The organism is Paenibacillus puldeungensis, from assembly GCF_042678945.1.
GTDB lineage: Bacteria > Bacillota > Bacilli > Paenibacillales > Paenibacillaceae > Fontibacillus > Fontibacillus puldeungensis.
Genome location: NZ_JBHTLM010000002.1, coordinates 1 through 57,299, shown reverse-complemented (window position 1 = coordinate 57,299; position 57,299 = coordinate 1). Strand labels below are relative to the sequence as shown.

Here is a 57,299-nt window from a genome sequence, read left to right as displayed (position 1 = left end):
TGGTTAACGTTGTAAACGACAGTTTTCATGTCGCCAGTAGCCGGAGCGGAGATAACGACTTTCTTAGCGCCGCCTTTCAAGTGAAGCTCAGCTTTTTCTTTAGTAGTAAAGAAGCCTGTGCATTCCAGAACGATGTCAACGCCAAGCTCGCCCCAAGGAAGTTCTTCTGGGTTGCGGTTAGCCAGAACTTTAACTTCTTTGCCGTTAACTTTGAAGAATCCGTCATGAACTTCAACTTCGCCGTCGAATTTGCCTTGAGTTGTATCATATTTCAACAAATGAGCCAACATTTTTGCATCTGTCAGGTCATTGATTGCTACGACTTCGATACCTTCCACGTTTTGAATACGACGGAAAGCCAAACGTCCAATACGTCCGAAACCATTAATACCTACTTTTACACTCATTGAATAGTTCCTCCCAATGTTCGTTTTTTTTATTAATCAAGACAGACTGAAAAGCCCGTCATGAGTAAACGGTAGTTAGTCCAGCTCATTCACGATTTCTATCGCAGCCGCTTCATCCGTGACGAGTATATCCTCATGTCCGAAGCGCAGTACCGCATGAATCGCCTTTGCTTTGCTCTTTCCCCCGGCAATCCCGAGTACGGTTTCCGTATTCTTGATGTCCTCGAGACGAAGGCCTAACGTGAGCATCTTATGAACGACAACGCCATCGCGATTAAAATAGTAACCGAATGATTCCGCGAGTGCGCCTTCCTTCTGGATTTCTTCAACCATACTTGGTTCCAGTTTACGGCGGCGCGCCATTTCCATGGCGTCTCCGATTCCGTGCACGACGATCTTCGCCTGACGGATCATATTCACGATATCGTGAATATTCGGATCGTGCACCAAAGATTCATAGGCTTCCTTCCCAAGCAAATCGGGAACATGCAGCAATCGGTAACCTGCTCCCACTCTTTTGGCCATTCCGGAGGCAATCGTGTTCGCCTGGATTTCCAGGCTTTCACCAAGCCCACCACGCGCCGGTACAAACCAGCTTTGCTTCATCGTTACGTTTGGTGGAGGATTCAGTTGGTTTGCGACCTCAGCCAGCGTTGAACCGCCGGTGACCGCAACCACGTCCTTCCCATCCATCACGCTAAGCAGCGCTTTTGCCCCCGCACGCCCCAGCTCCAGTTTGACCTGAGGAGAAACGTCGCAATCTCCTGGGACCACCACTACTTTACGCAAGCCATAGGTCTGACGAATTTTGTCTTCCAGATTAGCCAGGCCGAATAATTCTTTAACAACCGGCTCCAGTTCCTCCAAAAGTTTCCTGCCCGCATCGCTGACTCTCATGCCTATATTCTCGATTTCAATCAGGCCCTGAGCCTTCAGGAGATCTGTTTCGGCACGCAACACACGTTCCGTCATGTCTAGTGAGGTTGCAAGCGTTCTGCGGCCTATGACGTCAGATAACATGATCTGGTTAAGTATGGTGTACCTTTTCTTGAGAATTTCCATGAGATCAGGAAGAAGCCGCTTCTGAATTTCTAAAATGTTACGCATGCTTTCCACTCCTGCAAGCTTCGTCTTCTCTCTCCTTCTCCTTGGTCCTAAAATGTCCCGGGTAAACTTTTTAAGTCCCACTGATATTCTAACCAATTTTTTCATCTGTTGCAAGCCTGACGTCCGTATAATTCTCATTAATTGGGCCTCTTATACAACCCATTGAAATAAAGCCTTGTCATGCAAAAAAATAAGCCAGCCCGATAAGGCTGACTTTACTGCAGAAGTGCTATCTTTAGCGCTAATTTTCCGGTTATTTATTCGATTTGGACAGGTATGCAACCACATCATCAATCAAAAAATTGTTCTCAATCGTAGCTTCTTCCACTTCGACGAGCTTTCGATCTATGTAGTAATCGACCTTGGAAAACGGGTCGTTGTCGACGTAACCTTTAGCTTCCTCATAGGAAGCCGCGTCAATGATCATAAGCCCCGTACCATCGGCACAAGGGCCGCAAAACGGAAGGACCCCTTTTTCTTTCAGGCTCTTGAGATAGGCTGCATGGGCTTTGACGAGCTCCTCCGTCATTAAATGTCTCTGCTTGTTAGAAAGATGCACCACAAATTTCTTCACATCGTCCCTCCTATGCTATAAATTCAAATTCAGTATGCGAATGGAGTCCTTAACCTCTGTTAAACTACCCTGAAGCAGCTCATCCAGCTGTTTGTCGGCTTCTTGAAGGCCGATTAACGCTTCTTGCAGAACCTCCTTTCCTTGATCCGTCAGATGAACCTCCATAGATCTTCTCTCTTTTCCGGGAAGGCGAACGATAAACCCGTCCCTCTCCATTCTTCCCAGCAGATTGCTTACGGTGGCCCGTTCAAGCTCAAGCTTCTCCGCTATAAAAGATAGATTGGACGGGCCAAATTCCTGAATCACCTCCATCACATACACATAGGAAGTGTTAAGCCCCCAGGTTTCCAAATGCTGTTCATACCACTTTTGCACCTTTTTGCGAGCCAAACCAAGTTGAAAAGCCAAACAATTGATCGTCACATGATTATTTTTCATAGTAAGTATACTAACATTTAGCATACTAAACGTAAAGGGAAATATTTCTTGCTTAAGATCGAACGAGAACGGACATCGCGCTTTTAGGCTCCATTCGGAAGTTTAGAAGCTCCTCGTTCTGAAGCCGCAAACTTACATCCTCTGCTTTTTCACTATCATTAAACAACACGACGGCCGTTGAGTGATCCGTATTTCTGAAGGCGACGTTTCGAATGGAAGATCTGCCTGCAGAGGAACCGATCCGTAGCGCATTAGGACGAATGATCTTACTGAAATGGGCCAGAGCATAGTAGTCCAAAGTGTAAACGACCTCCCGGGTTTGCTGGTTAATCTGCACAATACCCCGGCAAGTGCTCCGTCCAAAGCCCGGAACCGTAGGGCCGTTATGCTCATCGAGCGCCATGTTCCATAACACTAGCGACTGACCGTAATTTCTAAGAATTTCAATGCCTGTACGCAGCACATTGGAAAAGGCCGGCTCAAACGGCGGAATCCATTCTCCCCCCGACCCCTCGGTAAAATGCACCTCTTTATCCGGAAAAGCCAGGCGCACCTCGCTTTGCACAGCCGGATTGCCGTTGTACCAGTGCCAGGCCACCCCATCCACTTCCTGATTGGCATGCTCAAGCACATGCAGTGGATAATCGGGCCGGTCCCAGTTGTGGTCGTAGCACAAAATTTTCGTCCGAATGCCGTGCTTCGCAAAGCTGGGCTTTAAGTGATTTTTCACAAAGTCGGCTTGCCACTCCGGCAGCATGAGCATCCCCGGATAGTGCCCAGGCACATAAAGCGGCTCGTTTTGCGGCGTTACTGCATAAATAGGCAGACCATGCGCAGAGTAAGACTGAATGAAGCGGACAAAATACTCCGAATACGCCGTATAATACTCCTTCTTCAATTCTCCTCCGATCATGGAACCGCTTGTTTTCATCCACCCCGGCGGACTCCACGGAGAGGCCATCAGCTTGAGGTCGGAATTTAGTGTCATCGCCTCCTGCAGCAGCGGGATGATGTCGGCCTCATCATGCGAAATCGAAAAACGCTTTAATTCCGGGTCGACCTCTTCCCCGTCCAGATCATCGTAACTGTACATATCTCTGGCATAATCCGACGCCCCCATGGGGTTTCTCAGCACGGACAGGCCGATCCCCGTCTTTGGATCAAACAAATTCCGCATTAATTGGCTTCGCTGCTCCGCGCCGATCACCTGATGCATCAAATAAGCGGCCGAATCCGTGAAGGAGGCGCCAAAACCGTCGATTCTCTGATAGGTTTGCTCCATGTCCAGAACGATCTCGACCATCGGCTCGTTTCCATCTGCCGGCGGAAGCTGCTGCTCGCTTTTTGATGCGAAAAGCTCATGCTCCCCTGCTGATAAATAAATCGTTAATTCCCGCATAAAATTCCCCCGATCTTGGTATAAGAAAAAACCGTCCAAAAAATCTCCGGACTACCTTTATGGTGTTGGTCACATCGATATAGGTTCTTGCCTCTCTCACCATCCACCACTAAATGTATTTAGTGCAGCTATTTCTGGGCAAAATGTGGTTTTGGGGATTTTAGCTGCAAAATGTACATCTAAAATGGGTCAATTTGACTTGGCAGGGTTATTTCGCTCCTTTTAGCTGCACTTTCTACATCTAAACGCTCAATACTTCCAATAGGACGATATTTAACTGTACTTAATGCATTTAGTAAGTTCTATTTCACAGGAATTCCCGACGGTACCCCAATTTCCACTCGTTGATCTGCACATTTGTTGATCAAAATATTTGTTGACCGCCTACAAGGACAAAGAGCAAGGGGCAGGTGTTTTTAAACAACCCAAACCATCAGCAGCCCAAAGTCCCGCCCCTTGTCTCCATTTGCTACTTAAGGATAAGTTTAGATTCACATCTCGGATATTGTTAAAAAGGTTGCTTTCTCCCTCAAAGGGCCGAAGTGGCCCCCGGCGTTCCTCACTTAAGCCCCAGCTTCTCCTTGTTCTGCTTCATCTTTTCGCTGCGGATTTCCACAATCTTATCCCAGCTGTTGTCCTTCAGGAAAGATTTATAGGCTTCCAGCGTACTGTTAAACTCCGCTTCGCTCTTGGCCCGAATCATGCTGACCAGCGTCGTGCTCCACTGCGTATTGATAGCGCTGAGAGACCGCGCTTCCGGTGTTCCTTGATCCGGGTTCGTGTTCTCCAGAATGAAATGTGGCTTCAGCTTTCCTTTGCCCCATTCCTGCATCTGCTTGATGCTTTCCGGGAAGGCATCCGGGCTTAAGGCTTTATGGCGGTCATGGCCAAAGAACATAAACTCGCCCAGCCGGTATTCCTTCTTGAATTGATCCGCATTTTTCAGCTGCATCTCCTTCACCGCAGGCAGCAGCTCAACGTTTCCACCATCCAATTTCTTGTACGTTTCGCCCTCTATGCCATAGTTCATCAGCATTTGTCCCTCTTCACCCAGCAGGTAGGTGAAAATTTGAATCGCCTTGGCCGGGTCCTTGCATTTCTTGGTGATGAAGCTGACCATCCAGCCTGAAATTCCGGATTGATTCAGCGTCGGCTGATTGCCTACCGTACTTTGCGGACCGTCTATCGCTACGTATTCCTTGCCAGGGTTCGCGCTCATGAAGATTTGCAGATTGCCGCCCTGCTGCGGCGTACCGTCAAGCAACATCGTGGCATATTTGCCCGATTTGACCTTCTCCTCAAAGGCCGTGCCGTCGTCGGCAAAGCTGTCATCGATGATCGTTCCGTCCCGGTAGGCTTCGTTCAGCGTCTTCAACCATTTCAAATAATCCTCATCCAGGTTGCGGTCATAGAAGCCGCCATTCTGATCCTCAAGCGGTACCCCGATAAAATCCTGCAGAACGTCGCCCAAGGAACCGGTGCCCGTACCGATCGAGTTAAACCCGAAAGGGATCATTTCCGGAAATTGGACTTTGATCTTGGCGAGCGTGCTCTTGAACTCCTCGGGCGTCTTCATTTGCGGACTGCCCAGTGCCTCGTAAACATCCTTGCGGATTATAAAAGCCGTCTTGGCCGGGATGTTGCCGCTGTCATAATCCGCCTGCGTATTCGAATAGTTCGGATACCCGTAGGTTTTTCCATCCTTCAGTTGAAACCACTTCAAGGTGTCCTCGGCGGCCACTTTGTTGAAGTATGGATCGTATTTCTCAGCCAGCTCGCTTAAAGGAATGGCCCAGGTTGCCGCCTTTTGCGCCACCGGAGAGTTGTTGTCGAACGTCGTCAAAATATCCGGCATATCCCCGCCCGCGAAAAAGGTGTTCAGTTTGGTGTCGTCCCCTTTAATAAACTTGATGTTGATATTGAGATCCTCTTTGATTTTCTTCGTTACGACATCATTGCCGAAATCGGTATTCCACCAGTCCGCATTGACGTACCAAGTAAGCTCTGTCGGCTCTTTCTTTTTGTCCAGTTTCCAAGCCGGCGTTTCCGAATCAAGCGTATACCGCCCCTCAATGGAAAAATCTTTCCCTCCCTTTCCCGAGCCTCCGCCTGATCCGCAGCCCGAAACGACGAGGACAGCCGCAAGCAAAATCGCGCATAAAACGAACCCTTTTTTCTTCATTGTTTTCTTCATCAATACCATACTGAACCCTCCTCTTTATATTGAAGCGCTTTCAATGTGCTGATTTCTTGTTGTCCGTTCATGACGTTGCCCCCTTTCTATTCCTTCACCGCCCCCAGCATAATGCCTGAAATAAAGTACTTTTGAAGAATTGGATACATCACAACAATTGGCAAGGTCGTTATGACAATCGTTGCGAGTTGAACCCCTTTGGTTGTCGTTTCTATTACCACCGAGCCTCCGATATTCTGCATAGACTGCGTTTGGGACTGGACGATAATTTCATACAATTTCATCTGCAGCGGATAGAGCGACTCATCGGTGATGTACAATTTGGTCGTCATAAAATCGTTCCATTGCCCCACTCCGTTAAACAAGGCGATCGTCGCCAAAGCGGGCATGGACAGCGGAATGAAGATTTTCAGAAAAATCCGCCAATCCCCAGCTCCATCGATCTTGGCCGACTCTTCGAGGGAATCCGGCACATTTCTAAAGAAATTCATTAATATGACGACGTCATAGTAGCTGAATAACGCCGGGATAACGTACACCCAGAAGCTGTTCAACAGACCCAGCGATTTTATCAATAAATAGGTCGGGATCATGCCGCCTGAGAAAAACATCGTGATAACCCCCATAGCGACATACAGCTTGCGGCCCCGAACGTACTGCTTGCTCAAGCCGTAGCCGACCATAGCGCAGAAAAATACGTGCGTCGCGACGCCAATCGTCGTCTTAAGCACCGAAATAACGAAAGCCTGCCATATGCTGGTGTCGCGGAACACAGCCTGGTAGTTTTCCAAAGAAAACTCGCCCGGCCAGAACACAAAACCGCCTTCCGCCAGCGATTTGCCCGAGCTAAAAGAAGAAACGATTACATTCCAGAGCGGAACCACGATGATCAAGGTGAAAATGGATAGCAAACCGAGGTTGATCACACCAAAGGCCCTGCTGTCGAGGTCCTCTTTAGCCACCGTTCTACTCAAGCCAATGCCTCCCTTCTTACAATACCGATTGATTGTCATTTAATTTGCTCGACACCTTGTTGGCCGCAACCAGCAGGATGACCGAAACGATGGAGACACCTAAGCCGACTGCCGTGGCATACGAGAAGTCGCCCTGTGCCAAGCCCATGCGATATACATAGGAGTTGATAACCTCCGCTCTTTCCCGGTTTTGCGAATTCATCAGAACGAGCGTCTGATCCAGGTTCGAGCCCAATAAACCGCTTACAGTTAAAATCAAATTTAAGCTGATGATGAGCTTCATGTTGGGAAGGGTGATGTTCCAAATTTGTCTAAGTCGACTGGCGCCGTCCATTTTGGCCGCTTCATAATAGGTAGGATCGATTTTCGAAATAATTGCCAGATACAAAATCGTTCCCCAGCCGGCTTCCTTCCAGATATCAGACAACGTGGCGATCCACCAGTATTTCCCCGGGTCCAGCAAGCTGTTCTGCGGCTTTGCAATCAGACCCAAATCGAGCAAAAGCTGATTGAATAGACCTGTCGTCGAAAACCACGTGATAAGCATCCCGCCCAACACGATCCATGATAAAAAGTGCGGTAAATAAGAGACGGTCTGGACGATTTTCTTAAATCGGTTCGAGCTTATCTCGGAAATCATAATCGCGAGAATAATCGGAATGACGAATCCAATGATCAGCTTCAGAAAGCTGATGCCCAGCGTATTGACAACCGCGTCCCAAAAATATTTGTCAGACAAAATAATTTTGAAGTTGTCCAGCCCGGTCCATGGCGCAGTATCCAGCGTATCGATGACGGTGTAGTTTTTGAAGGCGATCAACAATCCGTAAATGGGAACGAAGCAAAACACAATCATGAAAATAACTCCCGGCAGGATCATCGATTGGAGCGCCCATTGCCTTTTAAAGTCCGCCATAAACGCTTTGAACCTTTGCCCCATAGGCGCTTTCCGGTGCGGCTGTTCCCTGGTAATAGCAACATTTTCCATATGACCTCCCCTTTCTTTAGAAAGCCTATAAAAACGTTTTTATTTTTGGCGAAAAATGTCCGCCGTTAAGCGGTGTAGTCCCCCATGCGTTCAGCACATGTTATCCACCATCCGGCGAAGCGTACCTGTCGATCTTCACTTGGCTTGAACCGCGAACAATAAGTTCTCCGTTCAATTCCTGGATCTTTCCTGATTCTTTCTTCTGGATCAGCCGCACGAGATGTTCAATCGCTAAGTAGCCCTGCCTGGCAATTTGGTTTCGTACCGTCGTCAAAGGGGGCGAGTAATACTGGGCGATGTCGATATCGTCAAAGCCGACGACGCTGACATCCTGCGGCACCGAATATCCCAGAGCCTTCAACGCCTTCATGCATCCGATCGCGCTGATATCATTGCCGGCCAGGAACGCATCCGGAATTTTGCCGGGGTTTTGATGAAGAAAAGACTTTACCGCATTATAGGCGCCTTCTTCTTCAAAATAGCCCTGCAGCACATAATCCTCATCGATCGGCAATTGGTGCTCACGCAAGGCGGCCAGGCAGCCTTCCTTTCTTCGCACGCTGTCCAGCATCGTATCGACGCCGGAAATATAGGAGATCCTTTTGTGCCCCAGACTGATCAAATATTTCGTGGCCTCGTATCCGGCCGCATAAGAGTTGAAGACTACGCTCCCCATCGTCTCGTTTTCCAAAGTCCGGTCCAGAAAAACGGCCTTAATCTTATCCTTGGCCATGGAGGCAATGTCCTGATCATCAATTCTCAGCTCTTCGTAAATAATTGCACCGTCGACCCGCCGTCCTAAAATGTTGCTCATAATGACATGCTTATCCTTGGTAATAAACACATTGAGGCCATAGCCCAGACGGTCGCACTCACGTGCCATCGATTCAACCAGAACGTAGAAATAAGGACCTGCTACGCTGGTCGTAAAGAACCCCAGCATATTTGTTTTTCCCGATTTCAACTGCTTTCCGTTCAGGTTGGGCACATAATTCAACCGCTTCGCTACATCAAGCACATGCGCTTTGGTCTCAGGGTTGAGCACATCCACGTCATTGAGTGCATTGGAAACCGTAGAAATGGATACGCCAGCCTCCCTGGCAACATCTTTGATTGTAACTTTTCCCATACCACTTTTCGTCCTTTTATAAAAACGTTTTTATGATTTAAAATTAACATATCGCGTATTGGAATACAACAATTATTTAGCAGTATTTTCCGGGTATTTTTTTAACGGAATGACTTGCTTTTTTAGTTGGTACCACATATAATATATTTTGTTACGCTAATTTGCGCCCGTGGTCCAATGGATATGACGTAGGCCTCCGGAGCCTGAGATCGAGGTTCGATTCCTCGCGGGCGCGCCATTCTTATTTACAACTTAGAAACACATTGTCTTAACACAAATATAATGACCTCGATCTTCAGATCCAGGTTTTTTTATTACCTAGAGTTTGACTTTCTTTGACTTTCTAGCACAAATTGTTTATGATGGGGTTATCCTTCATCGTTTCCGTCAATTCTTAGATTGATTGAACCGATTTCTACAATATCATTCGAGGAGGTTTTATCGATGAGTTATATTCCTATGGTCGTTGAACAAAGCAACCGCGGGGAGCGGGCATACGACATTTATTCCAGACTGCTTAAGGATCGGATCATTTTTCTGGGCTCTCAAGTGAACGATGTCGTGGCCAACTCCATCATTGCCCAAATGCTGTTCCTGGATGCGGAAGATCCTACAAAGGATATCTCCCTCTACATTAACAGCCCAGGCGGATCGATTACCGCCGGCATGGCCATTTACGATACGATGCAATTTATTAAATCGGACGTCTCCACTATCTGCGTAGGGCTCGCCGCTTCCATGGGCGCGTTCCTGTTGAACGCCGGCGCTCCCGGCAAACGGTATGCGCTGCCGAACAGCGAAATCATGATTCATCAGCCGCTCGGTGGAGCGGAAGGACAAGCCACGGACATTGAGATCCGGGCGCGGCGCATTCTCAAAATGCGTGACACACTGAACAAGATTCTCGCTGAACGCACTGGCCAGCCGCTGGAACGGATCGAAAAAGACACCGACCGCGACTACTTCATGAGCGCCGCCGAGGCGAAGGAATACGGTCTCGTGGACAAAGTCATCGAAAAGGTGAATTCGACAAACGAATAAGCAATAAAAAACTAGGCTGCCCCGAGCATAAAAGCTGTTCGACGGGTGGCCTTCTTGCTATTATTTCTACATAGCCTCCAGGCAGGGGGAAACTAGGGCGGTTCGTCCGCTTGGTTTTGTCCATTTATATATGAAAGAGGAGTGATTCGGAGAATGAGTGTTAGGAAAAAACTAGTTGAGGTCAGTCGGACCTTGGCCGAGGTAGCCACCGGCAAGAGCAAGGCAGACCTGGTGGTCAAAAACGGGACCTTGGTGAACGTCTATACCGGCGAGCTACTGCCGAATACGGATGTCGCTATGGCGCAGGGACGGATCGCCTACATCGGCAAGGCTGACCATACGATTGGCGAGGGAACCGTCGTTGTCGACGCGAAAGGCCGTTATATTGCACCCGGTCTGCTGGACGGGCATATGCATGTAGAGAGCACAATGCTGTCGGTGACCGAGTTTGCCAAGGCCGCCCTGGCCAAAGGCACCACCGGCGTATTTATGGACCCGCATGAAATTGCGAACGTATTCGGAAATGATGGGGTCCGTTGGATGCATGAGGAGGGACAAGGCCTGCCGCTGAAGGTGTATACGACCTATCCTTCGTGCGTGCCTGCGACCGACCATCTCGAGGATGCCGGAGCGACTTTGAACGTTAGCGATATCGCAGAAAGCATGAAATGGGAAGGCGTCGAAGGCCTCGGTGAAGTAATGAACTTCCCAGGCGTTGTGTACGGCGATCCGAAAATGTGCGGTGAGATCGAAGCGACGATCCGTGCGGGAAAGGCGGTTACCGGCCATTTCCCGAGCGATGATGAGCACATGCTCCAGGCGTATATCGCTTCCGGCGTAAGCTCCTGCCATGAGACAGTTACCCGGGAACAAGGGCTGGCTAAAATACGCCTCGGCATGTATTTGATGATTCGCGAAGGCTCGGCTTGGCATGATGTTAAAGAGGTCATTAAGGTCGTTACCGAAGACCATGCCGAAACCGGCAACATCCTGCTCGTGACGGACGATGTATACCCGCAAACGCTTATCGAGAAAGGTCACTTGAATCACGTCGTACGCCGGGCTATTGAGGAAGGCGTCAAGCCTGTGACCGCGATCCAAATGGCGACGATCAATACGGCCCGCTACTTCAAGCTTGAGGATGACCTCGGCGGCATCGCTCCAGGCAAATGCGCCGACCTGCTCCTGATCGACGATCTGCATCAGATGGAACCATCTACGGTCATTGCCGATGGGCAGGTCGTCTATGATGACGGAGAGCTTCGCATCCCGTTCCCTGCTTATACGTACCCTGAAGCGGCCCGCCAATCGGTGCATTTGGTCAAACCGCTCGTTCCGGACGATTTCCGGCTGCACAGCCAAAGCAACGGGAACGAAACGAACGTCCATGTGATTGAAGTGATTGAAAACAGCGCACGCACGGTAAAAGGTACCGCTCGCCTGCAGGTTGCAGATGGCGTCATTCAGCCCGATCAGGCCCGCGACATCATCACGCTCGCTTGCATTGACCGTCACCGCAGATCCGGCGACATCTCGCTTGCATTTGTTCATGGCTTCGGACTGCAGCGTGGTGCGGTTGCTTCTACCGTCTCCCACGACAGCCATAACCTGATCGTCATGGGAACGAATGCCGAGGACATGGCTTTTGCCGCGAACGAGTTGGCCAAGCTTGGCGGCGGCATGATCGTCGTGGAGGACGGCAAGGTCCTTGCCGCCGTGCCGATGGTGCTCGCTGGGCTGATGTCCGACCAGCCGCTGCATACGGTTGCCACGCAGGTTAAGGAGCTGGAAGCTGCCTGGAAGAAGTTAGGATGTATGCTGAATGCACCGTTTATGACGTTCTCGCTGGTAGCCCTGCCTGTAATCCCTGAGCTTCGGATTACGAATCGTGGGCTTGCCGATGTTAACGAATTTAAGCTGATTCCTGTCGAAATCGGCTAAACCATATAACTAAAACTCGGGCCGCCAGGTCGAGCTGCACGGATTACAGCCGTGTTCAGTTCAGCCTGTGCGGCCCGCATCTTTTTTCTACATATCCTCCTCTGGAAAGGCAAAATACTCTAGGGCATTATGATAGCAGATATCCTTGACCATCTTCCCTAAAAGGCTCAAGTCCTTCGGAGCTTCCCCTCTCTCCACCCAATCGCCCAGCACGTCGCACAGGAGCCGGCGGAAATACTCATGCCGCGTATACGACAGGAAGCTGCGGGAATCCGTCAGCATGCCGATAAACCGAGCCAATACGCCGAAGTTGCCCAGCGTTGTCATTTGCTCTAGCATACCGTCCTTATGATCGTTGAACCACCAAGCAGTACCAAGTTGTATTTTGCCGGGAACCCCACCGCCTTGAAAGCTCCCCATGATGCTGGCCAGCACCGGATAATCATTCCGATTCAGCGAGTACAAAACCGTTTTCGGCAAAGCTCCTTCCCGCTCAAGCGAGTTGAGAAAACCCGCCAGTGGAGCAGCAAGAGGACCGTCATAGATAGCGTCATAGCCGTGATCCGGGCCAAGTCGGTCTCGCATCACGGTATTAATATTTCGCAGAGCATGTATATGCAGCTGCATGACCCAGCCCCGAGCGGCGTATTGTTTGCTTAGAAACAGCATCGTGTACGATTTGTATTTTCGCGCGTCCTCCCGGCTGACTTGCCCCTGCTCCAATGCTTTGGCAAAAATATCGGTGGCTTCTTCTAACGCCGTCTCCTCATACTCCACCGTATCTAGCGCATGATCCGACAATCTTCCCCCCGCCTGATGGAAGAAATCGATCCGCTCGTTAAGGGCTTCCAGCAGCTCACTATACTCACGGATGGGCTTACCCGTAGCCGCTTCGAGCTTGCTGACCCAGGGCCGGAATGAGTCTCTGTTAATCTCCAGCGCCTGATCCGGGCGGAAGCTGGGCAGCACCTTCGTTTGAAACTCTGGAAGGTCTTTGATTTTCAGATGAAACTCAAGGGAATCCACCGGGTCGTCGGTAGTACATAGCACCTTTACGTGTGACTTCGTAATCAGATCCCGTGCCCCAAATCCCTCTCCCCGCAGCATAGTGTTCGCCTTTTCCCAAATGGCCGGGGCCGTCTGTTCATTTAACAGTTCATCCATGCCGAAAAAACGCTGCAGCTCCAAATGGGTCCAATGATAAAGTGGGTTACCAAGCAGTTGAGGAACCACCTTCGCCCAGGCCAGAAATTTGTCGTAATCACTCGCCTCGCCGGTAATCAGCTTCTCCTCGACACCACAGGCACGCATCACTCTCCACTTGTAGTGGTCTCCGCCGAGCCATGCCTCCGTAAGGTTACGAAACGTCTTGTTCTCGTAAATCTCCTGCGGGCTCAGATGGCAGTGGTAATCGACGATCGGCATATTGTCAGCGTATTGATGATAAAGCACCTTGGCGGCCTTGCTGTTCAGCAGAAAATGTTTCCCCAGAAAATGTTTTGCCATTCTCTTCTTTCGGCACTCCCTTCATTCGCAGAAACCTACCTGGTATTATTTTAAATGTTTTCCTCCCAAAGCCCAAGAGTAATTTTCGCATCTAGTGTGGTAGTTGAAAGTTGAATATCCGCATCGACGCGGTTTAATTGTATTAAGTACAGTTATTTTGATGAAATTCCTCATTTGCTCGGGAATAAATGTATTTCATACATCTAAACCCAACCTATTTCGCGGTCACCTGCTAATACTGCCCAAATAGATGCACGTTTTGCAGTTAAATTTCCTCATACGCCAAAAGCCAACAAAATAGCTGCATAAAATGCAGTTAGTCATCGTAACAGAAGGGTGCCGCCGGGTTTGAGGTTGTCGTTCTCTTCACGCAAGCACAAAAAAGCCGCCCCTGATAGCATCTTTACGATGGACCTCAAGGGCAGCTCTTGCCTGGCTTCTAACAATTATATTAGGTTACATAGACTTAAAATCAAATGGATCGGCACCCGGTGGGAGTAATTTCGCAAACGGGAAATAAAACTCCGGGAACCCGAAAACATAAGGTAAATAATCATATAGTTGAAAAAAGATGACCACACCTTGGTCCTTCACATAGTAGGACGGGTTTGGACCGATCGTTTTGAAGTTTCCGAAGTAGCCTTCCGTTTCCTCTAATTTTTTGGCAATCTCCGGATCGACAATGCTCCGGTAGTTCGGATTAGCGCGAAGCAGCTCGTCCAAGGTCAGCACCTTTCCGTCGCTAAGACGGAACGTTAAGCCTTCCCGAATGGTAATGCCGTGGGCTCCTCCTGTGTATGCATACGTCTCCAACAGCAGACTGAGCACCCCGTTTTCGTTATAGGTTACCTTGTAGGTTCCTAGGTACTCATAGGGGTTGCCGCTTGGAGAAGGCTGGCTAGCCTTGGCTTCCTTAATCGAGTTTGCCACAAACGTTTCCGCCTTGGTTTTCAGCAGAGTATTGATTATTTTCTCGGCCGCCCGGTTTTTCAGACCGCTGACTTGGGGATATTCTACCTTGATCTTGGCTTCAGGAATCGTCTTCTCAATCGTATGTTTCGTAATATTGATGCTGTTCGGCTTTTTAGCCTCTACAGCTAGGCGGTTGGATGAACTAACGTCCTGGTGAGTTGCATGGCCAGCCGCATGACTAACTAGCCCTCCATTACCCTCGCCAGCCAATGCCGCAGCCGAAGTCATCAAAGGGGAAGTAACGAGCGTTCCTACCGTCAAAACCGATACCGTCATCCTCAATAAGGTGCCTTTCATGAATAGTCCCACTCCTTCATGTAAATTGCTCTAAGCTAGCGTTACCTCCATTATGACCTGGCACGGTACAAATCATGCTAACACCCTATAAGCAAAAAACCGTGGTGCGGAGGTACTTCGCTCATTTAGCGAGTTACATCCACAAACACGGTTCTGATGTAAAGCTTATGTTCAATCACACGGCTGATTTATTCGCGTCCGCTCTTCAACTCCGTCCAGAGACGGTCGTAAAGCTGCAGCTTATCGCCGACATCGCCAAGCCATTCGGTACGGGACAGCTCATCCTTCGACAAATTAATCATTTTATCGTTGTTGTACTGCTCGCTGTGATAAGACTTCGATGTCGTAGTCGGATCACTATAGCCGATAGACTCGTAGTTTTTGGCGGCGTTTTTCGCATCCAGCATGAAGTTGATGAATTTCTCGGCCAGTTCCTGATGCTTGGAGCCCTTCGGGATAGCGTAGTTGTCGGACCAGATCGTACCGCCTTCTTTAGGAACCACATAAGCGACGTCTGGATTATCTTTAGCGATGTAAGAGGCATCGCCCGACCAAACCGTAGCAATCCAGCCTTCTTCTTGGATCATTTTTTGCTTAATATTGTCGGTGTCAAAAGCAAGCACGCTCGGCAGCAGTTTCTTGAGATCCTCTACAGCAGCGTTAATCTGGGTGTCATCTTTCGCATTGTTGGAGAATCCCGCTTTTTTAAGCGCCATACCGATCACTTCACGGTTGTCGTCCAGCAAAATGACCTTCCCGGCATACTTCGGATTCCACAGGTCCTCCCAGCTACTGATATCTTCTTTCACGTATTTCTTGTTATAGGCAATCCCCGTAACCCCGGAGGTATACACGATCGAATACTTATTGCCGGGATCATAGGAAGGATTCTTGTAGGTGTCTGCAATATTCGCAAAGTTCGGGATGTTCTTCATGTTCAATGAAGCCAACAGGTCCTGTTTGATCATCGTTGCTACCATATAGTCGGAGGGCTGAATCAGATCATATCCGCCGCCGCCCGCTTTAATCTTAGCCAGCAGGTCTTCGTTGTTGGCAAACACATCGTAGTTGATCTTTACGTTATACTGCTTCTCAAATTGCTGTAGCATTTCTTCGTCAAAATTGTCGGCCCAGCTATAAATATTGAGCGTCTCCTTCGACGAACCGCAGCCTGGCAACAGTGCCAGCACCATTAACCCCGCCAGCACCAGGCCGGCCCATTTCATTTTTTTCAATTCACAATCTCCTTTCCCTTGTAACTTATAAATTAACTATACACCAAATAGATAGAGTCAGGCTTAAAACGGAAGCATCGACTTTTTCTTCTGTCCTTTGCCCCGATTCAACATAAACTGAGCTAAAAAGATCAATGTCACCGTCACTAAAATCAAAATGGTACAAAGCGCATTAATTTCCGGGGAAATACCCCGCTTCACCTGACCGTAGATATAAATCGGCAACGTTGTCGAACTAGGGCCGCTTACGAAAAAGCTGACCATAAAATCGTCCAATGATAACGTAAACGCAATGAGCGCCCCGGCAACAATGCCCGGAAAAATCTGCGGTAAGGTAACATAACGAAATGTCTGCCAGGAGCCTGCACCCAAATCCTGAGCGGCCTCTTCCAGCTGGCGGCCCATGCCGGACAACCTGGTCGTAACCACGACATAAACATAGGACATGCTAAACGTGATGTGCGCAATGATGATCGTCATTTTGCCGAGCGGTATGTTTAGCTGATTGAATAGTACAAGCAGAGATAAGCCCATAATGATATCTGGAATAATGATCGGCAAATAGAGCAAGCCGCCCATGGCCGCCTTTTTCCTTCTGTCAATCTTCCGCAGCGCTAGAGCAGCCATAGTACCAAGCACCGTAGAGACCAACGTTGAAATCACGGCTACGGTTAGACTGTTCGTGAGAGCCTCCATGACATGCCGGTCGTCAAACAGCGAAACGTACCAGTCCATCGTAAAACCGCTCCAGTTGGCAGCCAGCCGGGAGTTGTTGAACGAATAGATAATAATCAGCACGATCGGCACATAGATAAAAATCATCATCAGCAGTGTATGAATACCTAGCAGCGGATGGTTTTTCATTTTCATGAGCGCACCTCCCGAGCTTTCTGATATCTGGAGGACATCGCTTTATTGAATAGGGCAATCAGAATGAGCGAAGTTATGACAAAAATAACGGATAATGCCGCACCGAACGGCCAGTTCCTTGCCCCCAAAAATTGACTCTGAATAATATTGCTGATCATCGCCGACTTGGCCCCGCCCAGAATATCCGTAACGACAAACATCCCTGTTGTCGAAACATAGACCAGTACCGAGCCGGTCACGATTCCGGATTTGGTTTGAGGCAGCGTGATGTACCAAAATGCTTTCCAGCGTGAAGCCCCAAGGTCGCTGGCAGCCTCCAGCAGCTTCTTGTCCATCTGCTCCAAAGCGACATAAATTGGCAGCACCATGAACGGAATGAAGGTGTAAACCATTCCAAGCAGCACTGCACCTTTCGTATAAAGCATTTGAAGAGGCTGTGAGATCATCCCGAAATCCATCAGTAAGTCGTTCACAATCCCCTGTGTACGGAGCAGAAGCACCCACGCATACGTACGAATTAGAAAGTTGATCCAGAACGGAACCGTGATGAGCACAAGCCCCCAGGTCTGCATCTTGGGCCCGGCATTTGCAATATAGTAGGCTAACGGGTAGCTGAGCAGTAAACAAAGTGCCGTTGTTAAAATGGACAAAACGATCGTATCCCAATAAATCCCCAAATAGAGCGGGTCAAAAAACATCGCGTAGGAATGAAAGTTAAAGTCAAGCACTACGTTGCCTACATCATCGCGGCCCATGAAGGAAATCACGATGACAATGAGCATCGGCACGAGGAGAAACAGGCCCAGCCACAGCAGAACCGGCAGTATGCTCAGGCTTGATTTTTTCATGATCCGATGACCACCTCATCCTCTGGCTTCCAATCGACACCGACTTGCTCGCCGATCTTCCAAGGGTAATCATCCGATGCTTCGAGCACGATAGACACGGACATCGGTTCGTTATGAAGCTGAACAATTATTTTATGTATGCTGCCCAGATAAAGGACATCAAGCACTTCCCCGGTTGTTTTGGCATTCCCGCCCTCACGAACCGCTCTCAGCTTCTCAGGTCTCACCGCAAACAGCTTATCATCACGGGTGAAAACATTGTTCTCACCGACAAAGGTCGCTGAGAATAGGGTGGCCGGAGATGCATAAATCTCGCGCGGCGTACCGATCTGCTCGACGCGTCCACTGTTCATCACAACGATCCGGTCGGACATCATCATAGCTTCCTCCTGATCGTGAGTAACATAGACGAATGTGATGCCCAGGCTGCGCTGCAACTGCTTGAGTTCGGCCTGAAGGCTCTTTCTCAGCTGCAAATCAAGCGCCCCAAGCGGCTCGTCCAGCAGGAGAACACGCGGCTTGTTGGCAATTGCACGGGCTATCGCTACACGCTGCTGCTGTCCGCCGGACAGCTGATGCGGATACCGCTTCACGAGCGGAGTCAGCTGCGTCATGGCAACGGCCTCTTGAACGCGCTCCCGCTGTTCTTTTGCAGGCATTTTTTTCATTTTCAACCCGAAGGCGATATTCTCTTCCACCGTCATATGCGGAAATAAGGCGTAATGTTGGAAAACGAGGTTCAAATCCCGCTGATTCGGAGGCAAATTCGTGAGGTCTTTGCCGTCAAGTAGAATCTTTCCGGCAGTAGGTTGTTCAAATCCCGCAATCATGCGTAAAATCGTCGTCTTGCCGCAGCCGCTCGGGCCCAGCAAGGTCAGGAATTCCCCTTCCTTTATGGTGAGCGAAAGCGGATGCAAGGCGATCTGTCCAGCAAAGTGTTTCTCCACTGCAGCCAGTTCAATCATCGATGCACCACTCCTTTAGTTGTAATCGCGTATCTCTTTAAGAAAAAAAAGCCATATCCATTGGTATGGCTTTAGCAGGTCTAGCGATTCATTTTTGCATATTCACTATACCTTGTTTTGGCGCGGGTTACAACATTTTTCTAAGTACTGAAGGGCGAATGATGACGTTATTTTTTCAAGAATTGTATGTATTTTCGTAAGGATGCGACGTGCATCGGATAAAAAGAGCGACTATCCGATGTAAGGCTGGCTTCTACTTCTGATACCGGAGCCCAGCGGATGTTTTGCGTCTCGTTGGTCTTCTCAAGCAGTTCCCCCTTAGCCGTACAGATGAAAGTTAGAACCAAGATTGGATAGTTGCCCTGAATGTTTTGAGAACAGGAAAAAGGCATATAATCCAGAACCTTGTATCCATTAGAAGCATAGATTCCGGCTTCCTTTTCACCATGAATCTCTTCCACTTCCAAGCCCGTTTCCTCCCAAATTTCTCTCCTTAAGGCGTCAAAAATATTTTCATTTTCGCGGATCTTCCCAGCCGGTATTTCGACGAGCCCCTCTTCCTTGACCGCATTTTCCTTCCAACGCTCCTGTAGCAAGATCATCGTGGTGCCGTTGATCTGCTTTTCAATAATCCCTGCCACGCAGGGGATCGAGAATCGTTCCATGGATGCATGCCTCCTTCTCTCCTTCTCACTTTTACAGCATCGGAACCTGCAACCCTAGTATAAACCCAACCATCATCACCGGTAAAAAAACGATGCCGACGATCACGGTGCCAATAGTAAGTTCCGTCCCGGTAACCTGTAAAACGCATCGCATCTCTATGAAGTATAAAATTGCCTTCCATACAAGCAGCATGATTAAGAGCGTCTGGATCAAGAAAGACAGCACTGGCAGCTCCGTAAGATGCCGGTTAGTAGCTAGAAAGTAATTAGCCGCCACGCAAATTAGATTAGGGAGATAGGTGAGCCCCCAAGTCGTGGAAACCTGTCTAAATCCAATCCCCTTGCGAAAAATGCGTGACACCAGCCAAATACAGCCGCATGCGATGGCCCATGTGCCGACACCAGCCACCAATAAATACAAATCAGCCGATAAAAAAGCCGTAAGTCCCGCCGTCATCAGAACAACTAGCAAAGAGGCGAGCTGTTTTTCAGGGGTATGCTCCTGATCCATTACGGAGAGTGGCGACCAAGCCGCCTTTCCCAACGCGATAAGGCCTCTTCTTATCATTTGATCAGCTCCATCCAGCTTGATAATACGTCCGCTATTCCATGAGGCCCCGTCGTGAGCCAAATCGCACCCGAGACAGCAAGCGAGAGCAGTCCCGATATTTTTAGCGGATTCCGGTAAATAAACAGTTCCTTCCGAAGCAAAGCCCTACGATGAACGCGTTCCGGAGCAGAGGCCAATATATCGGCCAGCATCTTCTCCTTAAGATGGTCCGGAGCCTGAATATCCGTCAGCGTGGAACGAAGCATTTTTTCAAGTTGATCATCATCCATTGGCGTTCTGCCTCCCTTCCAGGCATTTGGTATACTCCTTGATGAAGTTACCCCTCGCTTTTTGCAAAATCCCGTCCACCGCCTTGTTCGTTCGACCAAGGATCCCGGCAATTTCTTTGCAGCTGTAGCCGTCGATGTACTTCAGAATGAGTGCGTATCGATAAAGCGGGTTAATTTGATTTAGAGCCTCCCGCACCTTTGCGCGGGTTTCGTGGCTTTCCGCTACCGCCTCCGGATTAAATTCCACTGGTAGCTCCAGGTTCAGGTTTTCCTCATAGGGATTATACTTTGCCGAGGCTGTATTCTTACGGTAATAGGCATACAGCTTGTTTTTGGCAATCGAACATAACCAGGTCCGGTACGAACTGTTCTGGCGGAACCGGTCCAGCGTTAACCAAGCGGCACCGAAGGTTTCCTGGACGATTTCCTCCGTCACCTGCCTGTTTCCGGCCGTTCTACTGTACACAAAGGAATATACATATTCAAAGCTTTCATTATAAATTTGGATAAAACGTTCCTTCATATTGAGAGGTTCTCTTTTCCGTTTAATTAATCGTGAAGTCAAAAGAGGCAGCCAGCCCTTGGTCATCGTGAAGCTCCAGCGTTAGCGGCCCTTTAGCCACCTTAGAACCCTGCAGGGTAAAAGAGAGTATTCCTTCCCGATCGGTAGTCAGGTTCTTCGTCTCCGATTGAATGACCCTTCCACCGGACAGCCATTTCGCCGTATAGGCCATGCCCTTCGGACTCTCCACGACGTGAACGTTGGCATAAAGATCAGACCCGACCTTGATTTCGGCAGTCTGCTCCTCTTTCAGCTTGTTCCATGTCGTCGTATACACACGGAGAACCTCGCCCCCCGGCTGAGACTTCACCTGATCAAATTGATCAACATCGGAAATCGGCTTCTTAGACAAAATCAACCCGCTGATCTCATCATCCCCTTTGTTCACGAGAATGTAGCTAATAAAAACAGCCAACACAACCAATACAGATACCGCAATAATAGATGTTTTCTTGTTCATATCCGTACCTTCCTTTCCAAGACGGAGTCATCATATATGAAACCTTGATCCTCCTTCCATAAACTTAGTTTCATATGTAGGAAAAATCCCCCTGTCCTTTTGCATGTAAAATAAAAAAAACCGGAACACCTGCGCTGCATCAGAGCAGTGGTGTTCCGGTTGTCCGGTACAAAAAATATTTCGTTTTCGAATTTATTTCATTTCATACATGACGCTAAGCGTTGTTCGTACGTTGATTTCTCCCGGCTCAACAGAGCTACCGGCTGCAGAATCTGCAGCACTAGCCGTCTCCATCTTATAGTTCTGCATATAAACCGGAGTACTGATATCCGACTGGCTAATGCTTAATACGATACCGAGCTGACGGTTCGCTGCTTTGGTGATCGCTGAAGCTTTCGAATTCGCATCGGCCATCGCTTTTTGGATCACTTGCTCTTGATATTTTTCCGGATGCTCGGCACTGAAACGGATGTTGTCGATCCGATTAGCCCCTGCCGCAGAAGCCGCATCCAGCAGCTGTCCAACCTTCGTCAAATCACGGTAAGCTACATTCAGCGTATGCCCTGCCGAATAACCTTTAATTTTTTGACCTTCTTTGTCACTGTAAGTGTAGTTCGGTTGTACGTAGAACTGGTCCGTTTGAATATCTTTGTCGCTTATGCCCCAGGTTTCCTTGAGCAACTTAGTCAGAGCCGCCACCTTCGTCGCATTGGCACTTTGCGCTTCCTTCGCCGTATTTGCCTCTGTCACGATACCGATCGATAAATAAGCGATATCCGGCTTTACAGAAATCTCCCCGCTTCCCACAACATTCACTACATTCTTTTGTATATCGCTTTCAGCATAGGCAGGGGTGGCTGTATCAAACACACCGCCAAGCAACGTTCCGCCAGCCAGCAAAGATCCGGCAATTACAAGAGACCCTACAGGTTTCATCCAGGTTTTCATATGTTCAAAACCTCCATCAGTTATTTTACCTACTAGACGTATACGAAGAACAAATGTTGCAATTTTTTAAACCTAAGTGTATTTAGTGCATCTATTTTCGGACAAATCGTAGGTTTTTGAATTCTAATTGCATAATGTACATTTAAAATGGGGTAATGAGGCTTGTCAGGGTGATTTCACTCCTTTTAACTGCACTTTCTGCATCTAAATGCTCAAGGCTTCCCATAAGTCGATATTTAATTGTACAAAATGCAATTAGTAAGTTCACTCGTAGATCAATGCATCTACTGAGCGTGGGAACCGAACTTACACGTCCTGTAATAGCAAAAAAGGGGATGCTTCACCCGTAAAACGAGCGAAAACATCCCCCTCTAATGTAGAAAACCGTTAAATTATTGGTTCTCCAATTCTTCCTTGCTGACCAAATTGATTAAAGCGTTTGCAGCCTGTTCCGCATCCGCACCCTCAGCACTGATGTATATCTCGGTACCCGTGCTGATCGCCAAACTCATAATACCCATAATGCTCTTGGCATTGACTTTTTTATCATCTTTTTCAACGAAAATTTCCGATGAGTATTTATTCGCTTCCTGAACGAAGAGCGCAGCCGGCCGGGCATGAAGTCCCGTTTTCAAACGAACGGTTACCGGGTTTTTAACCATGAATCTTACCCCCTATACGAATTCATCACGTTGTTCCAATTCGTGGCATTATAATTTATATCATTATAGCATACCCAGGTGGAACGCACTAGCATAACCACCTTAAGACCCGCGAATTTTTTCCGCCAGCTCATCAATTTTACGCAGTCGATGGTTTACGCCGGACTTACTGACCGTACCTTTGAGCAGCTCGCCCACTTCTTTAAGGTTCATATCAGGATGGGCCAACCGAACCTCCGCAACCTCACGCAGCTTCTCGGGCAGGTTTTCGAGCCCCACTTCCTTTTGCAGCAGCTTGATATTGTCAATCTGCCGCACAGCCGCGCCGATCGTCTTGTTGAGATTCGCCGTTTCGCAGTTGACGATCCGATTGACAGAGTTGCGCATATCGCGCATGATACGCACATCCTCAAACTTGAACAAAGCTTGATGGGCACCGATGATGCTGAGCAGTTCGATAATTTTCTCGCCCTCTTTGATATAGAAGATAAAACCCTTCTTCCGCTCAATGCAGCGAGCATTCAAATGAAACTCATTCGCCAGGTCCACCAAAGCCTTGCAGTGCTCCTCGTACATCGAGGCAATCTCCAGGTGATAGGACGAACCTTCCGGATTGTTGACCGAGCCGCCGGCCATAAACGCTCCGCGCAGGTAAGCCCGCTTACAACAGTTTTTCCGGGTCAGCTCCGGATTAATCCCAGGCGTAAAAATAAACCCTTCCGAAACAATCTTCAATTCCTTTAAAATTTCCTGCACTCTGGCCGGAATCCGCACGATATACACGTTGTTTTTCTTGAGACGCATTTTTTTGCGAACGAGCAGTTCCGTATGAATTTGAAAATGCTTCTTCAGCAAAGAATATATTCGCCTTGCGATCGCGGCGTTTTCCGTGGAGATATCCAAAATCACTTTCTTGTTCGAAACCTGAACCGAACCGTTCATCCGGATCAGCGCAGATAGCTCGGCCTGCTCGCAGCAAGCGGATGCTTCGACCATCGTCAGCTCTTTTTTGGTTTGCGCCGCAAATGACAAGGGACTCACCTCTTTCGTAAAATCCAGTTTTGCACAAGCTGATAAATGTGATGGCTCAGTTTGTCCGCATCATGCCGTAAATAACGGCGGAACAACACGAGCGTGTCCGCTATAACTTTATAGCCTTGACCGGTGACGTTATCCCAGTCGACTTCCACCGGCTTGGCACCTTTTTCGGCGTAAAAATCTTGAACCTGCGTCGGTATTTCGCCATCATTTACAATAATATAATCAAATAAGTGCTGGCCAACATGGTCGTATACCGCCTGCAGGTGATCACTCACCGTATAGCCGTCCGTTTCTCCAGGCTGCGTCATTACATTGCATATAAAAATTTTGATAGCCGACGAGTTTTCCAAAATCGCCTCCGCCAGCTTCGGCACCAGCAAATTTGGGATAATGCTTGTATACAGACTTCCCGGACCGATCAGAATTGCATCGGCTTCCCGAATCGCATCCACCGCCTCAGGAAGCGGTTCAACAACTTCAGGCTCGAGAAAAATCCGTTTGATCTTACCTCTGACCTGCGGGATCTTCGATTCCCCAGTGACGATCGTGCCGTCCTCCATCTCCGCATGGAGCACAACCGCTTGACCTGCGGCCGGAAGCACCCGCCCCCGCACAGCAAACACGCGGCTTAGCTCACGTACCGCGGTAACAAAGTCACCGGATATATCCGTAATTGCCGCTAAAATTAGGTTGCCCAAGCTGTGCCCAGCTAGTCCGGAACCTGCCGAAAAACGATAGTTCAGCATATCCGACAAAAGCGGTTCAACATCAGCCAATGCTGTCAGTACGTTGCGAATATCGCCAGGAGGCGGCATTTGCAATTCATTTCGAAGAATACCAGAGCTGCCCCCATCGTCGGCTACAGTTACAATAGCCGTGATATCGAGCGGTTTCTCCTTTAATCCGCGAAGCATGACGGACAGCCCCGTTCCCCCGCCCATTACGACGATTCGCGGAACTCTTCCTTCCTTAGCCCGATGTATCACTTAATGGTTCACCTCTTAATTCGAGTTCCAATGAGAAGCTCGTTTAATTCCGGTCTCGGCCCTCGTCTCGGTGACTTACGCGAACGGTCTCCGTTTCGCTGGCTCCGAGCATCCGGCCTAGATATTCGGCAATAGCCACCGAGCGGTGCTTGCCTCCGGTGCAGCCGATCGCAATAATGACCTGACTTTTGCCCTCTTTGTGGTACTGCGGCAATAAGAAGTGCAGTAGATCGAGCAGCTTGATCAGGAAGGTTTGCGTCTCCGGCCACTTCATTACATAATCATATACATCGCTGTCTTGTCCGGTGTGTGGACGAAGCTGCTCAATGTAATGGGGATTTGGCAAAAAACGAACATCAAATACCAGATCGGCATCGATCGGTATTCCATATTTAAAACCGAATGAAGTAATGTTTACGGATAAGTTGCTGCTCTCCAGATGAGAAAACCGGGATATGATTTTCTCCTTCAACTGTGCCGGCTTCATGTTGCTTGTATCGATCACCTGGGTAGCTGACATTCTTAGCTCATCCAGCATCTTCCGCTCCAGCTTTATCCCGTCAAGCGGCATACCTTCAGGAGCGAGAGGGTGGCGACGTCGGCTCTCCTTATATCTTTGAACGAGTATGGAATCGGTCGCATCCAGGAACAGAATTTCACATTTAATGGTGAAATGATCTTTAATATATGCTAATGACTCCGACAGCGCGGTGAAAAACTCACGGCCGCGTAGGTCGATAACAAGCGCGATTTTGGCGATTTTCCCTTTTGATTGCTCAATAAGTTCAGCAAATTTGGGAATCAGCACCGGAGGCAAATTATCCACGCAGAAAAATCCGAGATCCTCCAAACTCCGTACGGCAAGCGACTTCCCTGCACCCGACATGCCCGTAATGATAATCAGATTGGCTACTGAACTCGTTTCCTTTTCCGGCATTGTAATCCCTCCCCGCTTAAATTCACTTTGTTCCGTTAGAATCCGCCTGGTTTGTCTAGGAGCGAAGGAACAGGCCTGCAGCGCCAACCATTCCTGCGTCATTTCCTAAAGTGGCGGGCACGATTTTCATACCCTTTTGTACTGGCTCTGGCGTCAGCTTCGCAAACACGCTGCGAATTTCGTTAAACAGAATATCTCCTGCTTTGGAAACGCCGCCGCCTACAATAAACAGCTCCGGATTCAGAATGACAGCAACCGCAGCCATCGATTTGCCCAGGTAGTAAGCCGCCCGGTTTACGATGCGGATCGCCGCCTCGTCGCCTTCCTTCGCGGCATCGAATACGTCTTTCGCCATAATGTTCTCGACGTGCGAGAGTGAAGTGCGGTCCCCGCGGGCAACCGCGTCCTTCGCCATACGAATAATGCCCGTTGCGGAAGAAACGGTCTCAAGGCAGCCCATTTGACCACAGCCGCAGCCGATCGCTTCCAAATCAGGAACAACAGACATATGTCCCAGTTCGCCGGCCATCCCGGAGAAACCTTGGTAGATCTTGCCGTTGATAATAATACCCCCGCCGACGCCAGTGCCCAGCGTATAGCAGACGCAGTTTTCTATGCCTTTGCCTGCGCCGCCCCAGGCTTCACCTAAAGCTGCTACATTGGCATCGTTGTCTATTTTGATCGGCTTGCCGAGTCGCTGCTCCAGGATTTCACGAATGTGGAGATCCTTCAAACCTACATTCGGAGCAAGAATAATGATGCCTTCGCGGACATTGGTAAATCCGGCGACCCCGGCGCCAACTCCTGCTACCTGCTCCCAAGCGAACGGCGATTCTTCTACGACTTGCCGGACGTACTTCTCGATGTTGGCGACGACCGTATCCGCGCCCTTAGCGACTTCGGTCGGACCTTCATACGTATGAAGCAGCTGCCCTTCTTCATTACAAATGCCGACTTTGATTGCCGTACCGCCTAGGTCAACACCGATGTAGATTTTTTCAGACATTTCACAAGCCACCTTTTTCTCAAATAATATGGTAAATCGGTTTGGTTAGTATTTTTCGCTAAATAGAGCTTTAATCTCCTGTGTCCTAAATCCGTAGGTTACGGATTAGAACTGCCTGTTTGGGCCATTTTGCTCCTACGTACCAACTATAAGCGAACCCTCCCGTTCGGTCAAGAGAAGGCAGGATACGCAAAACCCTAGGGAGACAAGGGATTGTGGTATATGAAGTTGATCACAAGCAGGAGCAAAGAAGAGCAGGTATTCCGTATGTCCTTTACCTTGACCCGACCACGTCCGACCCCAGGTCGCCGCTCAATCTAAATGTATTTTGTGCATCTATTTGACGTAGATTACCGATTCCTACATTTACATCACTTCGTTTAGTTAAGCTTAGTTTCCAACACGCTGACTCAGTAAAAAAAGCCCCCTCCTTCGCTGTTAGCGAAAGTTGGGGCTGAAGGCAACCAAACTAAGATAAAATTCGCTTTTGTCCCTCAAGCTCGCGAATCGGGGCGATATTTTGCGTAAATTCCAGAGTGCCTAGGTATCGTCCGTCTTCACTGCGCACCGCAAAGTAGCGGATGTACACGAATTTGTCTTTGATTTGAATCCAGAAATCCTCGGAATCCTTCCGGCCGGCTTTGAAATCAGCCAGCAGCTTATTAACGACATGTACGCTTTGCGGCGGATGGCAATTCTGCACGGTACGGCCAATTACAGCCTTGGTCCGAGCGAATATCCGTTCCTTGCCATGGGAGAAGTAACGAACCACGTCATTCTCGTCAATAAACGTCAGGTCCACCGGCAGATGGTTCATCAACGCTTCGAGCTGTTCCATCGATAATAGGCCCGTTTCGAACTTCACGAAGCCCTGCGGCGCATGGCCCTGCTCTGGATTTGAATCCGACCTGCCGCCCTCCGCTGGATTGCCGCCTTCCTCATCTGGCAGCGGCACGCGTTCGGGAATCCATTCCCGTTCCGGAGCCGTCAGACAAAATCCGATCTCATCGCTTTCCCGAGCGATCTTGACCCACTCGTCCTCCGTCAATTTCTCCAATGCCATCGGCAGCAAAATATTTTCTTCCTTAAAGATCATCTCGTTGACTTCCTTAATGATACGCTCCAGATCGCCGCAAATTTCCTCTTTATCCGTTTCCCCGTTCCCCAGTTTGCCCTTGACCTCTTTGATCATGGCGCGGATGCCGTCATCGACGCCCCACATCACAGTAGTCGGGCCGTAAATGCCGTACCGCTCAAGGTAAGGGAACAACAGATTTTCCTTCCGGCTGTAGTGTTTATCAAGATCGAGAAGGAGGCTGAGGTCCTCCAGCAGCTTAAAGACAATCTCCTCGCGGTCGTCCTTGCGGAACTTATCCAGATGCAGCTGCAGCTTAAAGTTTACCAGGCGCTCAATCTCGCGATTTTCCAGCTTGAACGTGTGCACCGGATGACCAGGCTGCTCCTCCGGCTTGGACGAGCGGTGAATCTCCTCAATCGAGCCTTTGAAGATCGCTGTATGCACCGAGCACAGACGCTGTACTTCGGACACCGGAATGCCTTCCTCTTCCATCAACGCATGCTCCATCGCGGAAATTTCCGTGACCGTCACGTCGCCGACCGCTTCCTCAAAACGTGCTTTGACTTCCTCAACGCTTTTCCCCTGATGAAGCTCCTTGATGATTTGCTTGAGCAGCTCCTGACGGCGCCCTTGCTCCGGCACGCTGTGCTCGCGGTTATTGATCAGTTCGCTCATATTTCGTTCCTCCCATATCGTAAATAATTTACTCTATAATTTCGTAGCCTCTCGCCTGAAAAGCTGATTTTATCGTATCCAGACCGATCTTTTTCAATCTGGCTCCTTTTGGAATCGTCATAAAACGTCCTGCGCTCTGCAGCATCCCCGGTTTGGCGATTTGCTCGAATCCAAGCTCCACCATGACGTCCAGTATACCGGGATCCGCCGAGCACAGCTCATATACGGTTTTGCGCAAATCAATCGTTTTCGTCATCTGCGATCGCCGCCTTCATTCACTAAAATTTGAATGATAATTATTCTCGTATCCAACGTAGCATACAACAAGGGTCGTATTTGTGATTCCACTCACAAACTGAACGGGAATGAGAAACAGGCCGTTTCTTTTTTGCTGGGATTTTGCCAAAATAGAGTCAGGAGGGGACCGTGATGACAAGTACACATCTGCTATATATTGAAGACGACAAGGAAATCGGCGAATGGGTCAGCCAAAATTTGCAGGACCGCGGCTATGCCGTAACCTGGCTAACGAGCGGTGAACGTGCTGTAGAGGAAGCAGCCGCATGCGGGCTTGTGATTCTGGACGTGATGCTACCCGGCCTGGATGGATTCACTGTCGGTGGTCGGCTCAAGAAACAATACCCTGAGCTTCCTATATTGATGCTGTCTGCTCGGTCTTCGATCGATGACAAGCTGCAAGGGCTCAAATTTGCTGACGATTATTTGACCAAGCCGTTCCACCCGGACGAGCTGGTAGCCCGCATAGAGGTGCTGCTGCGCCGCAGTGGAAGCCAAGATGCGCAGCCACTGCGGATCAAGCATTTACTCATTCATGAAAAGGAAAATCGAATCTTTAATCAAGATACAGGCGAAGAAATTGTCCTGACCGGTAAGCAGTATTACATTTTCATCTTTCTGCTCCGTCATTTGGGGCAAATTCTGACTAAAGAACAAATTTATGAAGCCGTATGGGGTGAAACTTACCTTGATGGAGATAAAACATTAATGGTACATATTCGCCATCTGCGCGAAAAAATCGAAAGAGATCCCGCGAACCCTGAAGTCATTGAGACGATTCGCGGCATCGGGTATCGGGTGAAAGCATGAAGCTCAAGCCGATTTACAAGTTTAAAAACTCGCTGCTTACGCGGTATGTGCTGATCAACGTTTTGGCGCTTATTTTTATACCCATTCTGATTCCGATCAGCTATATCGCCTCCTGGGGCGTCAGTTATATGATTCACCCGCATGAGCCGTACACAAAAACGCTCCCCTACGGGACCGGAACCGATGTGGAGAACAGATGGCACAAAGAGGCACTGTCGCTGCGTAATGCCAAGCCGGAAGCGATTGACAACAAGCTTAGAGAGCTCAAACGCAAATATGCCGATGCCTCGCTGTACTGGGTGGATTCCTCGGGAACTACACACCTGCAGCTTCCTAAGCAAACCGACCTGCCAACCAAATGGTCTCTGGAGGATACGATCGCATTTATGAAAAATAGGTCCAACTCCGACCCCTTCACGGTCGTCGCCTTTATCGGCGGAAACGAGAAGATGCGGCAGGGATTCATGGTGCTGGAGCTGCCGCGCCGCTTTCTCAACCGCACTGCTCACGATGGGCCGGATGACGGCCGCTTCTTCGGGGTAATTATCGCTTTGTTGCTAGGTTTTTTCATTTTGCTGTCCTATTTGTTTTTCCGGGATATTCGTAAAAGACTGCTGCGTCTGGAATATGGGATGACTCTCACGCAAAAGGACGGCATGCCTGCGCCGATCCAGGCGGGACGTCCGGACGAAATCGGCCGTTTGGAGCAAGCCTTCAACCGTATGGTTTATCAACTGGAGAGCAGCAAGAAACGGGAACATCAGGAAGAAGAACTGCGCAAAAATCTGATCAGCCACCTGTCCCATGATTTGCGAACGCCACTGACAGTGCTCGCCAGTCACTTGTATTCGCTTCGTGAGGAACCTTTGTCCGAGCATGGGAAGCAATCGCTGACCCTCATGGAAACGAAGATAACAGATTTATCCGTCCTCATGGATCATCTGTTATCTTATAATTTGCTATCCAGCGGACGTTATGCCGTCAATCTGGAGAAAAAGGACGTGCTGCGGATTGTTCGGCAAAGCGCGGCTGCTTGGTATCCGGTTTGGGAAAAAGCCGGAATCTCCCCAGACATCGATCTACCGGACGATGAGCCACTGTATTGGCAAATCGATGAGCAGGGTCTGCGCCGGGTGCTCGACAACCTGTTTCAAAACCTGGTCCGCCACGCAGGATCGGGCGGTTACGTCGGCATCACGCTGGAGCCATGGCGAAACGTCACCGCACTCGTTATTAGCGACCACGGTCCCGGTATGGAGGTAGCTTCCCAGGCCAGCGGGGCCGGGCTGGGACTGCAAATCGTCGATTTGCTGCTGAGGGAAATGCACCTGATACGGGAAACGGAATCGTCCAGCGCGGGCACACGAATGTACATTTTCCCGGCCGCTTTTTAAACAAAACTTAAACTTGCCCCCACTTCACGTTTAAACTTCGGACGATATGATAGTTCTCGAGGTGATAATCGTGAGTGAATTGATCATTCAAACGCAAGGTTTAACGAAAAAATATCGCGGCCGCGCCGCAGTGGACCATTTGAATTTAGAAATTGCTAAGGGAGATATTTACGGTTTTCTCGGACCAAACGGGGCCGGAAAAACGACGACCATCCGGATGCTGCTCGGGCTCATCCAACCAACAGCCGGTTCGATCCGTATTTTCGGGAAGGAGCTGCAAAAAGACAAATTGGCGATCCTGCGCCGTATCGGTTCTCTGGTCGAATATCCGTCCTATTACGGGCACCTAAGCGCCTTCGACAATCTGGAGGCGATTCGCCGGATTTTGCAGGTGCCGAAGTCTCGTATCGATGAAGTATTGGAAATTGTCTCGCTTACCAGCGAGGCGCGCAGACCGGTTAAGGGATTTTCGCTCGGGATGAAGCAGCGGCTCGGTATTGCTGCCTCTTTGCTCGGCAGCCCGGACCTGCTCATTCTGGATGAACCGACCAATGGACTCGACCCTACCGGGATTCACGAAATTCGCGAGCTGATCAAGAGCATGCCGAAGCAGTATGGGATCACCGTCCTCGTCTCCAGCCACCTGCTTGGGGAAATGGAGCTGATGGCCAACACCGTCGGAATAATCCGCGAGGGACAGATGGTGTTCCAGGATACGATTGAGAACTTGCGTCTGGAATCCGTCAGTGATATGGAGTTTGTTGTATCCGAGCCTGATTCGGCGCTGTGGATTGCTCGCGACATGGGAGCGGTTGGCACGTTGAAAAATGGACTGCTGACGTTCCCGGGGATGCAAGACCCGCAGGTAGCAACTCTGGTGAAAGCCCTGGTTGAGAACGGACATGCCATCTACCGGGTAGAACAAAATAAGAAATCCCTGGAGGACATCTTCATGCAGGTCATCGGGGAGGGGACCGCGTCATGATGTTTCGTTCGCTGTCGGCGGATTTTCTGAAGATTCGCCGGAAAGGAATCTGGTTTCTGATCTTTTTGGCCCCGATCGGACTTATCGCCATGCAGGCGCTCAATTACGGGCTTCGCTTTGACTACTTAATGAAACAGTATGCCAAAGATCCATGGGGCGGTTTGATTGAGAATATTATGATTTTTGTACCGATCGCCCTTTATCTTGGCTGCACGCTCGTTAGTTCACTTGTGGCGAATGTCGAGCATCAACTCAGCTCCTGGAAGCAGCTTCTTGCACTGCCGATATCGCGTACGGCTGTATTTAGCGCAAAGTTTCTGCTCTGCTTCCTGCTACTGTGTGTATCCTGCATACTGCTTACGATTGGCACGATCATACTGGGACTATGCTTCGGATTTGGCGCCGCAGATATTCCCTTTGATCAGGTTGCTACGATGGGATTCTACCCGCTCTTGGGCGCGCTGCCGCTGCTGGCCCTTCAGCTTTGGCTCTCGTTGACTTTCCGTAACCAGTCTCTGCCGGTATCCCTGGGCGTGACGGTATCTATCGTATCTCCATTCACGATGAACCTGTCGGAGTGGTTCCCGCTCAATTGGCCACTTTTCGGATTTTTAGGTCCGCATCAGATTTGGTTCATTACCGCCGGAGCGGCCACGGGATTGGCCATTTTGCTCGTCGGACTGATTCACTTCAACCGAAAGGATGTTGATTAATATGAAGACGTTTCTGAATGTCCTTGCGTCGGAACGGTTGAAGATGTCAAAGTCCCGCCTATGGATCGTTCTGTTCGCCAGCCCGCTTCTGTCCTTGTTGGTTGGGGTTTCGGTAAAACTCCCTTCCATCGAAGACCAGTGGCCAGTACTGCTAACGGCAATGGTCATGCTGCATGGACTTCTCTTTCTCCCGATTATGGCCGGATTATTCCCGGCATACATTTGCCGTTATGAACATATCGGGGGTGGCTGGAAACAGCTCCTCGTTCTGCCGGTTTCACGTACCGCCGTCTACTTTGCCAAGTTTACCGTTGTGTTCGTATTGCTGATCATCTGTCAGGCTATCTTTTTAGGCGCACTTCTTTTGGCAGCCTGGGTAAAAGGCATCGCTGCCCCGATTCCGTGGGACATGATCGCTGTCAGCCTGATCGGCGGCCTCATTGCTTGCCTGCCGCTAGTCGCTCTGCAGCTCGGCGTATCGCTAACCTGGTCCAGCTTCGCTGCTCCGCTCGCTGTGAATGTATCGTTCACGATACCAAACCTGCTCATCGTAAACTCATCGACATTTGCCCCGTTTTATCCTTGGGCTCAGCCGATCCTCGCGATGATGCCGAGTGGACAGGAATCTTATGGCGCATTCAATTTGCCGCTGGAGAGCTTGATGATTACCGTACTGGGCAGCTTCCTCATCTTTATGCTTGCAGGTCTGGTGCATTTTCAGCGGAAAGCGATTTAAGATAAGAAGTGTAAAAAAAAGAGTGCCAATCCGGCACTCTTTTTTAACGTTTCACAGCTAATGAAGGTAAGGGGCGGAACTTGGGGCAACTGATGCAGGAACTCATGGGAACATGCAGCTTATTAAATGTATTTCGTACAATTAAACACCGCCTTGCCTAGAGTTTCAAGCATTTAATTGCAGAAAGTACAGCTAAAAGCAGCAAAATAAACCGCTCAAGCCAAATTGGCCCGATTAGATGTAGGAAATGCAGTTAAAATCCATAAATTTAAAATTCGCGTAAAAATAGCTGTACGAAATACATCTAGTGCACAAACGTATGGGGTTAGTATGAATATCCTCGCGCTGAGCGCGTCGGACGGTGAGTAATATCAACCCTTCAGCCGCTCAATCGATAGACTGACCTTGTAGTTGCCGAAGGCGAGCAAACGGTTCAGCAGATCGTTCAACCGCGCCGATGTATCGACCCGGACCCGCATCCAGTAGCATCCCTCGCCACTTACTCGATGTACCTCCGCAATACTGTCATTTTCTTCGATAAACTTATGAAACCGCTGGTGTGAAGCGCCCGATGACAGAAACACCGTCACAAAAGCATGCACAGTAAGCCCGATCTTCTCCGGATTCCAGCGTAACGTATGGCCTTCAATGACGCCAAGATCCTGCAGCTTCCGTACTCTGGCCCCGACGGCCTGCCCGGTGAGATGCACAGACTGGCCGATTTGTTTAAATGATTGACTGGCATCCTCGAGCAAAAGCCGTAAAATGTTCAGATCCGTGTCGTCCAGGTCAGGGATATAGGTCAAGGTCGGTCAATCCTTTCATGGCGTAAGTGATCCGCGCCGTTTCCTTTCACCAGGTTATGGGGCGAATGTTCATTTCCTTCTACAATAGAATTGTAGCAAATATCCTATCTTAACATAAAGGGGTGCATTCCTTTGAAAATACAACTGATTCGCCACGCCACACTGTGGCTGGAATATGGAAGTCGCAAGTTTCTGATCGACCCGATGTTCGCAAAAGCCGGAGCAAATCCTCCGGTCATGAACTCGGCCAACGACCGGCGCAACCCGCTGGTGCCGCTGCCGATGGGAGTGGCGGTTGATCAACTGCTTCATCCTGACGCCGTGGTCGTGACCCACCTGCATCCTGACCACTGGGATGAGGCAGCGGCCATGCTGCTGCCTAAAACGACGCCGATCCTCTGCCAGCCCGGAGACGAGAGTCATTTTGAATCGCTTGGGTTCACTCGGGTATCTCCGATTGTGAATGATTTAGAGTTTGGAAGAGTATCTCTGGTGCGAACGGGTGGGCAGCATGGTACCGGGGAGATCGGGCAGATGATGGGTTCGGTATCCGGCTTTGTATTCCGAGCGCCATGCGAACCGACACTCTATCTCGCCGGAGACACAATTTGGTGCGAGGAGGTAATTCAGGCGCTTGATGATCACCACCCGGACGTAGTGGTCGTTAACGCGGGAGGAGCACGTTTTCTCACCGGCGGGCCAATCACAATGGATGACGATCAAATCGTCAGTCTGTGCCGCCATGCTCCGGATACGCAGGTCATTGCCGTGCATATGGACGCCATTAATCACTGCTTGGTAACCCGTAGCGATCTCCGGCGGCGCCTAGAAGCTGAGGGGTTGACGCAGCAAGTTGCAATTCCCGAGGATGGAGAATGGGTGAATGTAACAACAGACCATCTACCAGCCAACTAGTGAATAAGGGACATTTATGGCCCTATTTCGCCGATTTAGCATCCCGTGCGGAAAATAGGGGAATTTTGGGGCCTTATTTCATCATTTAGCCTGTACAAATAGCCATTTGGCTGCCATCAAAGCAAATATAGGTCCATAAAATTCCCTTATTTGCTCAGAGGTGCCCAAAATCGACGGAATAGGTCCATTTTTTACCCCTATTTCGCGTAGGGTGCGACCTGTCTGAAGGTAACGCATCCTTTAACTCGGAGATTCACTTTCAATCCACTCACCCGCTTAGCCATGGCCATAGCTTTGCTTCAAACAAACACACTAAAAAGCTGTCTCTCCCGGTCCCGATAAACGGATCAAAAAGGTGAGACAGCTTTCTATTTATCTGCTATGCTGCAGCGTCAAGGCTCGGATAGGCACTAGGAGCCGACCGGACCGCTCCAGTCGTGCACCATGCTCCCTTCAAGGAGCTTCTCGCAGTCCATCGCCGCCATACAGCCGGAGCCCGCCGCCGTAATGGCCTGGCGGTACCGGATGTCCTGGACGTCGCCGCAGGCGAAGACGCCCGGCACATTCGTTTCCGTCGTCCCCGGCTTTACGACGATATACCCGTGCTCATCGGTCTGAATCGCCCCGCCGAGAAACTTCGTATTGGGCGTATGACCGATCGCCACAAACACCCCATCCGCTTCAAGCAGTTCTTCCTGACCGCTTTCATTGTTGCGAACCTTCAGCCCGCTGACGACGCCGTTGTCGCCTACCGCGACCTCAAGAGGCGACCGATTCAAAGCCCAATCGATCTTCTCATTGCCTTTGACGCGCTCCTGCATAATCTTCGAGGCGCGCAGCTCGTCACGCCGGTGCACCAGCGTCACCTGAGAGGCAAACCGCGTCAGGAAGCTCGCTTCCTCCATGGCGGAGTCGCCCCCGCCGACAACGATAATTTTTTTGCCGCGAAAAAAAAATCCGTCACACGTTGCGCATGTGCTCACGCCTCGCCCGACATTCTCCTGTTCGCCCGGAATGCCGAGATATCTGGCCGAGGCCCCTGTTGAGATGATGACTGTTTCAGCCTCCAGCACCTCGCCCTCTATAGTCACCTTAAACGGACGGTTAGAGAAATCAACCTGCTCGACCCAGCCGTTGCGAAAATTTGCGCCGAACCGCTCCGCCTGCTTGCGCATATTCGCCATTAGCTCCGGCCCCATAATGCCTTCTGGAAAGCCGGGAAAGTTCTCCACATCCGTCGTCGTCGTGAGCTGTCCCCCCGGCTCCAGCCCCTCAATCACCAGCGGACTTAAGTTTGCTCTTGCCAAATAAATAGCCGCCGTCAGCCCGGCCGGGCCGGTTCCGACCACCATGGTTTTGTGCACCATAACGCTGTAACCTCCTCCTTGGTTCCTTAAAATCAATCAATTCATAATTCACTATTATTTAATTGATCTTTCTATATTCAAGTTTTCCCCAAGTTGGATTCGCTTTACCCGAAATCTATCGGACCGACGAAAAAATCGCCTCTATCTTCTCTTTCACACCGCACACCTCATCAACCCGGCAAACGTATCTGCGAGCGGTCGAAGCCGATATGCCGTACTTTTTCGCTACCGATTCATACGTTACGTAAAGGCGATGCATTTTTGCCGTTAAATATTCGAGCGCGCATGCCCACCCCTCCAGATGAGTAATCGAAGGCGGATCGGGATACAAACGGGTGAGAAACTCGACCCACAACGTCTCCGCATCGTGCTGCTGCTGAAGGTCGAAGCTGGAATCATTCATTTTCCCGATTGCAAGGTTGATGACTGCCTGCCATTCGCTCCGCCATACCGGCAGCTTGGTAGCTGTCTGGCTTGGGTCGACCATCGTTGTTGTTTCGCCAGAACGCACGGGAAGCGACTTCGTTACCCCCATACTGCGGAGTACGAACAACGCCATATCCTTCAAGCTTTGGTCTTCCTCTGGCTCCAGCAGAAACGCCTCCAGCGCTTCCTCGACCTCTTGATCGGCAATAAGCCCGAGCGCCTGAATCACCTGGAGCTTCATTCTCGAATCACCGTGACGCAGCGCCCAGAAGAACGAAGAGCGGATCACCGGGTTGTTCTGCAGCTCCGGCGGAATGCCGTCTTCGGAAGCCCCCCACTGCTTGAGCTGTTCTTCAAAAGGAAGTACATACTGATAGTTCACCGAAAATGGAGCCTGCGCATCAGTTACCGCCGAGCTCTCCAAAGCCTCCTCCAGACGGCTCAGGTAATAATCGGCCACACTTGAGACTGGGTCAAGTCTCTTGACCGATTGCCACAGCTTTTTCGCCTCGGACACCCGTCCCGTATAATAAGCCGCTACCGCTGCATAATGGAATACACTCGGGTCTTTGCTCATGTCCTGATCTCGAAGCAGCCGTCTAAAGTGACCGTAGGCCGCTTCATGCTTACCCAGAATGCCCATCGTCGTCGCAAGCTTGAACACATGCTCCTGGTGGAAAGGTACGATTCTGCTGAGTCGTTCCGCGAGCTGCTGCAGGGCCTCCACTTTTCCTTCATGCTGATAAAAAATCGCCAAATTGCACAATCCGTGCAGATTGCCAGGATCCTGGGTCAACACCTCATGAACCGTCTCCAGCGCTTTATCGAACAGGCCGAGATAATAATACCCAAGGGCCAGGTTGTTACGGGCAGCGAAGAAATCAGGCTGCTTCTGGACAAGCTCCTCCAGCATTTTCACTGCTTGGCTGAACTTTCCTTCCTCCAGCAGTTCTCTGGCTTGATCATGCTCAAACATGCCTTTGCTGGACTTGATGCTTCTCAGCTTGGTCGGACGGTCCAGCTCATATTGGAGCAGATCCATCATCTCCTCCGCTTCGGCCAGAAACTGGCCGCTCGGGTCCTCTTCCAGATAGGTGACCAACGCTTCCTCCGCGGCTTCGAACAGATCCATATTCGCGTAGTTGTTCGCCATATAGAAATAGCATTCCGTCATCGTCGGATCGATTTCCTCCAAGACGGTCGATAATACGGCATTGGATGCCTCATAATCTCCCATCTCCGACAGAATCCCTGCCATATTGCAGTGGTTCACCGGATTCCCCGGTTCATACTCCACCGCCTTGCGAAAATATTTCAATGCCTTGTCATAGTGATAGCGGTCCAAAGAAGAGACAGCTCTCTCAAAGAAAAAGCCCGCATCCATTGAGATTGGCAGTACTTTACCCAGCTTGGTTTCCGCCGAGTTTTTTTTCTCCTTCAAGCAAGGCACCTCCTTTATTTGTCTTTTGCAGCGTTCATCTATATCCATGTCATAACCTAGTTTGCCATACGAGGATAAAACATTTTAAAATTGAAGTATATGTCGCTTCGTGAACTCTCCAACTCACAGTATACCATAGTGAAAGCTGTCCTCCCACGGGGAATGCAGTAGGGAAATTTCGGGTTCATTTGATAGACGAGCAAGGACAGACTATGAATCTACGTAAACGAGACTTGGCCGATGTACGGGACAAAAGGAGATTACCAGGTGGAAAGGAGGTGCCGAGTATGCATTTCGTTTGGGAGAATACGGTGATTAGTTTGATCGCCCTTCTAATACTTGTATTTTTAGGAGTTGGGATAGGCGTTCTCATCATAAAGGCGATTAGACGTTTTACAAAAAAATAGACCGTACGCTTATCAGCTATCATATCAAGCAAAACAAAAATGCCACCCGGCATCGAATGGCACTTTTTGTTCAAACTCATTCTGTTTTACCCTTCAAAAGGCACCATAATTCTTTTTCGCCCTTCAAAAGTGGCCAATTCGCGAACCCCAAGGTCGTACAGCGTTTGCCGGGCAACGTTCAAATGCTCGCCAAGCTTCAGGGGATCATGGGCGTCGGACCCAACGGTTAGTGGAATACCCATTTGGATGGCAGACTCCAGAATCCGCCAGCTCGGAAACATTTCTGCGCACGGCTTCGACAGCCCGGAGGCATTAAGCTCCATCGCAATGTCGGCTTCGGCGATCGCGGATAGCGCCGCAAGCTCCAGCTGTTCAGTATCCGCCTGCTGCGACGGATCGGGCTTGTGCCCAAAACGCTTAATGACATCCAGATGGCCCATAATATCATAAAAGCCAGTTTGGGCCGCTTTTTTCACCGCATCGTAATACCGTTCATATACAGCAAAAATGTCCTGCCCCTCCCAGTTGTGGACCTGCCGATAATCCGACACATCCCATTCGCCCAGAAAATGCACCGACCCGATTATATAATCCCACGGATACCCGTTTACGATGGCTTCGATCTGCTCTTCCCAGCCTTCGATGTAATCGCCCTCCAGGCCGACTTTTACATCAATTTGTCCGCGGTACTTGTCTTTAAGAGCCAACGCTTCCTCCACATAACGAGGGAGCTCCTCCAAGGCCATGCCCATCTCCGGATAATAATTGTCCGGATCGACATGAAGGAGCGGCATATGGTCGGACACACCAATCTGGGACAAGCCAATTTCGATGCCTCTTTGGATGTAGTCCCCCAGCTTCCCAACGGCATGCCCGCAGCGATCATGATGCGTATGGTAATCGATCAGCATTTTTGACACCCCGCTTTAGTCCCGGCGCGGGCGTTCATGACGCCGCTCCAGCTCCTGCATAATTTCATTCAACGGCAGGCCGCGCTCGCGCAGCAAAACCAACAGGTGATAGATCAGATCACTCACTTCATATCTTAGCTCGTCGTTGTCGAGGTTTTTGGCGGCGATGATCGATTCGGCGGTTTCCTCACCCACTTTTTTCAGAATTTTATCGAGTCCTTTATCGAACAAGTAAGTGGTATAAGCGCCCTCAGGGCGCTGCACGTAGCGATCTGCGATGAGCTGCTCCAGCTCGGCAAGCACTTGGAAGCGCTCGGTGCTGCCGCCTGGGGTAATGCCAGCGCCACTGTTTTCGGCTGCCGCAGCAGCTTCAGACTCAGACTTGCTAGCCGCTGCCGTCCGGTAAAAACAGCTCGTTTCGCCTGTGTGACACGCGGGTCCTTTCGGATGGACCTCCAATAGCAGCGTATCGCCGTCACAGTCGTAGCGAAGCGCGGTAATCTGCTGCGTATTGCCGGACGTCGCCCCTTTGTTCCACAGCTCCGTGCGTGAGCGGCTCCAAAACCACGTTTGGCCGGAAGCGATCGATTTTTGCAGCGACTCGCGGTTCATATACGCCAGCATCAGAACCTCCTTGCTATCCGCATCCTGCACAATAGCCGGGACGAGCCCGTTCGCATCCCAGCGAATCGCTTGCTCCAATTCCTCGAACGACAGCGATAGTTGCAGCGGTTCATTTTCCTTTTCCGTCATCGTATTTCCACCCCTTTAGCTTTTAGCTCATGCTTTAAGTCCGGTATCGCAATTTCCTTATAGTGAAAAATCGTCGCCGCCAGCGCGGCATCCGCCAGTCCTTCCGTAAACACCTCGTAAAAATCGCCCGTCTTCCCCGCACCGCCCGAGGCGATGACTGGAATGCCCACCGTACTGCTCACTGCCTTGGTCAGCGGCAGATCAAATCCATCTTTGGTGCCGTCGGCATCCATGCTTGTCAGCAGGATCTCCCCCGCTCCACAGGACTCGGCCTCCTGCACCCAGGCGAGTGCACGGATTCCGGTCGGCTTTCGGCCGCCATGCGTGTAGACCTCCCATTCGCCCCAGGCGGCATTGTACTTGGCATCAACGGCCACCACGATGCACTGGGAGCCGAAGCGGCGCGCACCGTCGGAGATTAGCTCGGGATTCAGAATGGCAGCCGTATTAATGCCGATCTTGTCGGCGCCCGCCCGCAGCAGACGTTTCATGTCATCGACCTGGGAGATGCCGCCACCTACAGTAAAGGGGATAGCGATTTCGCCGGCTGTCTTTCTGACCACCTCGATCATCGTTGCTCGACCTTCAACAGATGCTGAAATGTCCAAAAAAACGAGCTCATCCGCCCCCTCGCGGTCATACAATGCCGCCAGCTCAACCGGATCACCGGCATCGCGGAGGTTGACAAAGTTTACGCCCTTCACGACCCGCCCATCCTTCACGTCCAGGCAGGGAATAATGCGTTTTGCGAGCATGCTGGTTCGACTTCCTTTCTCACCGTGTTCGCGGAACACGATTACTACTGACTTTAAATCTATCTATATCTGCCGTCCTCATCATAGATGTACCGTTACTGTTCATTCTATCAAAGACCGCCCCGGCTTAAATATCCTCGTGTGCCTACAAATTTCCCGTACTTTTCTCAGTAGCTCAACTTCTACCGAGCAGCGCTCCTCTGAGCTCAGTTCGGTTTTCGGTTAGCCTGAATTGCCTGTATGGCTTGTGCCAAATCGATGCTGCCGGTGTAGAGCGCTTTGCCGACAATAGCTCCGCCAACCCCCTCATCCGCATGAGCGGCGAGCCGCAGCAGATCATCCTGCACCGTCACCCCACCGGAGGCGATGACCGTGCGCCCGGAAGCTTTGGCGAGCGATTGAATCGCCCCCACGTTTGGCCCCTGCATCATCCCGTCGCGGGAGATATCGGTAAAAATAAACGTCTCCGCTCCTTTAGCCGCGAGCTGCTTCGCCAACTCCTCGGCTTGCACCTCCGACGTTTCCAGCCAGCCGCGGGTCGCTACGAACCCGTTCCGGGCGTCGATCCCGATCGCCACCTTGTCCCCGTAGGTGCCAAGCACGGCCTCGGTAAACTCGCGATCCTCAATCGCCGCAGTTCCAAGAATGACTCGGCTGACGCCAAGCGAAAGCAGCCGCTTTACATCGTCCAGCGTTCGCAGACCACCGCCTACTTGCACAGGGACTTGCACGCTGCCGGCGATTTTGCCAATCAGCTTGTCGTTTACCGGATGGCCGGCTTTAGCGCCGTCCAAATCGACGACATGAATGAACTTGCCACCCTGGGCTTCCCACGCCCGAGCGACCTCGACCGGGTTATCGTTATAGACGGTTTCACGGTCGTAATCTCCCTGAACGAGTCGTACGCACCGCCCACCCCGGATATCAATGGCCGGATATATGATAAATGAAGACATCGTGTGCCCTTCCCCCTCGCCTGTTTAAATTGTACTGCTTCACAATAAGGGTAATTTAAGGCGCTATTTGAACCATTTCGAGCGATCGGCTGAAAATAGGGGCGTTTTTTGGTCTTATTTCGGCTCAACAGGGTGGATTTTATCTACTAGAGAGCAATATTTCGAAAATAAGGCCATTTTTTACCCCTATTCGCTCACAAACCTGCAAAATGGCTAAAATAGGGCCATAATTTACCCTTAATTTTATTTTCATCTGAGATAGTGTTTGTGGAGCCGCTATAATGAAGCCACCGCACCGCGCGCACCCTACGAATCAGTGTCATACGTATCTCACCTATCCCACGTACTGCGGTGGCGGTCAGCAGCGCTCACTGTTGTGGCGTCTAGCACCGCCCATAGCGGCTAACGGTCCTGCACCTTCACCTGACCCTCACGCTCCACAATCGCAAGAAAATTCCGCAGCAGCGCCATGCCGAGCTGACCGCTCTTCTCCGGGTGAAACTGCATGCCGTACACATTACCGCGACCGACGATCGCGGTGACCGGGTGGCCGTAATCCGTGACGGCCAGCAGATCCTCCCGCTGCTCGGGCAGCACATGGTACGAGTGGACAAAGTACACGTGTCCCTCGTCCAGCCCGGCGAGCAGCGGATTGTCCGGCTGCAGGAACGCCAGCCGGTTCCACCCCATGTGCGGGACCTTGTAGCCCGCACCTCCGGCAAACCGCACCGCTCGGCCTGGCAAAATGCCAAGCCCCTCGTGCCGCCCATGCTCTTCGCTCTCGTCGAAGAGCAGCTGCATCCCGAGGCAGATGCCGAGCAGCGGTTTGCCCCCAGCGGCCGCCTGGCGCACCACGGCGTCCAGGCCCGACGCGCGCAGGTGCTCCATCGCGTCGCCAAAGGCGCCGACGCCGGGCAGCAGCACGCCGTCCGCCGCCAGGATCGCCGCCTCGTCGCCGGTTACGATTCCTTCGTAACCTAGGCGCTCGACGGCTTTGCCCACGCTGTGCAAGTTGCCCATCCCGTAATCGACGATGGCCAAATTCATCGGCTACAGCACTCCCTTCGTCGATGGCACGCCGCTGACGCGCGGATCGATGCTCGTCGCCTCGTCAAGCGCCCGACCGAGTGCCTTAAACACCGCCTCGATCATATGATGCGTGTTTTGCCCATAGTGCACGATGACGTGCAGCGTAATCCGCGCCTCCAGCGCCAGTTTCCACAGAAACTCGTGCACGAGCTGCACATCGAAGCTGCCTACGCGATCTGACGGGTACTGCGCCCGGTATTCAAAATGCGGGCGGTTGCTGACATCGATCACAACCTGCGCGAGCGCTTCGTCCATCGGGATAAACACACTGGCGTAGCGTTTGATTCCTTTTTTATCGCCAAGCGCTTCCCGAATACATTGCCCGAGGCAAATCCCGATATCCTCCACCGTATGATGATCGTCGATCTCGATATCCCCGCGTGCCTGAACCGAAAGATCAAATTGGCCATGCTTCGTAAACAGGTCCAGCATATGATTCAAAAACGGCACATCCGTTTCCAATTGGGAATTTCCGCTGCCGTCGACGGCAAATTCAAGCTGAATGTCCGTCTCATTCGTTTTCCGGCTGACCGCCGATGTCCGCGACAATGCCGCCGCACTATTTTGATCATTCGTTGCCATCATTTCCACCCGCCTTTCCTTCTTGACGAAGTCGAATTTCTACTGCCCGAGCGTGCCCTTCAAGGCCTTCCCGCCGTGCCAGCTCGATAATCGTCGCCCCGTTTTCAAGCAGCGCTTCCTTGCTGTAATAGATCAGACTCGACTTCTTAATAAAATCATCCACATCCACCGGCGATGAGAACCTAGCCGTTCCATTCGTCGGGATGATGTGATTCGGCCCTGCATAATAATCGCCCACCGGCTCCGAGCTGTACGGCCCGAGGAAAATCGCCCCGGCATTTTCCACCAGCCCCAGATAGCCCATCGGCTCCTTCACGATTAGCTCAAAATGTTCCGGCGCAAGCCGATTGATCACCTGAATCCCTTCTTCAATGGAATTCACCAGGATAATCGCCCCGTACTGCTCGATGGAGGCCGAAGCGATGTCCTTCCGCGGCAGCTCCGCCAGTTGACGGGCCACCTCCGCCTGGCACGCCTTCGCAAACATCTCCGACGGCGTCACGAGAATCGCCGACGCCATCTCGTCATGCTCGGCCTGGGACAGCAGATCGGCCGCCACGTAGGCCGGATTGGCGCTGTCGTCGGCCAGCACGGCGATCTCACTCGGCCCGGCGATACTGTCGATGTCGACCGCGCCGTACACCTCGCGTTTCGCGAGCGCCACATAGATGTTGCCCGGCCCACATATTTTGTCCACCGGCTCAATCGTTTCCGTGCCGTATGCCAGCGCCGCAATCGCCTGCGCCCCGCCGACCCGGTAAATCTCATGTACGCCGGCCTCCGCCGCCGCGACAAGAATGTACGGGTCGATGCCCGCTTTTCCCCCGGTAGCCGGAGGAGTTACCATTACGATTTCTGAAACGCCGGCTACCTGCGCCGGAATGACGTTCATCAATACGGAGGAAGGATAAGCGGCCTTCCCGCCTGGCACATACACGCCCACGCGCTTCAAAGGGCGAATGATTTGCCCAAGCAGGCTTCCGTCCGGCTGCAAATCCATCCAGGAATTGCGCTTCTGCTTGGTGTGAAAATGACGGATGTTCTCGGCAGCCGCCGAAATGGCCGCAACGAACGATGGCTCTACCAAGGCATATGCCGCCTTTAGCTCCTCCTGCGTCACCCGCAGGGCAGCTGCATCCAGCTTCATGCTGTCAAACCGCTCCGTATAACGCAGCAGCGCCGCATTGCCCTCCTCTTTCACTGCCTTGACAATCGTGCGTACCGCTTCATTTTGTTCCGCCGATCCGTACTCCACTTCCCGCCGCAAGTCAAAATCTTGTGCCGATACCAGTCGCATCCGTCATTCCCCCTTGTTCTGCTTATCATCTGCCTGGCTTCACTAAATCCCTTACTGATGAAGACCAGCCGCTTAATATATCAGTTCAGTCGACCTCACGCCTGCCTTACATCATTCTTTTGAATCACCTTGCTTAGCGCATCACACACCGCTTGAATCTCCGTGTTTTTCATCCGATAGCTCACTCGGTTGGCTACCAGCCGGCTAGTGATATCGAAAATGCTCTCCAGCTCCACCAGCCCGTTCTCTCTCAGCGTCTGCCCTGTTTCAACCATATCCACGATGCGGTCGGCAAGGCCAATGAGCGGAGCCAGCTCAATCGAACCGTTCAGCTTGATAACCTCCACCTGCTGCCCCTGCTCGCGGAAAAACTGAGACGCCACATTCGGGTACTTCGTCGCTACACGCTGCTGAATGCCGGGCTTCCAGTCCGGAAGGGCGATCACCGACATGCGGCAGCGAGCTATCCCGAGATCCAGCAGCTCATATACGTCGCGGTTCTCTTCCATCAGTACATCCTTGCCCACGATGCCGATATCGGTCACGCCGTATTCCACATAGGTTGGCACGTCCACCGGCTTGGCCAAAATAAACTCCATGCCGATTTCCGGCAGCGGAATGACCAGCTTTCGTGATTCATCCACATCAGTAGGGATGTTGATCCCGGCTTCCCGAAACAGTGCAGAAGCTTTTTTATAAATACGCCCTTTGGGCATGGCTACCTTTATAATTTGCCCCATCCTGCCACTTCTCCTTTCCTCTGCCCTTATGAAAATCAGAAACTGACAAATGTGCGAATCTCACCATACAGAGGACCTAGTGGGCCCGTTCGTTCGTTGTTGGTAGCAGGTGCCGGAGAACCGATCAGGTCCTCTGGTCCCCGGGCACGCCGCATCAGCACGCTATGACCCTCTTTTCGCAGCCGCTCCGCCTCAGAGAAAGCCAGCCTCCGGTTTGCCGCATCATATTGAAGCAAAATGGCGAGCTCTCGCTCGGCCACAAGCCCGTTAACGCCGTCCAAAATCCGGTTCGTCTTCAGTGAAAACCCCGTAGCTGGCGCCGGCCGTCCAAACTGCTGCAGCAGGTTGTCGTACCGCCCACCGCTGCACACCGGGAAGCCGAGCTCAGCGGCATAACCTTCAAAGGTCATTCCCGTATAATACGAAAAATCCCCGATCATCGTAAGATCAATCATGACATGCTCAGCAACGCCGTAATCCTCAAGCGCATCCCATACGAGGCAAAGATGCTGAACCGAAGCTTGAACGAGCGGATTGTGGCTCAGCTCCAGCGCCTGGTGGCAGATCTCTTTTCCCCCGCGCAGTCGTAAAATTCCTTCCAACTCTTCCTGCTCCTTCGTTGATAAGGACAACCCGGCCAGCGTTTCCCGGTAACCCACAAAGTCGCGGTGCAGCAATCGCTCTTTGAGCGCATCCCGTAAGTCCTCGCGTCCCGGTACTGCCTCTTCTAGAAGCCCATTTAGGAACCCTACATGCCCCAAAGCGATCTTGAAGGAATTCACGCCCGCAGCCTGCAGAGAAGCTACCGCCAGCGCCACGACCTCAGCATCAGCCTCAGCGGAATCATCGCCAACCAGCTCGACACCGGTCTGGAAAAACTCCGCCTCCCGGCCCGCCTCTTCCTCCATCGCCCGAAACACATTCGCATGGTAGCACAATCTGAGCGGCATCGGCTCTTCCTTCAACAAGGAGGCCACCACCCGTGCGATCGGCGCAGTCATATCGGAACGGAGAACCATCGTAGTTCCCCGGTTGTTGAGCAGCTTAAACAGCTTTTGATCCGAGGTGGAGCTCGCTACGCCTACCGTATCGTAGTATTCCATCGTCGGCGTCATGATCTGCCGGTACCCCCAGCCGGCCATGCAATCAAGCACCCGATGCTCGATCGATCGCAGCTTCTCTACGGCAAAAGGCAGATAATCGCGAACTCCCGCCGGTTTTTCAAACCCTTTTGGTTTAGTCAAAACCTTCACCTCACTGTCTTATCTATTTAAGAAGAATATGATTTACATTGACGAAAACCTTTACTATATTAAAGTGCTACCATACTACCAAAGTAAAGAATATGGCATATCTTATCATATATTCTTTTCACCCGTCAACGCCTCTTTCAAATCGTTTCTGCAAAAAATACGCTCCATTCAGTATTCCCCAGTTTCCCTGTAAATCCCTTGTAGGAGGTAACCTAATATCGTCCCCTTCCCTCGTAAAAATAAAGAAACGTATAATTACTACATGCCAAGTTTGTCCTGCTAAAATTTTCTTACCCAAAAACCGTTTGGCAGCATGCGCCGTCTTTATGATAGGGATTGAAATTACCGGCCGGTAATCCCAGGGTTCAATGAGGAGGAAGGAGTACCCACGTGGAAGAGAGAGAATGGGCCATCGCCGCCTGCGGTGGTGATGAAATCGCCTTTCAGGGGCTTATATCCGCGAACAGCCGAAAGCTTTACGGCATCGCCTTCAGCTACTTGCGAAATGAAGCGGATGCTTTGGAGGCCGTGCAAGAGACGGTGTGCAAAGCCTGGTTGAAATGCCGACGTTTGAAAGAGCCGGAGGCCTTTATGCCTTGGCTGATTCGAATATTAATCAACTGCTGCATCGACGAGCAAAGGCGGCGGAAAAAGGTTCTTCCCCTGGCCTCTGTCATGCCGCAAGGGACGACAGAAATGGTTAGCGTGAATAAGCTGGATCTCGAAACCGCACTCGAGCAGCTTAAGCCGAAATATCGCCATGTGCTGACCTTGAAATACTATCAGGACATGACGCTGGCGGAGATCGCCAAGGTGCTGGATCGTCCGGAAGGCACCGTAAAAACATGGCTCCATCAAGGACTGAAACAACTCAGGGGCCATATGGATTTGGGAGGTGAATTGTTTTATGGCTGAACGGGAGGAACTGGAGCTGACTCATTTTTTCGATGACGCTCTCCAGGCTGAAAGAAAGATAGATGAGATGAAACTAGAAACTGCAGTGAGGAATGGACTAAATCGCGGCAAGCAAGCTCGCCGTAAACGGCAGCTCAGCCAACGTTGGGGGATTGCAGGAGGGTTAGCCTTTTGTATGGTACTAGTCATCGCTTTCTGGCAATACGGCTATCAGGCAACGCCTGCTGCCGTAATGGGAAGCCAGGGCGACATCCCGGATTACGTGCGCAGCATGTTGACAACGGACATGGAGAGAGCAGCGGATCATGGCCTGTACCAGCCGATCAATCAAACGGTAGAAAAAGACGGATATAAAGTAACGGTAGACGGCGTTCTAGCCGATAGCCGGACGGCCATTATTTTTTATACATCGGAGAATACATTGAGGGATTTTCCAATTGATGTACAAGGATATACTCCGATCCAAGATGCCAATGTCAGCTCCACAGAAATGGGTCCAAAATATTATGAATCGGCGGATCACAAGTCTAGCCGTACAGGGCCCATCATGCATACCTTTGTTAAACTCCAAGTTTCCAGTCAGGCTGCTCGCGGGAAAATCTTATTTTCCGGCTCCTGGGGAGAACATTCTGAGAAAAAGGAAGATCTGAAGAAAGTTTATATCCCTATTGAATTGGATAAAAGTAAATATGCCGATTTGGAACGAACAATACCTATTAACGAAACAGCCCAGTTCGGTGATCATAAAGTAACGATTAAGAATATGGTGCTTCGCCCATTAGGCACAACTATAAATATTGAATCTATAGGTCCATCTACTGATAAGCTTGTAAAAGGAATTCAAGATACCAAGCTATATTTAGGTGAAGAACGTGCCAGTCAATTCCAGTATTTTCTAACACCAAACCAAAACGAATCATCATATCAATCTAGTTTAGGCCGATCCTCATTCTTGCAGCTTGCTTTTCGCAGCATTTTTTATGACGATTATAGTGAAGCGGCTCTCAAAGCTGCAGGTATTACTGAAACAACTAGCAACAAGTCAAAGCTGGTCATTGATACGGCGAAAAAACAGATTCTGAGCGGAGGTCAGTTAATTCAAAAACTCGATATAGTCTCCGGCAAGGAATCTGTAGATATTAAGCTGCGGTTTAACAAAACGTCAGATAATAACAACCATATCTTAGAGAATGCCAGCTTCACCGATAAATCAGGTGCAATATATACCATCACAAGAGGGGATAGCAGAAAAGAAGCGGTCGACTTTTCCATCGCCCCTTCAGATTATGCACAACCTTTAACTTTCACCCTTGAAAATACCTCTGACAAAAATATCTACAAGCCTCTTGAAGTTAAAATTAACCTTAAATAGCCAACGCAAAAAGGTGGGGACGAGAGGGATCCCACACGCGGGACGCCACAAACAATAAAGAGCACTACCGATAACACGGTGGTGCTCTTTATTGATGGGTAATGCCCTAAATTGGATGGTGCCACGTTAGCGAGAGAGAGGTCTAATTGCATTTTGTACATTTATTTTCCTGCTTTTTGTGCTGGATCAGTTTAAATGTACTTTTTACAACTAAAACAAAAATGTGAGGGATATTAGGCAGAATAGATGTACTTTTTACATCTACAGGCCATTTGTGCTAATTTCTTGGACGTTACTTTTCAGCCCTCATCCACGCCACGGACACCCTCCGGGCTCTTACGCTCCAGCACCCTCAGAGGATTGCCTCCAACAAAGGTACCGGGAGCCACATCCTTATGTACAACCGACCCGGCAGCCACAACAGCGCCATCGCCAATCGTAACACCCGGTAAAATCGTGGAATTGGCGCCAATCATCACTTCATCGCCAATCCGTACCTCACCCAGCCGATATTCCTTGATCAGGTACTCATGCGCCAGAATCGTCGTATTGTAGCCGATGACTGAATTTCGCCCGACGGTAATGAGCTCCGGGAAAAACACATCCACCATCACCATCAAACCAAACGCGGTATGGTCGCCGACCTTCATGCCGAGGATACGCCGGTAAATCCAGTTTTTGATGGACAACACCGGGCAGTATCTCGCCAATTGAACAAATATAAAATTGCGTGTGCCTTTCCACGGGCTAACCGTCCGGTAAATTTGCCAAAGTGCGTTTGGACCCTCCACCGGATAGCGTCGAACCTTTCTCACTTGTTCACAGGCTCCCATCCCAACACGCCGTACAAATCGGTCATGTCCTTCAGGATATAGTCCGGATTGTAGCTCTGAAGCATCTCCAGACCTTTCAGCGACCAAGCCACCGCCGCCGATTGAACGCCCGCATTATGGGCGCACTCGATATCTGCTGCGCTGTCGCCGACCATCAGCGTACGGGCTGGCTCTGAGTTTAGCTTTTCCATTGCGGTTAAGATCGGCTCGGGATGCGGCTTAGGATGCTCTACATCCTCCACAGTGACGATAATATCCATAAAAGACAGAAGTCCAAACAGGTCCAAGGCCTTTTGCGTTGTTTCCTGAATCTTCGTTGTGACGACTCCAAGCTTGATCCCGCGCTCATGGAGCTGAGTGATTACTTCTTTTACATATGGAAACTCCTGTACCAATTCATCATGACGCTCCCGGTTATACTTCCGATAGTCGACTACAAGCTCCGCTACATCCTTTTTTCCGGAAAACGTTTGAAGCTGATATTCCAGTGTCAGCCCCATGTACGGAATCATTTGCTCCCGGGTGTACTTGTTCAACGCATGCTTCTGAAGCACATGCTCAAACGTCGTTAGTATCAGTTCATTTGTGTCGATAATCGTACCATCCAGATCAAATAATACCGTGTCTATCATGTAATTGTTACTCCTTTTTTTCCTCCGACCTTTCCGGTGTTTCCTCAGTTACCTCTGGCTTTGCTGCTTCCTCATTAGTCTTAACCGATTCCTTCGCTACCGTACTAGACAGTTCAGCAGTAGGCAAGCTCTCCCCCACCGTCAATTTCGTGGAAACGATCGGATCCAGGTAATGAGGCAAATCGCGCACAGTGCTCCGACGCACAATTATAAACACAACCGCTATAACCACAATAAGAATAGCCAGCAGCTGCGAAATTCTCACATTACCGTATGACGGAGCCAGATAGCCTTGCTCAAACCCGAACCAGGTCATCGGTGTCCAAAGTCCATTCACGAATGATGCAAGCCATGAGGCACCTTGAAAAGCTAGGCTATCCGTTCGGAATGCTTCGATAAAGAAACGGCCAATTGAATACCAAATGAAGTAGGAAGCGAATAATTCACCAGCCCGTAAAAACTTCTGTCTCCGCAAAATAAGCAGCAGCACAAGACCAACCAGGTTCCACACCGATTCATATAAAAATGTAGGGTGAACAAACGTGCCCTGCACATTCATTTGGTTCACGATAAAGGAGGGCAGATGCAGGCTATCCCGCAAAAAGCTTTCTGTCGTTGGGCCCCCATACGCCTCTTGATTGACGAAGTTTCCCCAACGTCCAATCAATTGGCCTACAATCAGCCCAGGGGCACATATATCCGCGATTCGCCAAAAATTATAGCCACGTTTCCGGACGAAGATAACGGCGCAAATAATCGCACCGATCAGCGCACCGTAAATGGCGATACCACCGTTCCATATTTTAAAAACATCCAGGAGATTGTCCTTATAGTCCTCCCACTTGAATGCTACAAAATAAATTCTCGCTCCGATAATGGCGGAAGGCACGCCAAACAACAGCAAGTCCATAAAAAATTCCTGGGGAATGCGAAATCGCTTCCCCTCCCAAATCGCAAACAGCAGCCCCACAAGCGCCGCACTTCCCAAAATTATTCCATACCAGTGTACTTTCAAACTGCCGATAGAGAAAGCTATCGGGTCCAATAATAAGGTACCCATTGTTCACGCTCCTAATCTAAATCGTCGATATCCTCTGCGATGGTCTCCGTTAGTTTTGTCGTAAACTGAAGGGCTGCATTGTACCCCATCCGCTTCAGGCGGAAGTTCATAGCCGCTACCTCAATGATAACAGCAAGGTTCCGTCCAGGACGTACCGGAATGGTAGCTAACGGAATATCCGTATCAATGATACGGGTTGTCTCTTCATCCAGCCCCAGTCGGTCATATTGTTTTTCCTGCTGCCAAGCCTCAAGCCTAACCACCAGAGAAATCCGCTTGTTGTTCCGAATTGCACCTGCCCCAAACAGGGTCATCACGTTGATGATCCCGACGCCGCGTATCTCCAGCAAATGGCGGATTAATTCCGGAGCTGTACCATGCAGTTGGTTATCCGAGGTTTGTCTTATTTCTACAGCATCGTCGGCAATCAAGCGATGGCCGCGTTTTACGAGCTCAAGCGCAGTTTCACTTTTCCCGATACCGCTACTGCCCGTAATCAGCATGCCAACCCCGTATACATCAACAAGTACGCCATGAATAGTCGCTGTAGGCGCCAGCTTCCGTTCAAGGAAGCTTGTAATACGGCTCGAAAGAATCGTAGTCGCCATGCTGCTGCGCAGCACCGGGATCTGATTCTTTGAGCTAATATCGATCAGCTCTTGGGGGACCTCCCACGACCGGGTCACGATGATGCAAGGAGTCTCCTCGCTGCTACACAACCGCTCCATCCGATCTTTACGATCCTCTGCTGGAAGCATTTCATAGAAGGCCAGCTCCGTCTTTCCTAAAATTTGTACGCGTTCCGGCGGATGATATTCAAAATAACCGGCCATTTCCAGACCAGGTCGATACAGGTCATCCACTGTAATGGCTCGTTTTAAGCCCTGTTCTCCAGATACCACCTCAAGCCCGAACTGGTTGACCAATTCCGATACTTTGACTTTTTTAACCATGGTGTTCTTCCTTTCCGATACCTTGGTACAAGCGGGTAATATTGTACACTTCTGCGGTTCCGATATATGCTGTGGCGAATCCGGGTTTTGCCTCTTTATCAAAATCGTTTCAATGTATTCATCGTAATGGAAATTGCATCGTAAATCAATCATTCGAAAGATGCCGTGCCAACCTCGCTCCGAATCATTCCATAAAACCATCTGTTATTAAAAAAACCGCCCCGAAGGGCGGTTTCCTAATTGTGCCTACGAATTAGTTGAAAAATACGTTGCGTTGTGTTTCTTTGTCAAAGATATGAATTTTGTTCATGTCGATGGCCAGTTTAACATTGTCGCCTTCACGAGTATTCGAGCGGCCGTCAACGCGCGCGATCAAGTTGTCGCTGCCTGCGCCGTTCAAGTACAATTGCATTTCATGACCAAGGTTTTCAGTCAGATATACGTTTGCCGTAAATGCTGTATTTGGAGAAGCTTCCAAGAATACTGGCTCTTCATGGATGTCTTCAGGACGGATACCCATTATGACATCTTTACCGATATATCCTTTTTCTTTCAAGACAGCAGCTTTACCTTGAGGAACTAGAACGTTTATGTTGTTGGCTTTGAGGCGAACCTCGCCGCCTTCTTCCACCAAAGTACCGTTCACAAAGTTCATTGTTGGGGAACCGATGAATCCGGCTACGAAGATGTTGCCTGGTTGGTTGTACAGTTCTTCAGGAGAAGCGGCTTGTTGGATAATACCATCGTGCATAACTACGATCCGGTCGCCCATCGTCATTGCTTCGATTTGGTCATGTGTTACGTAGATGCAAGTGGTTTCCAAACGCTTAACCAGCTTCGTAATTTCGGCGCGCATTTGACCACGCAGTTTAGCATCCAAGTTAGAGAGCGGTTCGTCCATCAGGAACACTTGAGGGTCACGGACGATAGCACGGCCCAAGGCAACCCGTTGACGTTGACCACCGGAAAGAGCTTTCGGTTTACGGTCAAGCAAGTGCTCGATGTCGAGAATTTTCGCTGCTTCGCGAACACGTTGGTCGATTTCTTCTTTTTTCACTTTACGAAGTTTCAAACCGAACGCCATGTTTTGATAAACGTTCATGTGTGGATACAAAGCGTAAGATTGGAATACCATCGCGATATCGCGGTCTTTCGGAGCTACGTCGTTCACGACGCGGTCGCCGATGTACAGTTTACCTTCAGTAATTTCTTCAAGACCTGCGATCATACGAAGAGTCGTTGATTTACCGCAACCAGATGGTCCGACCAATACGAGGAATTCTTTATCCTTGATATCGAGGTTAATGTCGGCTACAGTGGCTTTATCAGCACCCGGATATTTTTTGAAAATGTGTTCTAAGCGTACGCCTGCCATTTGTTTTGCCTCCCATAATGTAATTATTTTGGTTGTTGTCGTCTTAATGTAATCGGATACAATTCATACTCTTATATTAACGATTTAGCCTAATGGGGGCCATCCACAAACTGCACAAAAAAACTACGTCCTTTTAGTCACTTTATACAATAACAGCTCCAACTTGACCAAAACCGCGTCCCGAAACGTTCTAACATCCAGTCCTGTCTCCTGCTTGAACTTATCAATCCGGTATAAAAGCGTGTTTCGATGGATGTACAACCGCTTAGCAGTTTCACTAACATTACAATCCAGCTGAAAAAAAGTCTCCAGTGTCGTCACAAGCTCCTCGTCCTGCAACAGGGTGGCATGATCCCCGGTTTCTTCGATAAAATGTTCCCGTTGCTCTTCCGGAATGCTGTATACTAAACGCTCCAGCTTCAGCTCCCAGGGGAAATGAATCTGCTTTGTTACGTCAAAAACTCTGCCAAGCTGCATCGTCTGGCGAAGGGACAGAGCAGCAATAACCAAGTCCGCATCACCAATCCAACTATCCCCCACCGTGAGATGGAATCCTCCGACCCATTCATTCGTAATCAGCTCATATAGCCCTTGGCATAACGCGCTTATTAAGTCCCGCTCTGTCTCCGCGCCTTCTTCACTTTCCTCCCGTAAGCTGGCGAACAAACCTTCACCGAGAAGAATCAGCCAGTCTTCCTTCAATGGAATCAGCACAATATCTCCGCCAAAATAACTCTTTAGTAGTTTATTCAGCTTCGAAAAAGCAATGGTCAGTCCCGCATTATCCCAGCTGAGCAAAAACGGTAGCATCTGTCCCTTCAATCGAGCCTTGATCTCTATGCTATCCGGAACGGGCATATGTAAATCCCCGCTACTAATACGATCCTGCAGCCATTCCCCTAACTGGGTACTACGATATTCGTCGTCATGTTTCACAGGCGCAAACGGCTGCTGATCACGAGCCGAGGACAGCAAAAGATGGATAAGTTTGGCTTCTGCTTCGGTCACACCCATAGCTTTTGTCTCCAGCACGTTTACCTCTTTAGCCTGTTGATTACACAGCCAGATAATCCGGTCTTTCAAGCGAATGGGGCCCGTTTCCGATGCTCCGGCCTCATTAACCAAGGAACTCCAGGTATGCTGATCCATTTTTGCTTCTACGATAGAAGCGCCAATGATATTCTCCACTTGCTGCTTGAGCTTTTTAATATTCATCATGAGTGCCATTCCTTACAATCGGATATTAGAGTTAAGTATAATTTATTTTATCATATCCCGGGTTTCAAACTGAAATCAGGTAAATTTCAACCATCATTTCTATTTCTTTTTACATGGTATATAAAATCGAGGATTAGGATATTTGGGCCGCTGCTTTTGGGGAAACTAAACCTCTGATCCGTATAAACCTCACACGAGAAGTAATGATCCCAATCTATTTCATACCCATTTTGATGAACCGCTTCAACCATCCCTTTCAATGCAAGATTAACAGAAAGTGATATTGTTCGTTTTACAGTTGGTGTAAAGAAAATACAAAGAAAATAGTGAAGCCTTATACTACCGATTACTTAAATTCAATAGCAAAAAGGCGTGTATTTCAAATTACTTGAAATACACGCCTTTTATTTAGATGAGCCATGAAGGACTCGAACCTTCGACACCCTGATTAAAAGTCAGGTGCTCTACCAACTGAGCTAATGGCTCATAACTGGTGGAGGCTGATGGATTCGAACCACCGAACCAGTGAAGGAACAGATTTACAGTCTGCTGCGTTTGGCCACTTCGCTAAGCCTCCAGATTTTTATGCTAGTTAAGCATAAAAGTGGCTCGGGACGGAATCGAACCGCCGACACGAGGATTTTCAGTCCTCTGCTCTACCGACTGAGCTACCGAGCCATATGAAATTAGTCAAAAAAAATAAAGTGGTTAAGTCGATAACTTTCCCACTTCTCTGTGGAAATACCTTTTTGTAAAATGGCGGAGCCGACGGGATTCGAACCCGCGGTCTCCTGCGTGACAGGCAGGCATGTTAGGCCTCTACACCACGGCTCCGCAGTTTTATGAAAATGGTGCCGGCGAGAGGACTTGAACCCCCAACCTACTGATTACAAGTCAGTTGCTCTACCAGTTGAGCTACACCGGCGTATCAAGTTGTACTGGCTTGCTTACTTACTATGGTGGAGGCTGAGGGGATCGAACCCCCGACCCTCTGCTTGTAAGGCAGATGCTCTCCCAGCTGAGCTAAGCCTCCGATTGATTATGGTAGCGGCGGAGGGGATCGAACCCCCGACCTCACGGGTATGAACCGTACGCTCTAGCCAGCTGAGCTACACCGCCATAATATATGCTTGTACGAATGGCGGAGAGAGAGGGATTCGAACCCTCGCACCGCTTACGCAGTCTAACCCCTTAGCAGAGGGTCCCCTTATAGCCACTTGGGTATCTCTCCAAGCCATAAATTCAAGGTGTTAATCCTTGAAAACTGGATACGAAACGTTGTTTGCGTCTTAAATTAGCATATGCTTCCGAAGTAGCTTTACTTCGTAAAGCTTTTAGGATAAGCCCTCGACCGATTAGTACCTGTCAGCTCCATACATTGCTGCACTTCCACCTCAGGCCTATCAACCTCGTCGTCTTCAAGGGGTCTTACTCATTGGGAAATCTCATCTTGAGGGGGGCTTCACGCTTAGATGCTTTCAGCGCTTATCCCGTCCGCACTTAGCTACCCAGCTATGCTCCTGGCGGAACAACTGGTGCACCAGCGGTGCGTCCATCCCGGTC

The 57,299-nt window shown here is 50.1% G+C and carries 56 protein-coding genes, 9 tRNA genes and 1 rRNA gene (1 of these 66 running past the window's edge); 11 read left to right on the top strand and 55 right to left on the bottom strand.

Annotated features, from left to right (window positions below):
* The 9 genes from gap to ACFQ3W_RS03050 all read right to left on the bottom strand — a co-directional run.
* Positions 1 to 407 carry the 5' end (the start) of a type I glyceraldehyde-3-phosphate dehydrogenase gene (gap, locus tag ACFQ3W_RS03090; RefSeq protein ID WP_379316512.1) on the bottom strand. It extends 604 nt beyond the left edge of the window, so only the first 407 of its 1,011 coding nucleotides appear in the window; its start codon is at positions 405 to 407; its stop codon lies off the left edge, out of view.
* A 75-nt stretch (positions 408 to 482) separates the two neighbouring features.
* Positions 483 to 1,514: a sugar-binding transcriptional regulator gene (locus ACFQ3W_RS03085; protein ID WP_379316510.1), complete on the bottom strand. Its 1,032-nt coding sequence runs from the start codon at positions 1,512 to 1,514 to the stop codon at positions 483 to 485.
* Between the two features lie 253 nt (positions 1,515 to 1,767).
* Positions 1,768 to 2,088 (bottom strand): YciI family protein, encoded by a 321-nt coding sequence (locus ACFQ3W_RS03080; protein WP_379316508.1) that lies wholly within the window; start codon positions 2,086 to 2,088, stop codon positions 1,768 to 1,770.
* Between the two features lie 15 nt (positions 2,089 to 2,103).
* Positions 2,104 to 2,526 carry a MarR family winged helix-turn-helix transcriptional regulator gene (locus tag ACFQ3W_RS03075; protein WP_379316506.1) on the bottom strand — a complete coding sequence of 141 codons (423 nt, stop codon included), beginning with the start codon at positions 2,524 to 2,526 and terminating at the stop codon, positions 2,104 to 2,106.
* A 52-nt stretch (positions 2,527 to 2,578) separates the two neighbouring features.
* Complete coding sequence (locus ACFQ3W_RS03070) at positions 2,579 to 3,925, bottom strand: glycoside hydrolase family 30 protein (RefSeq protein WP_379316504.1); 1,347 nt, start codon at positions 3,923 to 3,925, stop codon at positions 2,579 to 2,581.
* Between the two features lie 559 nt (positions 3,926 to 4,484).
* A complete protein-coding gene (locus ACFQ3W_RS03065; protein ID WP_379316502.1) occupies positions 4,485 to 6,128 on the bottom strand; it encodes a sugar ABC transporter substrate-binding protein in 1,644 nt (547 codons plus the stop codon).
* Positions 6,129 to 6,205: 77 nt separating this feature from the next.
* On the bottom strand, positions 6,206 to 7,132 hold the full coding sequence (locus tag ACFQ3W_RS03060) for a carbohydrate ABC transporter permease (protein ID WP_379316500.1): 927 nt from the start codon (positions 7,130 to 7,132) through the stop codon (positions 6,206 to 6,208).
* Entirely contained in the window at positions 7,110 to 8,081 is a 972-nt protein-coding gene (locus ACFQ3W_RS03055; protein ID WP_379316498.1) for an ABC transporter permease, read from the bottom strand. The genes ACFQ3W_RS03060 and ACFQ3W_RS03055 overlap by 23 nt, the downstream gene beginning before the upstream one ends.
* Before the next feature lie 100 nt (positions 8,082 to 8,181).
* Entirely contained in the window at positions 8,182 to 9,210 is a 1,029-nt protein-coding gene (locus tag ACFQ3W_RS03050) for a LacI family DNA-binding transcriptional regulator (protein ID WP_379316496.1), read from the bottom strand.
* Positions 9,211 to 9,373: 163 nt separating this feature from the next.
* Between ACFQ3W_RS03050 and ACFQ3W_RS03045 the strand changes: the two genes are divergently transcribed.
* From ACFQ3W_RS03045 to ade, 3 genes are all read left to right on the top strand, one after another.
* Positions 9,374 to 9,448 (top strand) — tRNA-Arg (locus ACFQ3W_RS03045).
* 206 nt (positions 9,449 to 9,654) lie between these two features.
* Complete coding sequence (gene clpP, locus ACFQ3W_RS03040; protein WP_379316494.1) at positions 9,655 to 10,251, top strand: ATP-dependent Clp endopeptidase proteolytic subunit ClpP; 597 nt, start codon at positions 9,655 to 9,657, stop codon at positions 10,249 to 10,251.
* Positions 10,252 to 10,404: 153 nt separating this feature from the next.
* Entirely contained in the window at positions 10,405 to 12,192 is a 1,788-nt protein-coding gene (ade, locus tag ACFQ3W_RS03035; protein WP_379316492.1) for an adenine deaminase, read from the top strand.
* Positions 12,193 to 12,279: 87 nt separating this feature from the next.
* On the opposite strand, the gene uxaC is transcribed toward ade, so the two are convergent.
* The 19 genes from uxaC to ACFQ3W_RS02940 form a co-directional block, all read right to left on the bottom strand.
* The gene (gene uxaC / locus ACFQ3W_RS03030; protein ID WP_379316490.1) at positions 12,280 to 13,698 is read right to left on the bottom strand and encodes a glucuronate isomerase; all 1,419 of its coding nucleotides are present in this window, start codon (positions 13,696 to 13,698) and stop codon (positions 12,280 to 12,282) included.
* A 456-nt stretch (positions 13,699 to 14,154) separates the two neighbouring features.
* Positions 14,155 to 14,946, bottom strand: coding sequence for a DUF3298 and DUF4163 domain-containing protein (locus tag ACFQ3W_RS03025; protein WP_379316488.1), 792 nt, complete (start codon positions 14,944 to 14,946; stop codon positions 14,155 to 14,157).
* Positions 14,947 to 15,155: 209 nt separating this feature from the next.
* Positions 15,156 to 16,202, bottom strand: coding sequence for an ABC transporter substrate-binding protein (locus ACFQ3W_RS03020; protein ID WP_379316486.1), 1,047 nt, complete (start codon positions 16,200 to 16,202; stop codon positions 15,156 to 15,158).
* Between the two features lie 63 nt (positions 16,203 to 16,265).
* Positions 16,266 to 17,072, bottom strand: coding sequence for an ABC transporter permease (locus ACFQ3W_RS03015; protein WP_379316484.1), 807 nt, complete (start codon positions 17,070 to 17,072; stop codon positions 16,266 to 16,268).
* A complete protein-coding gene (locus tag ACFQ3W_RS03010) occupies positions 17,069 to 17,920 on the bottom strand; it encodes an ABC transporter permease (protein WP_379316482.1) in 852 nt (283 codons plus the stop codon). The genes ACFQ3W_RS03015 and ACFQ3W_RS03010 overlap by 4 nt, the downstream gene beginning before the upstream one ends.
* Complete coding sequence (locus tag ACFQ3W_RS03005; protein WP_379316480.1) at positions 17,917 to 18,885, bottom strand: ABC transporter ATP-binding protein; 969 nt, start codon at positions 18,883 to 18,885, stop codon at positions 17,917 to 17,919. Before ACFQ3W_RS03005 ends, ACFQ3W_RS03010 begins: the two co-directional genes overlap by 4 nt.
* 167 nt (positions 18,886 to 19,052) lie before the next feature.
* Positions 19,053 to 19,550: an NUDIX hydrolase gene (locus tag ACFQ3W_RS03000; protein ID WP_379316478.1), complete on the bottom strand. Its 498-nt coding sequence runs from the start codon at positions 19,548 to 19,550 to the stop codon at positions 19,053 to 19,055.
* 31 nt (positions 19,551 to 19,581) lie between these two features.
* Positions 19,582 to 20,118, bottom strand: coding sequence for a hypothetical protein (locus ACFQ3W_RS02995; RefSeq protein ID WP_379316476.1), 537 nt, complete (start codon positions 20,116 to 20,118; stop codon positions 19,582 to 19,584).
* Entirely contained in the window at positions 20,115 to 20,390 is a 276-nt protein-coding gene (locus ACFQ3W_RS02990) for a hypothetical protein (protein ID WP_379316474.1), read from the bottom strand. The genes ACFQ3W_RS02995 and ACFQ3W_RS02990 overlap by 4 nt, the downstream gene beginning before the upstream one ends.
* The gene (locus tag ACFQ3W_RS02985; RefSeq protein ID WP_379316472.1) at positions 20,383 to 20,913 is read right to left on the bottom strand and encodes an RNA polymerase sigma factor; all 531 of its coding nucleotides are present in this window, start codon (positions 20,911 to 20,913) and stop codon (positions 20,383 to 20,385) included. Before ACFQ3W_RS02985 ends, ACFQ3W_RS02990 begins: the two co-directional genes overlap by 8 nt.
* 22 nt (positions 20,914 to 20,935) lie before the next feature.
* Complete coding sequence (locus ACFQ3W_RS02980) at positions 20,936 to 21,412, bottom strand: hypothetical protein (protein ID WP_379316470.1); 477 nt, start codon at positions 21,410 to 21,412, stop codon at positions 20,936 to 20,938.
* Between the two features lie 192 nt (positions 21,413 to 21,604).
* Positions 21,605 to 22,360: an SIMPL domain-containing protein gene (locus ACFQ3W_RS02975; protein ID WP_379316468.1), complete on the bottom strand. Its 756-nt coding sequence runs from the start codon at positions 22,358 to 22,360 to the stop codon at positions 21,605 to 21,607.
* Between the two features lie 392 nt (positions 22,361 to 22,752).
* Positions 22,753 to 23,022, bottom strand: coding sequence for an HPr family phosphocarrier protein (locus ACFQ3W_RS02970; protein WP_188541858.1), 270 nt, complete (start codon positions 23,020 to 23,022; stop codon positions 22,753 to 22,755).
* 102 nt (positions 23,023 to 23,124) lie between these two features.
* Positions 23,125 to 24,054: a DNA-binding protein WhiA gene (whiA, locus tag ACFQ3W_RS02965; protein WP_379316465.1), complete on the bottom strand. Its 930-nt coding sequence runs from the start codon at positions 24,052 to 24,054 to the stop codon at positions 23,125 to 23,127.
* Between the two features lie 5 nt (positions 24,055 to 24,059).
* Positions 24,060 to 25,004: a gluconeogenesis factor YvcK family protein gene (locus ACFQ3W_RS02960; RefSeq protein WP_379317191.1), complete on the bottom strand. Its 945-nt coding sequence runs from the start codon at positions 25,002 to 25,004 to the stop codon at positions 24,060 to 24,062.
* A gap of 88 nt (positions 25,005 to 25,092) precedes the next feature.
* Positions 25,093 to 25,986, bottom strand: a complete 894-nt coding sequence (gene rapZ / locus ACFQ3W_RS02955; RefSeq protein ID WP_379316463.1) for an RNase adapter RapZ — start codon at positions 25,984 to 25,986, stop codon at positions 25,093 to 25,095.
* Positions 25,987 to 26,041: 55 nt separating this feature from the next.
* On the bottom strand, positions 26,042 to 26,992 hold the full coding sequence (locus ACFQ3W_RS02950; RefSeq protein WP_379316461.1) for an ROK family glucokinase: 951 nt from the start codon (positions 26,990 to 26,992) through the stop codon (positions 26,042 to 26,044).
* Between the two features lie 469 nt (positions 26,993 to 27,461).
* Positions 27,462 to 28,745 (bottom strand): DUF438 domain-containing protein, encoded by a 1,284-nt coding sequence (locus ACFQ3W_RS02945; RefSeq protein WP_379316459.1) that lies wholly within the window; start codon positions 28,743 to 28,745, stop codon positions 27,462 to 27,464.
* A 28-nt stretch (positions 28,746 to 28,773) separates the two neighbouring features.
* Positions 28,774 to 29,001 carry a DUF1858 domain-containing protein gene (locus tag ACFQ3W_RS02940; protein WP_379316457.1) on the bottom strand — a complete coding sequence of 76 codons (228 nt, stop codon included), beginning with the start codon at positions 28,999 to 29,001 and terminating at the stop codon, positions 28,774 to 28,776.
* Between the two features lie 173 nt (positions 29,002 to 29,174).
* On the opposite strand from ACFQ3W_RS02940, the gene ACFQ3W_RS02935 reads away from it, so the two are divergent.
* The 5 genes from ACFQ3W_RS02935 (at position 29,175) to ACFQ3W_RS02915 (ending at position 33,680) form a co-directional block, all read left to right on the top strand.
* Positions 29,175 to 29,852 (top strand): response regulator transcription factor, encoded by a 678-nt coding sequence (locus ACFQ3W_RS02935; protein WP_379316455.1) that lies wholly within the window; start codon positions 29,175 to 29,177, stop codon positions 29,850 to 29,852.
* Complete coding sequence (locus tag ACFQ3W_RS02930; protein WP_379316453.1) at positions 29,849 to 31,246, top strand: sensor histidine kinase; 1,398 nt, start codon at positions 29,849 to 29,851, stop codon at positions 31,244 to 31,246. The genes ACFQ3W_RS02935 and ACFQ3W_RS02930 overlap by 4 nt, the downstream gene beginning before the upstream one ends.
* Before the next feature lie 70 nt (positions 31,247 to 31,316).
* Positions 31,317 to 32,231, top strand: a complete 915-nt coding sequence (locus ACFQ3W_RS02925; protein WP_379316451.1) for an ABC transporter ATP-binding protein — start codon at positions 31,317 to 31,319, stop codon at positions 32,229 to 32,231.
* The gene (locus ACFQ3W_RS02920; RefSeq protein ID WP_379316449.1) at positions 32,228 to 32,944 is read left to right on the top strand and encodes an ABC transporter permease; all 717 of its coding nucleotides are present in this window, start codon (positions 32,228 to 32,230) and stop codon (positions 32,942 to 32,944) included. Before ACFQ3W_RS02925 ends, ACFQ3W_RS02920 begins: the two co-directional genes overlap by 4 nt.
* A gap of 1 nt (position 32,945) precedes the next feature.
* Complete coding sequence (locus tag ACFQ3W_RS02915) at positions 32,946 to 33,680, top strand: ABC transporter permease (protein ID WP_379316447.1); 735 nt, start codon at positions 32,946 to 32,948, stop codon at positions 33,678 to 33,680.
* 371 nt (positions 33,681 to 34,051) lie between these two features.
* Here ACFQ3W_RS02915 and ACFQ3W_RS02910 read toward each other — a convergent pair whose 3' ends face one another.
* Positions 34,052 to 34,477, bottom strand: a complete 426-nt coding sequence (locus ACFQ3W_RS02910) for an Lrp/AsnC family transcriptional regulator (protein ID WP_379317189.1) — start codon at positions 34,475 to 34,477, stop codon at positions 34,052 to 34,054.
* Between the two features lie 141 nt (positions 34,478 to 34,618).
* On the opposite strand from ACFQ3W_RS02910, the gene ACFQ3W_RS02905 reads away from it, so the two are divergent.
* Positions 34,619 to 35,401: an MBL fold metallo-hydrolase gene (locus tag ACFQ3W_RS02905; RefSeq protein ID WP_379316445.1), complete on the top strand. Its 783-nt coding sequence runs from the start codon at positions 34,619 to 34,621 to the stop codon at positions 35,399 to 35,401.
* A 410-nt stretch (positions 35,402 to 35,811) separates the two neighbouring features.
* On the opposite strand, the gene trxB is transcribed toward ACFQ3W_RS02905, so the two are convergent.
* The 11 genes from trxB to ACFQ3W_RS02850 form a co-directional block, all read right to left on the bottom strand.
* Complete coding sequence (gene trxB, locus ACFQ3W_RS02900; protein WP_379316443.1) at positions 35,812 to 36,768, bottom strand: thioredoxin-disulfide reductase; 957 nt, start codon at positions 36,766 to 36,768, stop codon at positions 35,812 to 35,814.
* Positions 36,769 to 36,883: 115 nt separating this feature from the next.
* Entirely contained in the window at positions 36,884 to 38,635 is a 1,752-nt protein-coding gene (locus ACFQ3W_RS02895; RefSeq protein WP_379316441.1) for a tetratricopeptide repeat protein, read from the bottom strand.
* A gap of 493 nt (positions 38,636 to 39,128) precedes the next feature.
* Entirely contained in the window at positions 39,129 to 39,953 is an 825-nt protein-coding gene (hisJ, locus tag ACFQ3W_RS02890) for a histidinol-phosphatase HisJ (RefSeq protein WP_379317187.1), read from the bottom strand.
* 15 nt (positions 39,954 to 39,968) lie between these two features.
* Positions 39,969 to 40,706: a bifunctional phosphoribosyl-AMP cyclohydrolase/phosphoribosyl-ATP diphosphatase HisIE gene (gene hisIE / locus ACFQ3W_RS02885; protein ID WP_379316439.1), complete on the bottom strand. Its 738-nt coding sequence runs from the start codon at positions 40,704 to 40,706 to the stop codon at positions 39,969 to 39,971.
* Positions 40,703 to 41,461: an imidazole glycerol phosphate synthase subunit HisF gene (hisF, locus tag ACFQ3W_RS02880; RefSeq protein WP_379316437.1), complete on the bottom strand. Its 759-nt coding sequence runs from the start codon at positions 41,459 to 41,461 to the stop codon at positions 40,703 to 40,705. Before hisF ends, hisIE begins: the two co-directional genes overlap by 4 nt.
* 206 nt (positions 41,462 to 41,667) lie before the next feature.
* On the bottom strand, positions 41,668 to 42,417 hold the full coding sequence (hisA, locus tag ACFQ3W_RS02875) for a 1-(5-phosphoribosyl)-5-[(5-phosphoribosylamino)methylideneamino]imidazole-4-carboxamide isomerase (protein WP_379316435.1): 750 nt from the start codon (positions 42,415 to 42,417) through the stop codon (positions 41,668 to 41,670).
* 402 nt (positions 42,418 to 42,819) lie between these two features.
* Complete coding sequence (gene hisH, locus ACFQ3W_RS02870; RefSeq protein ID WP_379316433.1) at positions 42,820 to 43,464, bottom strand: imidazole glycerol phosphate synthase subunit HisH; 645 nt, start codon at positions 43,462 to 43,464, stop codon at positions 42,820 to 42,822.
* Positions 43,465 to 43,467: 3 nt separating this feature from the next.
* Positions 43,468 to 44,088: an imidazoleglycerol-phosphate dehydratase HisB gene (gene hisB, locus ACFQ3W_RS02865; RefSeq protein ID WP_379317185.1), complete on the bottom strand. Its 621-nt coding sequence runs from the start codon at positions 44,086 to 44,088 to the stop codon at positions 43,468 to 43,470.
* On the bottom strand, positions 44,075 to 45,385 hold the full coding sequence (gene hisD, locus ACFQ3W_RS02860; RefSeq protein ID WP_379316432.1) for a histidinol dehydrogenase: 1,311 nt from the start codon (positions 45,383 to 45,385) through the stop codon (positions 44,075 to 44,077). Before hisD ends, hisB begins: the two co-directional genes overlap by 14 nt.
* A gap of 95 nt (positions 45,386 to 45,480) precedes the next feature.
* Positions 45,481 to 46,125, bottom strand: coding sequence for an ATP phosphoribosyltransferase (gene hisG, locus ACFQ3W_RS02855; RefSeq protein WP_379316430.1), 645 nt, complete (start codon positions 46,123 to 46,125; stop codon positions 45,481 to 45,483).
* Between the two features lie 35 nt (positions 46,126 to 46,160).
* Complete coding sequence (locus tag ACFQ3W_RS02850; RefSeq protein ID WP_379316429.1) at positions 46,161 to 47,369, bottom strand: ATP phosphoribosyltransferase regulatory subunit; 1,209 nt, start codon at positions 47,367 to 47,369, stop codon at positions 46,161 to 46,163.
* A 399-nt stretch (positions 47,370 to 47,768) separates the two neighbouring features.
* On the opposite strand from ACFQ3W_RS02850, the gene ACFQ3W_RS02845 reads away from it, so the two are divergent.
* Positions 47,769 to 48,293, top strand: a complete 525-nt coding sequence (locus ACFQ3W_RS02845; protein WP_379316427.1) for a sigma-70 family RNA polymerase sigma factor — start codon at positions 47,769 to 47,771, stop codon at positions 48,291 to 48,293.
* On the top strand, positions 48,286 to 49,665 hold the full coding sequence (locus tag ACFQ3W_RS02840; protein WP_379316425.1) for a DUF4179 domain-containing protein: 1,380 nt from the start codon (positions 48,286 to 48,288) through the stop codon (positions 49,663 to 49,665). Before ACFQ3W_RS02845 ends, ACFQ3W_RS02840 begins: the two co-directional genes overlap by 8 nt.
* A 299-nt stretch (positions 49,666 to 49,964) precedes the next feature.
* Here ACFQ3W_RS02840 and ACFQ3W_RS02835 read toward each other — a convergent pair whose 3' ends face one another.
* From ACFQ3W_RS02835 to ACFQ3W_RS02765, 15 genes are all read right to left on the bottom strand, one after another.
* Positions 49,965 to 50,480, bottom strand: a complete 516-nt coding sequence (locus tag ACFQ3W_RS02835; RefSeq protein ID WP_379316423.1) for an acyltransferase — start codon at positions 50,478 to 50,480, stop codon at positions 49,965 to 49,967.
* Complete coding sequence (ppaX, locus tag ACFQ3W_RS02830; protein WP_379316421.1) at positions 50,477 to 51,130, bottom strand: pyrophosphatase PpaX; 654 nt, start codon at positions 51,128 to 51,130, stop codon at positions 50,477 to 50,479. The genes ACFQ3W_RS02835 and ppaX overlap by 4 nt, the downstream gene beginning before the upstream one ends.
* A gap of 7 nt (positions 51,131 to 51,137) precedes the next feature.
* Positions 51,138 to 52,190, bottom strand: a complete 1,053-nt coding sequence (lgt, locus tag ACFQ3W_RS02825; RefSeq protein WP_379316419.1) for a prolipoprotein diacylglyceryl transferase — start codon at positions 52,188 to 52,190, stop codon at positions 51,138 to 51,140.
* An 11-nt stretch (positions 52,191 to 52,201) separates the two neighbouring features.
* Positions 52,202 to 53,143: an HPr(Ser) kinase/phosphatase gene (gene hprK / locus ACFQ3W_RS02820; RefSeq protein WP_379316417.1), complete on the bottom strand. Its 942-nt coding sequence runs from the start codon at positions 53,141 to 53,143 to the stop codon at positions 52,202 to 52,204.
* Between the two features lie 253 nt (positions 53,144 to 53,396).
* A complete protein-coding gene (locus ACFQ3W_RS02815; protein ID WP_379316415.1) occupies positions 53,397 to 54,518 on the bottom strand; it encodes an ABC transporter ATP-binding protein in 1,122 nt (373 codons plus the stop codon).
* Positions 54,519 to 54,641: 123 nt separating this feature from the next.
* Positions 54,642 to 55,736 carry a PucR family transcriptional regulator gene (locus tag ACFQ3W_RS02810; protein ID WP_379316413.1) on the bottom strand — a complete coding sequence of 365 codons (1,095 nt, stop codon included), beginning with the start codon at positions 55,734 to 55,736 and terminating at the stop codon, positions 54,642 to 54,644.
* A 413-nt stretch (positions 55,737 to 56,149) separates the two neighbouring features.
* A tRNA-Lys gene (locus tag ACFQ3W_RS02805) sits at positions 56,150 to 56,222 on the bottom strand.
* A 5-nt stretch (positions 56,223 to 56,227) separates the two neighbouring features.
* Positions 56,228 to 56,313: transfer RNA gene (locus ACFQ3W_RS02800), tRNA-Tyr, on the bottom strand.
* A 28-nt stretch (positions 56,314 to 56,341) separates the two neighbouring features.
* Positions 56,342 to 56,414 (bottom strand) — tRNA-Phe (locus ACFQ3W_RS02795).
* 79 nt (positions 56,415 to 56,493) lie between these two features.
* Positions 56,494 to 56,570 (bottom strand) — tRNA-Asp (locus ACFQ3W_RS02790).
* Between the two features lie 15 nt (positions 56,571 to 56,585).
* Positions 56,586 to 56,661 (bottom strand) — tRNA-Thr (locus ACFQ3W_RS02785).
* A gap of 32 nt (positions 56,662 to 56,693) precedes the next feature.
* A tRNA-Val gene (locus ACFQ3W_RS02780) sits at positions 56,694 to 56,769 on the bottom strand.
* Between the two features lie 9 nt (positions 56,770 to 56,778).
* Positions 56,779 to 56,855, bottom strand: a tRNA-Met gene (locus tag ACFQ3W_RS02775).
* 20 nt (positions 56,856 to 56,875) lie between these two features.
* Positions 56,876 to 56,967, bottom strand: a tRNA-Ser gene (locus tag ACFQ3W_RS02770).
* 104 nt (positions 56,968 to 57,071) lie between these two features.
* A 23S ribosomal RNA gene (locus ACFQ3W_RS02765) occupies positions 57,072 to 57,299 on the bottom strand; the annotation flags it as partial.

Bases quoted from the DNA above. Each gene is read 5' to 3' on its own strand.
- ACFQ3W_RS03085 (WP_379316510.1), bottom strand. From the start codon at position 1,514: ATGCGTAACATTTTAGAAATTCAGAAGCGGCTTCTTCCTGATCTCATG.
- ACFQ3W_RS03075 (WP_379316506.1), bottom strand. From the start codon at position 2,526: ATGAAAAATAATCATGTGACGATCAATTGTTTGGCTTTTCAACTTGGT.
- ACFQ3W_RS03070 (WP_379316504.1), bottom strand. From the start codon at position 3,925: ATGCGGGAATTAACGATTTATTTATCAGCAGGGGAGCATGAGCTTTTC.
- ACFQ3W_RS03065 (WP_379316502.1), bottom strand. From the start codon at position 6,128: ATGGTATTGATGAAGAAAACAATGAAGAAAAAAGGGTTCGTTTTATGC.
- ACFQ3W_RS03060 (WP_379316500.1), bottom strand. From the start codon at position 7,132: ATGACAATCAATCGGTATTGTAAGAAGGGAGGCATTGGCTTGAGTAGA.
- ACFQ3W_RS03055 (WP_379316498.1), bottom strand. From the start codon at position 8,081: ATGGAAAATGTTGCTATTACCAGGGAACAGCCGCACCGGAAAGCGCCT.
- ACFQ3W_RS03050 (WP_379316496.1), bottom strand. From the start codon at position 9,210: ATGGGAAAAGTTACAATCAAAGATGTTGCCAGGGAGGCTGGCGTATCC.
- clpP (WP_379316494.1), top strand. From the start codon at position 9,655: ATGAGTTATATTCCTATGGTCGTTGAACAAAGCAACCGCGGGGAGCGG.
- ade (WP_379316492.1), top strand. From the start codon at position 10,405: ATGAGTGTTAGGAAAAAACTAGTTGAGGTCAGTCGGACCTTGGCCGAG.
- uxaC (WP_379316490.1), bottom strand. From the start codon at position 13,698: ATGGCAAAACATTTTCTGGGGAAACATTTTCTGCTGAACAGCAAGGCC.
- ACFQ3W_RS03025 (WP_379316488.1), bottom strand. From the start codon at position 14,946: ATGACGGTATCGGTTTTGACGGTAGGAACGCTCGTTACTTCCCCTTTG.
- ACFQ3W_RS03015 (WP_379316484.1), bottom strand. From the start codon at position 17,072: ATGAAAATGAAAAACCATCCGCTGCTAGGTATTCATACACTGCTGATG.
- ACFQ3W_RS03010 (WP_379316482.1), bottom strand. From the start codon at position 17,920: ATGAAAAAATCAAGCCTGAGCATACTGCCGGTTCTGCTGTGGCTGGGC.
- ACFQ3W_RS03005 (WP_379316480.1), bottom strand. From the start codon at position 18,885: ATGATTGAACTGGCTGCAGTGGAGAAACACTTTGCTGGACAGATCGCC.
- ACFQ3W_RS03000 (WP_379316478.1), bottom strand. From the start codon at position 19,550: ATGGAACGATTCTCGATCCCCTGCGTGGCAGGGATTATTGAAAAGCAG.
- ACFQ3W_RS02995 (WP_379316476.1), bottom strand. From the start codon at position 20,118: ATGATAAGAAGAGGCCTTATCGCGTTGGGAAAGGCGGCTTGGTCGCCA.
- ACFQ3W_RS02990 (WP_379316474.1), bottom strand. From the start codon at position 20,390: ATGGATGATGATCAACTTGAAAAAATGCTTCGTTCCACGCTGACGGAT.
- ACFQ3W_RS02985 (WP_379316472.1), bottom strand. From the start codon at position 20,913: ATGAAGGAACGTTTTATCCAAATTTATAATGAAAGCTTTGAATATGTA.
- ACFQ3W_RS02980 (WP_379316470.1), bottom strand. From the start codon at position 21,412: ATGAACAAGAAAACATCTATTATTGCGGTATCTGTATTGGTTGTGTTG.
- ACFQ3W_RS02975 (WP_379316468.1), bottom strand. From the start codon at position 22,360: ATGAAAACCTGGATGAAACCTGTAGGGTCTCTTGTAATTGCCGGATCT.
- ACFQ3W_RS02970 (WP_188541858.1), bottom strand. From the start codon at position 23,022: ATGGTTAAAAACCCGGTAACCGTTCGTTTGAAAACGGGACTTCATGCC.
- ACFQ3W_RS02960 (WP_379317191.1), bottom strand. From the start codon at position 25,004: ATGGGCGGGGGAACGGGGCTGTCCGTCATGCTTCGCGGATTAAAGGAG.
- rapZ (WP_379316463.1), bottom strand. From the start codon at position 25,986: ATGCCGGAAAAGGAAACGAGTTCAGTAGCCAATCTGATTATCATTACG.
- ACFQ3W_RS02950 (WP_379316461.1), bottom strand. From the start codon at position 26,992: ATGTCTGAAAAAATCTACATCGGTGTTGACCTAGGCGGTACGGCAATC.
- ACFQ3W_RS02945 (WP_379316459.1), bottom strand. From the start codon at position 28,745: ATGAGCGAACTGATCAATAACCGCGAGCACAGCGTGCCGGAGCAAGGG.
- ACFQ3W_RS02940 (WP_379316457.1), bottom strand. From the start codon at position 29,001: ATGACGAAAACGATTGATTTGCGCAAAACCGTATATGAGCTGTGCTCG.
- ACFQ3W_RS02935 (WP_379316455.1), top strand. From the start codon at position 29,175: ATGACAAGTACACATCTGCTATATATTGAAGACGACAAGGAAATCGGC.
- ACFQ3W_RS02930 (WP_379316453.1), top strand. From the start codon at position 29,849: ATGAAGCTCAAGCCGATTTACAAGTTTAAAAACTCGCTGCTTACGCGG.
- ACFQ3W_RS02920 (WP_379316449.1), top strand. From the start codon at position 32,228: ATGATGTTTCGTTCGCTGTCGGCGGATTTTCTGAAGATTCGCCGGAAA.
- ACFQ3W_RS02915 (WP_379316447.1), top strand. From the start codon at position 32,946: ATGAAGACGTTTCTGAATGTCCTTGCGTCGGAACGGTTGAAGATGTCA.
- trxB (WP_379316443.1), bottom strand. From the start codon at position 36,768: ATGGTGCACAAAACCATGGTGGTCGGAACCGGCCCGGCCGGGCTGACG.
- hisJ (WP_379317187.1), bottom strand. From the start codon at position 39,953: ATGCTGATCGATTACCATACGCATCATGATCGCTGCGGGCATGCCGTT.
- hisIE (WP_379316439.1), bottom strand. From the start codon at position 40,706: ATGACGGAAAAGGAAAATGAACCGCTGCAACTATCGCTGTCGTTCGAG.
- hisF (WP_379316437.1), bottom strand. From the start codon at position 41,461: ATGCTCGCAAAACGCATTATTCCCTGCCTGGACGTGAAGGATGGGCGG.
- hisA (WP_379316435.1), bottom strand. From the start codon at position 42,417: ATGTCTTCATTTATCATATATCCGGCCATTGATATCCGGGGTGGGCGG.
- hisH (WP_379316433.1), bottom strand. From the start codon at position 43,464: ATGAATTTGGCCATCGTCGATTACGGGATGGGCAACTTGCACAGCGTG.
- hisB (WP_379317185.1), bottom strand. From the start codon at position 44,088: ATGGCAACGAATGATCAAAATAGTGCGGCGGCATTGTCGCGGACATCG.
- hisD (WP_379316432.1), bottom strand. From the start codon at position 45,385: ATGCGACTGGTATCGGCACAAGATTTTGACTTGCGGCGGGAAGTGGAG.
- hisG (WP_379316430.1), bottom strand. From the start codon at position 46,125: ATGGGGCAAATTATAAAGGTAGCCATGCCCAAAGGGCGTATTTATAAA.
- ACFQ3W_RS02840 (WP_379316425.1), top strand. From the start codon at position 48,286: ATGGCTGAACGGGAGGAACTGGAGCTGACTCATTTTTTCGATGACGCT.
- ppaX (WP_379316421.1), bottom strand. From the start codon at position 51,130: ATGATAGACACGGTATTATTTGATCTGGATGGTACGATTATCGACACA.
- lgt (WP_379316419.1), bottom strand. From the start codon at position 52,190: ATGGGTACCTTATTATTGGACCCGATAGCTTTCTCTATCGGCAGTTTG.
- hprK (WP_379316417.1), bottom strand. From the start codon at position 53,143: ATGGTTAAAAAAGTCAAAGTATCGGAATTGGTCAACCAGTTCGGGCTT.
- ACFQ3W_RS02815 (WP_379316415.1), bottom strand. From the start codon at position 54,518: ATGGCAGGCGTACGCTTAGAACACATTTTCAAAAAATATCCGGGTGCT.
- ACFQ3W_RS02810 (WP_379316413.1), bottom strand. From the start codon at position 55,736: ATGATGAATATTAAAAAGCTCAAGCAGCAAGTGGAGAATATCATTGGC.